We start from the raw sequence: 55698 nt of genomic DNA, 5'->3' as shown, positions 1-55698 counted from the left end.
TGATGTTGCGTAAACGCCTGCAACGCCAGTGCCATTTTTTCTTCAGCTTGAGTTACTTTGACAAGAAGTGGTTCCAGCTCTGGGCGATTTTTCTCTGCTAATTTACGTGATAAGGCTTGCTGTTCGCCACTGAGCATCGCACTGCGCTCTTCATACTGGGCGATTTGGCGCTCGATATTGACGATAGCCTCATCGGTTAAACGAGCGGCAAGATAGGCGGACTCATCGCTAAATCCAGAATGGAGTAACCCTTGCTGCCATGCGCTTATGGTTTCCTCCTGCTGACGCTGAGACTCACGGTGCGCTTCAATCGCCGCCTGATAAGCCGCCTGCACACTGGCAAACTGCTTTTGCGCCTGCACCCACTGTTCAAGAGCCGTATGCTCCGCTTTTTGTAAGATTTCTATTTGGTTCTGCACACGCCCAATCGCGCTTCGTAAAGTATCAAGATCGGACAGCTCCGGTGGGATTTCTTGGCGCAAACTCGCCAATTCCGCCTGTAACTGAGCCAAAGTCTGCCAAGCTTGTTGCTGGTTTTGATTCTGTTTTTCGAGCGTCATTTTGGTGTGCGCTAACCGCTGCTCCCCCTCTTCAATCTGCCGTTTCAGCAAATCAGGGTTAAGCTGTTGTAGCGCAGCAATATCACTGTGAAGTATCTGTTGCTGTTCAATGAGCTCATTCAATAAAGCCACTTGCTGCAAAGTTAGCTCACTCGATAAAGTCGTGAGATTTTGCGCTATCTGCTCGGTTTTAAACCCTTGTTGTTGCCAAGCATGGAATGCCTCTTGCTGACGCTGCACCCAATCTTGTTGCTGCTGTCTGGCTTGTTCAACCTGAACCTTGGTGACAACGTCACCCGAATATTGCGCTTTATTGGGATGCTCTAAACTGCCGCACACCGGACAAGGTTCATTTTGTGTGAGTGCGAGAGCAAGCTCCGCAGCCCTCTGGGTATGCCATGCGAACTCCAGTTTATCCGCGGTCAGTTTCGCTTGTTCGGCCTGAGTTTGGATGTGGTGATGTTGCTGCTCAAAGCGCAATAAAGCTTGTTGAGCAGTTTGTAATTCATTCAGTAACGATTGTTCTCGCTCGCGAGCCTGAACTTGCTGCACCAACTGATTCATTCGCGCTTTTTGAACTTCTAAGCGCGTCAATTGGCGCTGTTGCTGTTCCCATTCGAGTCGTTGGTTTTGTAGCTCTTGCTCTAGCTTTTCGCTCGCTTGCTGCAAATTAAGCGCATTTTGTGTCGCCAGTTGCAGTTCACGCTCAGCCTTGGCCACCGCTTGCTGAACATTTTCTTGTGCCAGCAATTTTTGCTCAGCACGCTGCCACGTTATGCGTAGCTCGTTTAATTTGGGTACTTCTTCACAGGCTAAACTGGCTTGCTGACTGGCCTGTTGAGCCTGTTGCTGCTGAGCTTTCGCCTGTTGCAACAGAGTTTGCTGCTGCTCAACCTTAAGTTTGGCTTGCTGTAGGTTTTTTTGAGCTTGGTGCCACTGTTGATGGACGGCGGTTAAACGCGCTGCTTTTTGGGCTTGCTGGCGTTGCTGACGCAGCATTTCGATGTGCGAAGCCTGCTCTTGGTGAGTCGCGATTTCTACCACCAATTGCTGCTTGCGGATAAATTGTTGTTCTAACTCAAGCGCAGCTTGATAGTGTGCTTTTGTTTCATCCCACTGCTGTTGCTCAGCTTTGAGTTGTGATTGCGCATGGGTTAATACTGGGGCCAGTTCGGTCAACTCGGTTTGTAACTGCTCTTCACTTTCCAGTCCGACGACACTTAACGTACCTTTGATCTGCTGATCAAACTCTTCTTTCTCTTTACGAATACCCGCGGCGCGCTCAAACAGCGCCCGTTCAATTCGGCTGTAGAGCTGGGTTTGAAAGAGCTGACCAAAAATCTGCTCACGCTCTTTTGAATTGGCGGTTAAAAGCTCACGAAACTTGCCTTGAGGCAACACCATGACTTGGCGAAATTGCTTAACATCAAGTCCTATCAATTCGACCACCGCCTTCGCGACAGGATTGGGCTTGTTGGCAATCAGCTCGTTTCCATCCGCTTTCAGTGCAACCAAAGTAGCGGAATGGGATTTCTTCGTCATCCCTTCACCCCGTTTTTTCGGGATCTCTTGATCGGGCTGACGGGTGATTTGGTAACGCGCCCCCGCCAGCTCAAACTCAAAAATCACTTCGGTGAGAGACTCAGGGGCCGCATAATCGCAGCGCATTTGGTCGCCGGTGCGCTCACTGCCTGTGGTTTCGCCATACAAGGCGTAGCAAATCGCATCCAGAATCGAGCTTTTTCCTGCACCGGTTGCCCCATTGATCAAAAACAGTGGAGCATCACCCAACTTCGTAAAGTCAATCTCTTCTCGTCCGGCAAAAGGGCCGAAAGCTTGGAGGATAAGTTTTAACGGACGCATGTTAAATACCCTCCGCTTTCAGGCGCGTAATCACCTCGATCACCACTTTCTCTTGCTGCTCACTCAGAGGTTCACGTTTCGCCTCAAGGAAAAAATCACGAAACATATCCAATTCCCCTCGCGCCAATCGTGCCTTGCCCATCTCTTGATCCACACCAATCAACATGCCCGGCTTTTCAAGATGCAGCACATTCGGATAAACCTGACGCAGCTTTTCCATCGGGTCGAGAATGGCATGCTTATCCAAAAGACGCACTAGCAGGTAATCATCTGCCTGCGGGTCGGTGGCTCCCGCCGCAAGAATCGCCTCCAACTCTCCCTCGATAATGCGCATTTGATGAGGCGCGGTGAGAGGAATATGCGTTGCGCTAATAAAACCTTGCTGACCCAGCTCTACCAAGGTAGCGCCTTTGTTTTGGTGCTGCTCACCGAAGCTGTATTTCATCAATGAGCCAGAGTAGCGAATGTGTTCCGCGCCTTTCATTTGCGGCTGGTGTAAATGCCCAAGCGCGACGTAGTCAAAAGGCAAAAAATGGCGATGGTCAACACGATCTGATCCACCAATCGATAATGGCCGCTCAGATTCAGACTCCATCGCGCCATCGACAAAACAGTGGCTGATCAATACGTGACGTTGTGACGGATTGCGCTGAGCAAGAATACTCTCGCACAAAAATTGGTGTGCAGCATCATGCGTGGTGATGTCGTTGTGATAGTAGTGGCGCACTAACTCAGGGTCGTGATACGGCATTCCCCAGAAAGCGACCTCGCCCGCTTGCGGTGAATGCAGCACAAGTGGCTGCATCATCTGTTCAAAATCAGCAAAGATATGTAAGCCCGAATTTTTCATTTGCTTCGCGGCAAAGCCTAAACGCTTCGCACCATCGTGATTGCCCGGGATCATCAATAAAGGTGTCTTCAACTCGCCACAGATCACGCTGACTACTTCATCCAATAAATCAATCGCCGCCGTGGGTGGAATCGACCGATCATAAATATCACCAGCGACAATCACAGCATCCACCGGATTGTCGCGCAGAAAGTCGATCAGTTGTGCGAGAACAGCGCTTTGATCATCTAATAATGAGACTTGATGAAATTGGCGACCAAGATGCCAATCCGAAGTATGTAGAAACTTCATGCCTTGCCTGTGGGAGGAAACGAAAACTGGCGCATATCATACCTTTATTTTGTTTAAGTGCGCACCTTTAACTGACGTGGAATGAGCTCGATCCCCGTTTGATAACGTTTCGCCGACGCGTTCAGCGCCAAGGCTAATGCGCTATCGGCAATCAATTCAAATTGCTGAGGCAGAGAATTCACTCGGATGGGTAAAAAGTCGAGTAAGCGGTTATCACCAAAGGTCGCTAAGCGAACTTTTTGCATCAATTCTGGCTGCTCAAGCAAAACATCAAGAATGCCTTCAAGGAGCGTATAGGATGTTGCCACCACCGCATCAGGCAACTGATCATTCGCCACCCATTTGGCAAATACTTTACGCCCCTCTTCACGGTTAAAATGCTCACCATAACCTAGAGTGGTTGGTAAACCGCGCTGCTTAACCGCCATGGCAAACCCTTGTTCACGTTCACGCGACACATTCAGTTCGGGCAGAGCGCCAACCAAACCGACGCTGTGCACATCCTGAGTAAGCACGGAACGCGTTAACTCAAATGCCGCGCCAAAGTCTTCACTGATTACGCAGGAGAAATACTCATCATCCAAGGCACGGTCAATCGCAATCACAGGCGTTCCGGATTGTTGCAGCTTGAGGTAATACTCGCTGGCACTCGGAATTCCACTCGCCACAAACAGAGCGTCGATTCGGCGAGAGACTAAAGCTTCAGCCGCTGCCATTTCAATTTGTGGATCATCATCGGAACAAGCGATCAAAATTTGGTAGCCGGCTTGCCGCGAGTTCTGTTCAAGTAATTTTGCCAAACGCGCATAACTGGTGTTTTCCAGATCCGGAATGATTAAACCAAACGAGCGGCTATTGCCTGCACGCAATGCCGATGCGGCATGATCCGGCCGGAAATTATACTGCTCCACCACAGCCATCACTTTGTGCTGCGTTTTCTCACTGATCCGATATTTCTGCGCCTTGCCGTTGATCACATAACTGGCGGTGGTTTTCGATACGCCAGCTAATTTCGCGATTTCATCCAGTGTCATAAGGGGTTCTCGTTTTATGTGCGTCTGATCATAGAACGCGATTTTTGATCCTAGCCTGGTGTTGAATTATACGCTGAATCGATTCAGTATTAAAGCTGAAAGGATTCAGCAAAAGTACCGTTGATTCACAATCTCGCCCACTACACAGGTCAGATTGTGTCGAGTATCCAGCAGCAAGATCGTGAGTATTCGAGGTTTTGCTGAATTTTTTTGCCCTTTGAGCTGAACCGATTCAGCTCAAAGGAAAACGAGACGGGATGAATGACAAGGTATTGCTTCAACTGAAAACCTGCAGTGATAAACCACATCCCGCCTATAGAGGCAGACAGGAGTTAAGAATGTTAGAACTCACTACACAAGATATTCAATTGCAGCAACACTTTGCGAATAAGCAAGCTGCGATTCAAGGACTGGCTCACGCGTTGACCGCGAAAGGCCTAGTGGCAGAAGGCTATGCGCAAGGTATGCTCAATCGCGAAGCACAGCATTCCACCTATCTCGGTAATGGGATTGCGATTCCGCATGGCACAACCGATACCCGCGAACTGGTTAAACAGACAGGTGTCACCGCCATGCACTTCCCGCAAGGTTTGGATTGGGGAGACGGTAATCTGGTGTATGTGGCCATCGGTATCGCCGCGAAATCGGATGAACATTTGGGCATTCTAAAGCAGCTGACCAGAGTGCTGTCTGCCGATGGCGTTGAGCAAGCGCTCCAACAAGCCAAAACAGCGCAACAAATCATTGCCATTATCAAAGGTGAAGCCCAGTTAACCGCAGATTTTGACGCTTCGTTGATCCAATTGCAGTTTCCAGCCAGTGATATGGTGCAAATGAGCGCTGTCGCGGGGGGATTGTTGAAAAACACGGGCTGCGCAGACAATGAATTTGTTGCCGACCTAGTCACTAAAGCGCCGACTCATCTGGGACGCGGTTTGTGGTTAGTTGCCAGCGATCGCGCAGTAAAACGGACTGGGATGTCGATTGTCACTACAGCCAACCATTGTGAATATGAGCAACAAGCGGTGAAAGCGCTGATTGCGTTTTCGGTGTGTAATGACGTCCACCAGCCTCTGCTTAACACCATTACTCGGTGCGTGTTTGAGCAAAAACAAGATCAACTCTTGCAGGCCGATGTTCAGCAACTGCTTAATCTGTTTAGCGGCAACGCTGAACAAACCATCGCTCAGCAAACAATAGCTGTGGGAACGATCACTGAGGAAACGATAGCCGCAGAAACGGTGGCGGAGCCTGATTCTGCTCGCACTCATACGGCGACTTTCCGCATTAAAAATAGCCATGGTTTGCACGCTCGTCCCGGTGCGATGTTAGTCGCCGAAGCCAAGAAGTTTGAATCTAATATCCGAGTGTCTAACCTGGATGGCGATGGTCAAGTCGTCAATGCCAAAAGCTTGATGAAAGTGATTGCACTGGGCGTAAAACACAATCATCAGTTGCAGTTCACCGCAGAAGGCCCAGATGCAGAAGCCGCGCTGCAAGCGCTAGGCGTGGCGATCAATGCTGGCTTAGGCGAAGGTTAAGGGGCATCACATGACAAAAAAAGTGGTCACCATCACCTTAAATCCAGCGCTCGATTTAACGGGCAGTGTAAACCAGCTTAACGTTGGCTCAGTCAGCTTAGTTGGCCAAAGTTCACTGCATGCCGCGGGCAAAGGGGTAAACGTTGCCAAAGTACTCAGTGAACTTGGCGCACAAGTGACAGTCACGGGCTTTCTTGGCCGAGATAATCAAGAACTCTTCTGCCAACTGTTTGAGCAGTTGGGCGTACAGGATGCGTTTATTCGCATCGCGGGAGCGACGCGTATTAACGTCAAACTGGTTGAACAAAACGGCGCAGTCAGTGACATCAATTTTCCCGGTATTCAGGTGACGGAAGCGGATATTGAGGCTTTCGAAGCGACCTTACAGCGTCTAGCACAAGATCATGATTATTTCGTGCTCGCGGGCAGTTTGCCACAAGGTATCTCACCACAGCGCTGCGCTGGATGGATTGCCCAACTGCGCAGCATGAATAAAAAAGTACTGTTTGACAGCAGCCGCGATGCACTGTTGGCAGGATTGGATGCTAAACCTTGGCTGATTAAACCCAATGATGAAGAGCTTTCTCAATGGTGTGGTCGCAAGCTCACTACCCTAACCGACTGCCAGCAAGCCGCCGCCGAACTTGCTCAAAAACAGATTGAAAACATTGTTATTTCGATGGGGGCCGAAGGCGTGATGTGGCTGCACGAAAACCAATGGTTGCATGCAAAACCACCCAAAATGCCGGTGGTGAGCACAGTCGGCGCAGGCGATACGCTGGTTGCTGGTCTATGCTGGGGACATATGCAACGTATGGAAAAAGAATCTTTGCTCCGTTTCGCAACGGCCTTGTCTGCACTTGCGGTAACCCAAGTCGGCGTTGGTCTTGGTGATTGGGAGCAACTCAATACCCTACAACAACAAATTCAAGTATCTGCACTCCATCCTACGATGGGTGCCTAAGGACAGAAGGTCGTGAAGATGAAAATAGCCATTGTAACCGCATGCCCAAGTGGCGTTGCCAATAGCATTATTGCGGCGGGTTTACTGCAGCAAGCCAGTAAAACGTTAGGGTGGGAAGCCTATATCGAATGTCACTCAACAGTGATTGCAGGCCACACCTTAAGCGAAGAGGAAATCAATAAAGCCGATCTGGTCATACTGGCCGCTAACGGCGAGATTGATATGCAGCGTTTTGTCGGTAAAAAAGTCTACCAAAGCCCTATTACCGCCTGTACTTCCGATCCCGTCGGTTACCTTAAGCAAGCCGCAGAACAAGCGACTGAACTCAGCTCCGAGCAGGCAACACGCTGTGATTCCCCCTCCACAGCGCCTGTTTCTGCCAAAAAAATCGTCGCCATTACTGCTTGCCCAACGGGGGTTGCACACACCTTTATGGCAGCGGAAGCACTAGAAGCGGAAGCGACACGTCAAGGCCATCAGATCAAAGTTGAAACGCGTGGTTCAGTCGGTGCTAAAAACCAACTGACGGAGCAAGAAATTGCTGCCGCCGATCTCGTGATCATCGCGGCCGATATTGATGTTCCTCTGGATCGCTTCAATGGTAAAAAACTCTATAAAACCAGTACTGGCCTCGCGTTGAAGAAAACCGCGCAGGAGCTCAGTAATGCCTTCACGCAAGCGAAAACTTTTTCAAGCTCTGCCAACAGCGCGACTAACGACAAAGCAGAAGAGAAAAAAGGCGTGTATAAACACTTGATGACGGGCGTATCGCACATGCTGCCTGTCGTGGTCGCTGGCGGTCTTATCATCGCGCTCTCTTTCGTATTTGGTATTGAAGCGTTCAAAGAAGAAGGCACTTTAGCTGCTGCTTTAATGCAGATTGGCGGAGGTTCAGCATTTGCACTGATGATTCCGGTGCTTGCTGGCTACATTGCATTTTCTATTGCCGATCGTCCGGGACTGGCTCCGGGGTTGATTGGCGGTATGCTCGCAAGCTCAACGGGCGCCGGTTTCCTTGGCGGTATCGTTGCAGGTTTCCTCGCGGGTTACAGCGCCAAATTTATCGCCGATAAAATGCAACTGCCTCAATCAATGGCCGCGCTAAAACCGATTTTGATCATCCCGTTTATTGCCAGCTTATTTACCGGATTAGTGATGATTTACGTCGTGGGCGGCCCCATGTCGAGCATCATGAGCGGTATGACCAACTTCCTAAACAACATGGGTTCAACCAACGCGATTTTGCTCGGTATTGTGCTTGGTGCCATGATGTGTTTCGACTTAGGTGGCCCAGTGAACAAAGCCGCATACACCTTCGGCGTCGGCTTACTCGCCTCACAAACTTATGCGCCAATGGCCGCGATCATGGCAGCAGGTATGGTGCCAGCATTGGGTATGGGCTTAGCAACCTTTATCGCGAAAGACAAGTTTGAAGCGGGAGAGCGCGAAGCAGGAAAAGCCTCTTTTGTTCTGGGCCTATGTTTTATCTCTGAAGGTGCAATTCCTTTTGCCGCCAAAGATCCAATGCGTGTGATCCCAGCCTGTATGCTGGGTGGAGCCGTGACAGGCGCACTCTCTATGCTATTTGGCGCGAAATTGATGGCGCCACACGGCGGTCTGTTTGTGCTCTTGATCCCGAATGCGATAAGCCCGGTGCTGCTGTACTTGGTCGCGATTGCTGTCGGTACGGCGATTACCGGTTTTGGCTACGCTATGCTGAAAAAGTCGGCACAAGCCAAAGCGGTCGCGGCTTGATCTGAGTGCATGGTGAAAGGCGTACTTAGTGACATAAATGCTCAGTGAAAATGAAAAAGCCAGTGGAATTCCGCTGGCTTTTTTATCTCTAAACAACTTAAAGAGCGTTTTATACCTAAAAAACCCAAGTGGCTTCCCCATGAACATCGATTGCCTATGTGCATGAGGATCGGAAAATAGCCAACACTTTCACTGCCCTCAAGTTAGGCGAGAAGATTCGGACTATTTTTTAGGGCTTGGATGTTTGGGTTGAATATAGTGGCGAGAGACATCCACTACCGCGACATCTTTAAAGAAGCTGCGCCCCAGTAGCAGTGGATAAGTTAAGTGCGTGCGATCGGTCAAAGTAAACTCCGTTTGCTCTTTCAAATCACCAATTTGGATCCATGCCACCACAACGGCTCTACGCTGCGCTTCCTCGGCACTCGATTGACGAATTCTCACCCAACGTTCGACGGGTAAACTTAACTCCTCACTGCGAATGTTGTCGTGCTCAATACGAAATTTCACCCAATCCTGTCCGCCACGTTCAAAAGGCACGATATCTACCGCACTGATCGATGAGGTGGTCGCCCCAGTATCAATTCGTGCTTTGAAACTCTCTTTCAAACCCGGCAGATAAACCCACTCTTTATCGCCTAATACTATCTTGCCATCAGAAGTTTTTGTCGCTGTCGAAAAATCATCTTTCTCTTCAAACGAGTGTGCAGGCTCAAGCAAGGGTAAAGTCTCGACCAGAGGAGCATTAGGATCGACGATCTCTTCAGGCACGGTTACCACAGGCTGAGCTTGCGTCTCCACCACCTCAGGCACTTGTGCCGGTGTAGATGGCACCGGATTGGTAGCGCAAGCCACCAATCCACTACTTAACATTAATGGTACTAACAACTTCAGTGGTTGACTCATACTTTCACCTAATCAAATACCACCCTTCCTGATTGGGCATATTGCTGTCATCTTCATTTACGACACATGAATAATAGCATTGGCCACATAAGGAATGTCTTTTTCGGTCAGCCCTGCGATATTAATTCTGCCATCTGCGACACCATAAATCGCAAACTCTTCACGCAGCCTTCCCATCTGCTCTGCACTGAATCCTAGTACAGTAAACATGCCTCTATGGCTCTCAATGAAGTCGAATTGTCGCGTATTGTGTTGATTTCTCAACTCATTACACAAATTTTTGCGCAGAGTTAACAAACGTTGCTGCATTTCACTCAACTCTTGTTTCCAAATTGCCGTGAGCTGCTCATCTCTTAACACTGTTTTGACGAGAGCAGCACCGTGATCGGGCGGCATAGTGTAAGTGGAACGCGCTAAGGTCAGCATTTTTCCGCGTGCATTGGTCACCTCTTGCTGATTTTTCCCAATCACAATCGCCGCTCCCGTACGCTCACGGTACAAGCCGAAATTCTTAGAGCAGGATGTCGTGATCAACATCTCTTCCATACGCTCCGCCATGTAACGCAAACCCTGTGCATCTTGTTCTAAGCCGTCACCAAAACCTTGATAGGCGATATCGACAAAAGGGATAAAGCCGTTTTTCTGCGCCAACTCAGTGATCGCTTGCCACGCAGAAAAATCGATATCGGCACCTGTCGGGTTATGACAACAACCATGCAGTAACACCACATCTTTCGTTCCCGCTTGTGCCAGATCGGCCAACATTTGTTCGGTATCCACCATTTTGGTTTCACGGCTGAAATAACGGTAGTAACGTACTTTCAGACCAGCCGCTTCCATCACGGGCTTATGGTTGACATAACTAGGATCGGTGATCCACACGGTAGTATCCGGTTGTGCCACACGCATCAAATCCCCCAGCATACGCAGCGCGCCGCTGGCTCCCGGAGTCTGGATTGCAATCGTGCGCTCCACATCCAAGGTTGAACCTAATACGAGCTGCATCATGCTCTGGTTGAACTCTTCACAACCGGCAAGGCCGACATAAGATTTGGTTTTTTGGCTTGCCACCACTTTATCTTGCGCCAGCGCAACGGCACGCATAATTGGCGTTTCGCCAAGACTGTTTTTATAAACGCCGATTCCAAGATCCACTTTTTGTGGACGAGAATCATTGCGAAAGGCGACGGAGAGAGAAAGTATTGGATCTAAAACTGGTGCTGGTAAATGAGTAAACATGAAAGTCACAACCCTTTGAAATTCAGGTAACAACTCACAAAGTAAACCAGATAAGAGAAAACCGAAAGGGATTTTTTGTTCTCAGTCGCCCCTTAAACACTAGAGCGCTGAGAATAAGGACTTACAAGGTAAAGCGATGAATCACTTGATTCGCACTGCCCCGCCACTCTAGCCCAGGATCAGCCTGCTCTTGGATAAATTTGCCATCCACCAACACATCAATGTATGGCAGTAAAGCTTGTTGGCTATCATCCAATTCCGCCAAGGTATATCCCGTCCAGAGCCAAATATCTTTATCTGGGCACTCGGTTTTTACCCGCTGCACAAGCTGTAACACCACTGATAAATTGGCAGGATGCATCGGATCGCCACCCGAGAGCGATAATCCACGGCGTTTGATACGTGTGTCTTTCAAGTCCGCAATGATTTTATCTTCCATCTCTTGGGTATAGCGATGTCCAGACGACAGCGACCACGTGCTTTGGTTATAACATCCTTTACATTGATGAACGCAGCCGGAGACAAACAGCGTGCAGCGTGTCCCCGGCCCGTTAACCACATCAATCGGATAATATTGATGGTAATTCATACTGTTACAGGTGTTTTACCCGACGTTTTACTTCTTCTTGCTTACCGACGTTAAATGGGCGTGCATCTGGACTGCCCAAATAACCGCATACTCGACGCGTCACTGAGACTTTGGTCGGCTCATGATTGCCACATCGCGGGCAAACAAACCCTTTACTGGTACAGTCAAATTCGCCGGTAAAACCACACTCGTAACATTCATCGATTGGCGTATTGGTCCCGTAATACGGCACGCGGTGATAACTGTAATCCCATACGTTTTCGAGCGCTTCTACGTTACGTTGCATGTTCGGGAATTCGCCGTAGCAGATGAATCCACCACTTGAAATTTCCGGATATGGCATTTCAAAATCGATCTTGTCGTACGGATTCACCTTCTTCTGAACATCCAAATGGAAGCTGTTGGTGTAGTAACCTTTATCCGTCACTCCTTCCACCACGCCAAATTGCTTGGCATCAATTCGGCAGAATCGGCTGCACAAGTTTTCACTCGGTGTGCCATACAGGCTGAACGCGTAACCAGTCTCTTTTTTCCACTGCTCAACCGCGTTGCGCAGATGTTGAATGATTTTCACGGCTTCTTCGCGCAGTTGAACATCATCATAAACATGCTTTTGCTGACCAAACAGCGCCATGATGGTTTCATGTACACCGATATAACCCAATGAAATAGAAGCACGGCCATGTTTGAAAATATCCGCAATCGAATCATTTGCTTTCAAACGCACACCACATGCACCTTCCATATATAGGATTGGTGCAACACGTGCTTTCACATTTTCTAAACGGTTAATCCGAGTATCTAATGCGCGGCGAGCAAGTTTCAGTTTGTCATCCAACAGAGCATAGAATTTGTTTATATCGCCTTTCGCCTGCAAGGCAATGCGTGGCAGGTTCAAGCTTACAACGCCAAGATTATTACGCCCTTCATGGATCAACTCCCCATTTTCCTCATAAGGATTTAGGAAAGAGCGACATCCCATCGGGGTTTTGAATGAACCCGTCACTTCAACCACTTTGTCGTAGTTGAGAATGTCTGGGTACATGCGTTTAGAAGCGCAGTCTAACGCGAGCTGCTTAATGTCGTAGTTAGGATCTTCTGCTTTGTGGTTGAGTCCATCTTTAATCGCAAACACCAGTTTCGGGAATACCGCCGTTTTACGGTTTTTACCCAAACCTGCGATGCGATTTTTCAGGATCGATTGCTGGATCAAGCGCGATTCCCAGCTTGTGCCCAGACCAAAACCAAAGGTCACAAACGGTGTTTGCCCGTTTGCGGTATGCAGCGTGTTGACTTCATACTCCAACGATTGGAAAGCGTCATAGCACTCTTTTTCCGTGCGCGCCTTAGCAAACGCTTCAGGGCTGTGAATATCCCATTCGCGGGCAATCTCTAAATGCTTTTCGTAGCTTGCCGTCACATAAGGAGCCAGTACTTCATCAATCCGGTTGATGGTAGTGCCACCATAAATATGGCTCGCGACTTGAGCAATAATTTGCGCGGTAACTGCCGTTGCGGTTGAAATTGACTTAGGCGTGTCAATTTCAGCATTACCCATTTTAAACCCATGAGTCAGCATGCCTTTTAAGTCAATCAACATGCAGTTAAACATCGGGAAGAAAGGCGCGTAATCCAGATCATGATAATGAATATCGCCCGACTCATGAGCTTGCACCACATCACGTGGTAAAATTCGCGTTTTGGCATAATGCTTGGCGACAATACCCGCCAACAAATCGCGCTGAGTCGGGATCACTTTGCCATCTTTATTGGCGTTTTCATTGAGCAGATCCGCATTGCTTTCTTGGATCAGACCTTCGATTTCTTTGGTCAGCTTGCTCTGCTTCTCACGCGCGACATCGCGGTCATGGCGATATTCAATGTATGAACGAGCTAATGCTTTGTACGGGCCTTGCATTAGCTCGTTCTCTACTAAGGTTTGAATCTCGGTGATGTGTACCTCATCGTAATCTCGCAGTTTGAGTTCAACGGCTAATGCCACATTGAGTGCGTAGATAGCGATTTCCTGATCGGCATGTTCCGCAGCACTTTCTACAGCAGCTTGGATACGATCCCTGTTGAATGGCGCTTTTGAGCCATCACGTTTGATTACGATAGGTTTCACCTTCTCTCCTTACCCAGCATACTCACAGAGTTATCCACAAATACACTATATAGGGCTAATTTTTCTGCGACTGACACTATATGTTGTGGCGTATTTAACGAAATGCATCAAGTGAGAGTATTGATTTAGATCAACGAAAACCGACCAATGAACAAGATCAATGCGATCTTATTGGGGAAGATCTCAAACCAGAAAGAAACCTTGAAAATCGTGATTTTTGTGATGGGGCAACCTTGAACTCAATGAAGTATTGTCAGACGCATTGCTACGCTTGAGTGAATCCCCAAACCGCTGGAAAAGTGCGAAATACACGCCCCGAGTTTAACGTCTAGAATACCGATTAAGTTCTCATTTTCTGATGACCGCTCAAGCATGAGCTCCCGCACGTCAATCATGCCGCTTGCTACAGTACAACACAGTACCCAAGCGACTTGACATTGTAGATCGGCGTAAAGTGAGACGTTACTGAATATCTAACTTATTGAGTAATGAAGGATAACCCCAGCCATCATGGCCAGCCTCAATACTTTCTCCCGTTAAATACTCATAAAGTGTGGGAGCCAAAGAGCCATTTTGTTCCGATTGTAGTGCCATCGCATTAGGCCCAATCGGTTTACCCCAGAATCCCAAAAACGCATCTTTTTCTAAGTAGCTTTCACCAGCGTGTCGTCCCGGCACTTTGGTGTTGTATCCGACGCCCTGCTTAGGGAAGAGATTCATCGTGCCGGCACGATCTTCTTCATAAAGTGCCGCAAGCTGATTCACAGAGTCAGGACGAGGAGTGAAGCGGGTTAGCTGCCGCCATTCCTGCTCATCACACCAAGTCGCTATGTTCGCTTCTTCAGCACGATAGAGACATTTGTCCACCAACTGCGCGAACTCTTCGAGAGCCTTGGCTTGAGGCTTAGGTAAATATTGATTCAGTTGCTGTAGCTGTAATAGCTGAGGTTGGCCTTGCTGTGACGTGTAAAAACGCTTATTACCCACTAGGCGTATGATCTCATCCAAGCGCTGACCTTCTCGCATGCCGATCACCCGCACAGCACAATCATCCACAGTACAGGTTTTCTCTCTAACCACTAAGTAATCCAAGCTATCCCCTAAACGAACAAGGCTTTCACTAACAATATCAAGGGGTTTGTCACTCTCTTTGGGTTGCCACTGGGTCAATTCTTGATAAATAGGTTGTGTTGCCCACCCTGCCGCTGAATTAAAGAAATCGAGCATGAAGTTACCTCCGGCAGTCGAGGCCACTACAACATCAATCTTCTGATAACTGGGCGCATTAAGAGCATTGGTTAATTTCGGCCCCTCTCCTTCATCGGAGGAAATTTTCTCCAGCGCAATCTTAATCCCCAGATCTTTTTGTAATGACTCAAAAATTTTACGTTCTGGATTTAAGGTGCCGTAAACGGGAGCTAAACCGTGATCGCCCGCCATTCCCCATAAAGTACGCTCATAAATTCCAGCTTTTTTGTATGCAGCTTCTGTTTCTCTCAACCAGTAATCTAAGCGATTCAATTCTCCCGTTGGCATGATCACCTCATCGCTAAACGGTCCAGCGAAATGGGCAAAATGGTCGGGCCAAGGATTATAAATCAGCGTGTAATCGGGCATGCCAAAGATGTCCCGCTCAGCATATTCAGCCAGTTGTTGCTCAAGGCGTTGCTTTAATGTCGCTCGCGTTAATACCATCCATTTCGACGAATTTTGGTAAGCGGTGATCTGCTCAATTAATTTCGCTCTTAATGGGGTAAGTTGACGTTCCACCTCCGCCCTTTCATTTAATTCTCGCAAACAACGCTTTTCACCGAAATCACGTAGAGCTTCGCCAGCACCAAGATTCACCAGTCCATCGTAGGTAGTATGTGCATTCCAATCATACTGAGCGTTACAGTTGAGTGTTTTCAAGTAATCTAGGCGATCGAACATTGTCTTCACTCCTCGTTCATTAACTAAGCGATCGAGCTGCAAAGCATCGTTGCCAAAAAAGTAGTAAGCGCGATCTGCTTGACGATCAACGAAGTGGAAATTGGGAATACCAGTACCACCAAGCCCAGAAACCTTAGCGCCAGTTTTGATGATAGGTAAATTACGCACACTGATTGTCGGTGTCGAAGAGATACCGACTTGCACAATGGTTGGACGATAATGTTGATAAAGCTGTTTGAAGAAGGGCAAATAGTAAGGATCTTGATAATTTTGCTCAGCCAAGGTGGAGAGGAAACGGACTTGTTGCTTATGCTCTAGCGGCTCCGTCAGCGTTGAATTCAGGTTTTTTTCAGCTTGTTGATGTTCTGCATAGACTTGTTTGATAAAGGGGGTTTCTGGGTGAACAAGCCCTTCAATCAAGCCTTGCTGCAAACCATCCACTGTCACTTGTACCGCAAAACGGCGCTGCTGTTGTGAAGTTAAAAAAGTGACTAATTGCTCAGGGTCACTATCCAATGTTTTGTTTAACCACTCTTTTAAACGCGCGGTGCGCTCTTCCTGATAAAGAAATTGTCGATATCCTTTCAGCACATTCAAACGCACAAAATCAATTAGGCTAACCGTAATCGCTTGCGCTTTGTTGTTCACTTTATTGGCGTTTTCTGGTTTCGCATCTTCTAGAACCGACAGAAGTGCATGTTTCATCTCCCCCTCATCCATGCCGTTGGCCGTTTGACGCAGAATATCCACAACAAGTGGTTGAATTTTTGAGACTAAGGCTTTATCAGCAGGCGTATCCGACAAATACTGGTATTGGGAAGGCAGTTGTTTGAGATCACGCCACTCACCAATCTGTACTAGAGCGTCATACAAGGTCACCATAGTCGCAATAAATTCACTGTCGACTTTAATTCCTTCTTGGTGAGCTTGATCTTTACTATGTTGGCTTTGCTCTGTCACTACAGGTTTGCCAAGCTGAAACAAACTATGTTCAAACCCCTTTAAGGCTGGCTCATCATACACAGTGGATAAATAATTTTTGAATTGATCTTCCGTTGCCATGCCGGTGTAGCGGTCATAATACTGATAAAGAAAATATCCCAACGGGATTGCATAGCTGGGATCGGAAATTTGCTTTATGACTCGCGCTTTCGTTTTTACGTCCAATGGTAAGGTGAGGATATAACTATCCAAAGTGAGACCAGCTATAGTAAACAGCGCGGTATCGCGTGTTAATCGAGTTGAATAACTCAACGAGTTGGTGATTTGATGCTTAAAAACATGCGCCGAGTTATACACGCCTCCCACAAGAGGCATTGATTCCACTGCGCCATTTACTGAAAAGGGTAAACATCCCAAAATAGCCATTATTGAGAGTCTTGTATATTGATGAGATGAGTACATAATCTTTCCTATTTCAGTTTGATAATGCGTCAATTTAAAGGTTAAAGCGCTTGAAAAACCAACACTCTGCCTTCGATAACATAATGAATCAACACATGTTTCGTAATTCTGACTTTATATCGCTTTATTCTTGAAATATTTTTCTATCACACCATTCTATGCAGTATGGCAACTAAAAGTATTGAAATGCGCAAAACACGTAGACATTGGGGGATTGATACGGTCATGAGAACGAGAAACCAATGAAAAGAGCAGCGGACTTAGCCGACAATATCTGCCTAAAAGCACCTCGATAGCAACACTCACTCAAGCAAAGTGAACGTAATTGCACACAAACTTAACAGCAGACCCAAAGCTCGTCTGGGCTGTAAAACACCGGAGGAATGTTTTGTTGGATATTATAGCTGATCGTTGCGCTTCAAACTTGATACTAAGTTAAAGTAACTCGCTATCCACATTTGATAACGATACACGCTTCTCAGCCTCATTCGTCATCGTATCCAAGCTGTAACTAGAGCCTGATAAGCTGAAGCGAGATACCTTAAAGTGACCACTTTCCATCGGGATAGCGATCCCAAATTGTTTACTTTGTTTCGCGGTTCTCTCAACCTGATCAAAGTTGTCAAAGACAAACACATTCTGGTTACCCATTCGATCTCCACACACAAGGTTAAGATTGAGAGCACCAGATTCGGCATTTACCAACACAGGGTATTTATTGCCCTTAGTACAAGTTATATCAACAGTAATTAAGAATAAGCACTGCTTGTTTTCAAAGTAACAATATTTCCCAAACACATGACCACTGTTATTAATAGTTGCTGCGTAATAGTAATCGTCACCATCCGTGTTTATTACCCAGTCTTTATGAATAACCTCAGCAGCAAAAATAGGAAAGCTGGATGATATTGTAAATAAAATGAGTAAGAGTTTTTTCATACATTTATCCTCAGAGTTAAACACTATCGCTGCATTATATCTAATATCAACTATGTATCATATTTGGAGTTTAGAACAGTCTTAAGCTAACGCCCGCTTAAGGGGCAGCCAACGCTACGACTAACTTTCCGCATAACACTGTAACCATAAAAACCAACGCATAGTAAAAATGCCACGCGTTGGCTGTCCCTCTTGAAGCGTTTGTTAGCTTTAACCTGATAGCCCCACCAGAATGAACACATAACTATTATGAAAGGCATGAGTTAGGAAAGCGACTTTTACACCCTCAGATGTAGATATTTTTTGCCACACCTGAAAACCGAGACAAAAGACTACAAACGGGGCAAACGTGAACAAGCCCCACAATGGATGGCTTAAAGAATGCAGAACTGAAATAGACAAGGCAACCACACAAGCGACCAACAGTATATTTTGCGTGAACTTCTGAACTAACCATATGAGTAGGACTATTAGTATCGTTTCTACAAATGGAGCGAATAGAATCAAACCGAACGCATCAAAAAGGGAAAACGATAAGTTCTCATTAGGCGCTTCTTCAGGCAAGCCAACTAAAAAATGATACGAACACGCTAAAGCCAAGGCAATACAGGAACTTAATACCGATGCTTTAAAGCTATATGATAATTTTGAATCATTAATTTTGAATAGGAACATAAGTAACCTTTTTAAAGCTAACGCCCGCCTAAGGGGCTGACAACGCATTACCACTAAACTTAAACACACCAACTGCAACCACCGCGGCTCATTGGGACTGGAAACGCCGCGCGTTGACAGTCCCTCTTGAGGCGTTTGTTATAACGCATTTTCTACCGCACCTAACCAAGCAGGTAAATTCTTTTTATACCAGTCAATATATATTGCTGCTTCAGGTTTATTGCGACTTATCAGTATGTTAATTACCTCAATAACTATCCAACACTTTGCAATAACCAAATGCTTCGTTAACTCATCCGCTGCAAATGATGAATTGTGTTGGGTGTATCGCTCGATAATCGAAGCGTACTCATCCATTGAGCCCAAACCTTGTACTAAGGGAGCCAAATCAATTGCTGGGCTGCCATAACCAAAACGTTCCCAGTCAAACAGTACCAATTCACCATTTTGTCTGATGCCCCAATTTCCATCATTTGTATCGCCCGAAATTAAGCATGAATGCTCAAATAGAACCTGAGACAAAGCTTGTATTGATACTATCGTACTTTGAGAAGAACGAGGAAGGCTTAAGGCCTCAAGAGCTAACTCTGTTGAAATAGCTGACCAATGATGCTCTTTGGTACTAAAACAAGGTTTATATTTTGAACAATGAATACTAGCCAATTGCTCAAATACGCTCGAATTGGTTTGCAGTTCCTTTAATGTCATTCGATTAGGAATAAGCTCAATAAAGAGATCCTTATCTTGTACCTTATAAAGTTTGGGAACATTCACGTCCCTGATCTTTGAAGCTGCATGTTGGTAAAAATTCACCTCTACATCAGAAGCATTTTGCTTATGGATACAAAGGGAACTACCAAATTCTTCAATAGAGACTCGTGCCGAGCCCATTTTCGATAGATCTTTTGTACTCATAACTCTCCCGCGTTATAACGCCCGCCTAAGGGGCTGGCAACGCATACCACTAAACTCAAACACAACAACTGCAACCACCGCGGCTCAATGGGGCTGGAAACGCCACGCGTTGACAGTCCCGCTTGAGGCGTTTGTTATGTGCGTGCTTGAGTATTCACTCCATACTGGGCTCAGGCAAAACAGACGCTGTGCTATCCATATAGGTTAAGAAATTCTTCCAGATTTCATGTGTTCTCTGTCTCGTTAACTGCGTTTTGCAAGATATCGCCAAAACACCACGAATTGAACCATCCCGCCATTGTGTATATACCGAATTGCAATGAGAAGACATGTAACTTTGCCAATCTTTCTGAGCCACTTGGATTGCACTGACCAAATCAGGATCATTCGCATTATGCTCAAAACTCGCTTCAAGATATTTTGTTAGTTCCGCTTGAGCTGAATCTAAAGCCATACTTGCACACTGATTAATCTCAAATGTATTCATCGCATTCTTACAATCAAGAGACTCGTTTTCAGCACTTACAACACTAGAAAAACTTGCAAGCATGATTAGCAGCCACTTTTTCATTATTTTCTCCAAAGCACCTAACGCCCGCCTAAGGGGCTGGCAACGCATTACACCAAACTCAAACACAACAACCGAAACCACCGCGGCTCAATGGGACTGGAAACGCCACGCGTTGACAGTCCCTCTTGAGGCGTTTGTTATGTGTATGAACTCTAAGCTAAAGTTAGCCTCGTCCAAACATGCTACGCGATATTTTATGACCCACTGCAAAGCAAACCACAGCAACACCGATGAAAACTAGGATTGATAGTAAATATCCAACCGTCGCTGATACGCCAAAGCCCCAAACAAACGAAAATACTAAACCTTGATATGCTTCGTATGGCCATTCAATTACTGGAAAGTGTGAACCGTCCATCACAGTAAAGATTAAAGCAGCCAATCCTAATAGTGATGCCACAATCCCAAATATGCTTGATCTATTCATGCTGAAAACTAAGCTGGAAACAAGTCTGCCAATTCTATGTACTTGATTCCATTGGGACTAGCTAAAAAACACATAACGCCCGCCTAAGGGGCTGGCAACGCATTAACACTAAACTCAAACACAGCAACTGCAACCATCGCGGCTCAATGGGACTGGAAACGCCACGCGTTGACAGTCCCTCTTGAACCGTTTGTTATGTTTAAGCTTCAATGACTTACGTTTTACCAAAACCAAGATTAACTCAGCTTTGATTCACAAACAAAAGCCAAGACCTAAAAAACTGAAACGATTCATAGATTTGAAAAACAGACTGTGAATTTCAGCAATTCAAGCCCAAAACCTGTGTTCAAAATGCTGATTGGGCCAAACCGCCCTAACCTCGCGCTTACCCGAAAATTGATTGAGGCAATTCTCTGAATTTCCAGCGCCAAAGAATAATTGTCCGGAAAACAGCGCCCGCTGAAGCCAACTTGCCGACAAACTCAAAACTAACCAGCCAAGGGGACAAAGAAAAACCATAAACTACTGATTTTGCGTGATTAAGCATAACGCCCGCCTAAGGGGCTGACAACGCATACCGCCAAACTCAATCACAACAACCATAACCACCGCGGCTCAATGGGACTGGAAACGCCACGCGTTGACAGTCCCTCTTGAGGCGTTTGTTATAACCGTTTTTCCATTCGCACCAGATCCCATAACTTACCATTAAAAGCTCTCTGGAAATTGGGTTGGATTTCGAGACTGCCACATTAAACCCGACCTAGTGTTAATCTATCGAGTTTTTAACGATCAACTACAACTAGCGCGTATTGGTTCACATAGTGATTTATTCTAATGAGTCAATTGGGCACATAACGCCCGCCTAAGGGGCTGGCAACGCATAAAACTAAACTCAAACACAACAGCCATAACCACCGTGGCTCATTGGGACTGGAAACGCCACGCGTTGACAGTCCCTCTTGAGGCGTTTGTTATGAGGCGGATTCACCGCCTGCCCTTGGCGTAATTCCCAACTCTTTCTGTAACCTTTTACTGAGCCCGAGCACAACAAGACGGTAGGACTCAGACAAGTAATACTTCAACTCTTCGTCTAATACACCTGAAGTCTCCGTTTGTTGGATCCACTTCATCCCTCGGTTGGCGAAGTAAGGGGCGGGAATATAACCATCGTGCTCACTCAGATACTCAAAGTTCAAATCCGATGTTTTGAAAGTAAAAACGGGTTGCTGATCCTTGCCGATACTGCCAATAGAAAACACTTTTCCAGCCACTTTCCAAACATGAGAACCACCCCATTGCACTACGTATGTAGTAGCAGGAAAGGAACGACAAAATTGGTTGAACTCATCGTGATTCATCTTGTTTTCCTATAGCCTCATAACGCCCGCCTAAGGGGCTGGCAACGCATTAACACAAAACTCAAACACAACAACCATAACCACCGCGGCTCAATGGGACTGGAAACGCCGCGCGTTGACAGTCCCTCTTGAGGCGTTTGTTAGGCACAGGATGCACGCTGTAGCACCCATTTTTCCAATTTTTCATTGTCGCTATCAACCACAAAACCAATGAAAACAAAGTTGTTGGCTCGTACGACATTCAACGAAGCGAGGTTCGCCGATGAAATCAAAGCCACAACACTTTCAATTGAATCCATATTAAACGCTAACTGACAAAGTTGATTGACTGCCAATTTTGCAAATCCTCGACCTTGTTTATAAGGCGAAACATTGTATCCAATTTCAACTTCACCATCTTGAGGTTCATCTTTGAAGCCACAGAAACCAACGACATTACTGCCCACTGACATCATGTAGGGTAATGACCAAATTTCAGCTTTTGAGTTTTGGAGCTGCTCATAAGAACGGATCAGAACATGCTTTGGTGGCACAGCCCCTTCACAAAACGTCAATTCTGAGTCAAGGCAAATATGGTCGAGCAAGCATTTAAGATGGCGCTGATTTAACTGTTGTAGTTCCAATTTTCCACCCTGTGCCTAACGCCCGCCTAAGGGGCTGACAACGCATTACCGCTAAACTCAAACACAACAATCGAAACCACCACGGATCAATGGGACTGGAAACGCCACGCGTTGACAGTCCCTCTTAAGGCGTTTGTTATATTTATGCTTACCGAATTTTGCCCAAGGTGCGACACCCCTTTGATAATGTGAATCCATTGTATATTCAATAAATTCTTAAGCTCAACACCATAATAGTAAAAATCATTTTTCTAGGCATATATTAAAAGGGGGCACGACGCTGTTAGTCTCTCAATAACTCTAACTGCTGCTCTTGCTCAAGCTCTTTTTTGTCTTGATGCCGTACATACCGTCTAATGATTTCTTCATTTACACCTACCGTATCCACAAAATAGCCTCGCGCCCAAAAATGATTTCCCCATAACTTTTTCCTGATATGTGGAAACTTGTTGAATAGCCTAATTGCACTCCTACCCTTTAAAACTCCCATCAACGTCGAAATCGATACTTTGGGCGGAATTATCGCAACTAAGTGGACATGATCTGGCTGAACATTGAGTTCCAAAACTTCACAATCTTTCATATTACAAAGAATGTAGATCGAACGATTTAGCTCTTTGGCTACATTACCTTTTAAGATCTTAAAACGAAATTTTGGTGTCCAAACGATATGATATTTGCAACGCCAATAGACGTGTGATGAACTTCTGTAGTCGCCCATGTTATTTGAATCCTCTTACTTATGGTGAATAAGAGTTTCCCTTCTAATATAGGCGCATTTTCGGGCAAAATCCCCTAGGAATAATAACCACCGCTAAAAGCGGTGGTTTAGGGATGATAATAAAATACTAATAAACTTAAACACCATACAACTTATTAAAGCTTTAATTCAACATTATCCAGAGATTGTACATTTGTAGAGTGTTCAATATTCAATAATGACACATCACCAGATGTATTATACGAATTCATCTTAACCACAGAATATATGAACTTTTTTTCATTCTCTAACAAATTGATAATGTATCTATTAGATGCGCTATATAAACTCATATCAACATCAACAAACTTATTAGCACTAATAATTACATTTGAAATATACTTTCCAGAAATTAACTCTCCCGCAATATCTGAAACAATACGGATACCTCCCCTTGATTTAAATGCAGTATTTTTTATAAAAGACAGTCCACTCCAGTCTATTGCCTCATTAACATTACTGATCGAGTTTGGAAATACATTGAGAATAAATTTATTAACATTTGAAAAGGAATTATCTTTAATGACAACATTAGAATAATAATTAACCTCTATTGCAGAACCATGTATGAAATTAAAAATATTACCTTCTACTATTGCATTAGATACACCTTTACGTGATGATAGTTTCAACCCTCCTTTCATTTCATAGAATAAGTTATTTTTAAAGATTATATCTCTCGTTCCTCCAAAATCCTTACTCCATGGATGTGTAGTTGTGACTTGAGTTACATTATAGAAAACATTACCTTCAGCACGAAAATTTTTAGAATTAATTTGCTCTCCAGAATAATGACTCCTAGATGAGGTTATACGTAATGCTGCATCACCAAAATTATAGAAATTACTATTTTTAACTGACGAGCCAGACGTACCAGAGAATAAAACACCCTGCTCTCCCCAGACCATATTGGTAGTGTTTTCATCAATATATTTAGCATCTGTCAAACCATAAAATGAAACACCATCAATTGATATATTATCTGAATCAATGACTGACAATATATATTCACCATTAAATGAATTACACTTTTTAATGTTAACTCCACCCATCCCAACTATTTTAATGTCATTTTTATTTTTAATATACGCCGTAGAACAAACATCATAATCTCCAGGTTCTATCTCTATGGTAGACCCAGATTCCGCTCGCTCAATAATACTGACAAAATCATTACCTCCAGAGTGAGCGCTCACAGTAAAAAAAATAAATATTACGAAGAAAAATCTTACTCCAAGCATTTAAACACCTTATATATAACAATGTACAAAATAAGAATACACTATTTTAACTGCTTAAAAAACACTTTTGTAAAACACAATAAATACTTATTAAATTCGACAAGTTGAAATAATTAAAAAGCATTAGTGAAATCCAATACAAACAAACAAATGGCTTAGATGAAAATATAACGCCCGCCTAAGGGGCTGGCAACGCATTACCACTAAACTCAAACACAACAACCGAAACCACCGCGGCTCATTGGGACTGGAAACGCTACGCGTTGACAGTCCCTCTTGAGGCGTTTGTTATGTTGCGGTGCTAACTATTATGCATGTTAGAAATGCAGGTAACCCTGAAACAAAAAGTTTGATACAAAGCATCGTGTTTGATGAAAAACGCTCACTGTCAATTTCATTAGCCACCGAGCTATCCACCATTGAACCCGCTACACTTTCTGCCCTATCACCACCAAAACCGCCTTCTGGTGGGTACATAAAAAATAAGGCTGCTAACCCCCAAAGGATCACCACAACAAAGAATGCATAATCCGGCCAAGACCTCAGGCCAAAGAAACCCGTAGATTTCTCAAACATGACCACAACTGCTGATGCAGTGAGATTGCTTATGAGAAAAAACCTCAATAAATTTAGCATGTTATTCCAACGTCCATCCTTAGCAACATAACGCCCGCCTAAGGGGCTGGCAACGCACTACCACTAAACTCAAACACAACAGCCGTAACCACCGTGGCTCAATGGGACTGGAAACGCCACGCGTTGACAGTCCCTCTTGAGGCGTTTGTTAGTTTGCTTTCACCCAGATCGTGCGATTTAATTATTTTAAACACTTCGCACCATGAGCTATACTCTTTCAAACTTTGAGTGAGGAGCCTAGTTATGCACACACTAACAGCAAATGATGCTAAACGAAATTTTGGTGAACTTCTTCTAAGCGCACAGCGCGAACCTGTCATCATCAGCAAAAACAGTAAGAATACTGTCGTTGTCATGTCCATTAAGGACTTTGAAGAACTTGAAGCCATGAAACTCGATTATCTCAAACACTGCTTTGAGTCTGCTCAGAAAGACTTAGATAGTGGCAAAACCGTTGATGGTGCCGCTTTTCTAAACACCCTTTGATTGAGCGTTTACCTCAATATGCAAAATAAACAATATAAGCTCAGCCAATTAGCCCAAGAGCACTTACTCAAGATTAAACACTACACCATTGAAAATTTCGCTGAAGCGCAGTGGCAAAAATATAAGTCGACCTTGCTTTCAGGTTTCCAAACTCTAGCGGATAACCCAGAACTAGGAAAAAACTGTGACGATATTTACCAAAATGGTTTTTACTTTCCAGTTGGGAAACACATGGCTTATTACACCAAAGAAGCAGGCTTCATTCTCATTATTGCGGTATTAGGGCAATCACAGCTGCCCCAAAAGCATCTCAAACAGTCACGCTTTGTTTCTTAGTCTCCGATTGCAAACTAACGCCCGCCTAAGGGGCTGGCAACGCATACTACTAAACTCAAACGCAACAACTGAAACCACCACGGCTCAATGGGACTGGAAACGCCGCGCGTTGACAGTCCCTCTTGAGGCGTTTGTTATGCTTAAGCTTCAACACTTTACATTTGAACCAAACCAATAATAACCCACTGAAATCATTGGCAAAACTTCGAGTTTCTTGAATTTGAACTGGCTCATTTTTACCTATGAACTGACCAATACAGGCTTTCATTTAGCAACTAGGACAATGTGGAAACCCTCTCCGACAAACCAATTCACCACGCATGAGCACAACAACTCAATGAGGCAATGACACTGAAATTTACAGCGACAGACAGATTGCCGTTTCATTAGGCAGCGCAAAACAATGCTCAATTGCCGACAAACTTTAAGCCTATAAGTAAAGGCACCAAACTGCTCAAAGCGACTTGAGAGAGCAAAACTCACCTCGCGTGGACTCAAAAAACCAATGAGGCAATAACACAGAATTTACAGCGCCAGACACATTGCCGCTTCATTAGGCAGCGACAAACAATATTGAATTGCCGACAAAACCAGAACGAAATGCCAAAGGAATCGATAATCACAACCTACTGATTTTTTATGGATTAAGCATAACGCCCGCCTAAGGGGCTGACAACGCATACCGCCAAACTCAAACACAACAACCGAAACCACCGCGGCTCATTGGGACTGGAAACGCCACGCGTTGACAGTCCCTATTGAGGCGTTTGTTATGTGTGTGTTTCTGATGCCCACCCTTCCATTTAAAGGGGTAGCGAAAGGCATTTATGCCAAACAGCATTCGATAAAAAGCCATCATATACACAAGACTAAGATGCTTCATGTCGATATACTTCGGCCCTGAACTCTAGCTAAACTATTGATTAATATCTCTTGTTTTTCGCTATTTGTTGCACTACTCCAACGACATATCTCGTCAAGAGTCCTGCCACAACCTATGCAGATGTCTTTGTCATCTAAACAACAATGACGAACACAAGGACTCTTATATGAACACGTTTCAATCGGTTCAGCTCTTTTAACGTTTTGATTTTCAGACATAGTGCACCTCACGTCTGAATTATAAGCGCAGAGCTGTGAAAATTTTCCAGAAAAGCACATAACGCCCGCCTAAGGGGCTGACAACGCATTAACACTAAACCCAAGCACAACAACCGAAACCGCCGCGGCTCAATGGGACTGGAAACGCCACGCGTTGGCAGTCCCTTTGAGGCGTTTGTTAGGGCGTACTTTCATTACACCTTAGGGCTTCTAATATTCTTAACCCATCACTTTTTGTGCCACTATAACCACCAGAAAAACTTGGATATTTTATTGGTGCTAAAGTAAAAACTAATTGAAACACCGTGAAGTAAAAACCAAAGCTTGCTAAAAAAGTGAACCATTGACCCGCGTCAACCATTCTTAACTCATTTAATAACATAGCCAAAAGTAATGTTACTAGTGGACCACCAAGCAACGTGACCACCAAACCGACTCTCAACAGCCTTGAACTTATGCTACAAAAGCCATGAAAAGTAGAAAATGGCGCAATTCTGATAAACAAGCGGCTCACTTTTATTATCGGGATTGGACTAGAACCCCCCAAATCAATGACAACTTTCTTTTTCATACACAACTGAGGTATCGCATGACCAAGCTCATGCATGAGCGTCAGTAACGGCATCAACACCAAAAATCCCAGTGCGTAGCCAAAAACAAGCTCCATTGTTTCCTTTCTCCATTAAGCCCTAACGCCCGCCTAAGGGGCTGGCAACGCATAACAACCAAACCTAAACACAACAACTGCAACCACCGCGGCTCAATGGGACTGGAAACGCCACGCGTTGACAGTCCCTCTTGAGGCGTTTGTTATACAAATTATTTAGTGAATCTCAAAACATAAGCATAACGTTCAGCATCGTTCTTTTTGATACTCTGGCAATACTCAAAACAGAGTCCCTCATTAACTGCACTTTCTATCAAGTCGAGTGCATTTACAGGTGATACTGACAACGAGTGCTCCTCATTATCGACAGTGACTGAGTACTCTGGGTGCTTTTCTGTGTACTGAGGCTCAATATCTGCAATAACAAGCACCCCACTTGGTGATAACAAATCAACTAATTTTTTCATATCAATCTTATAAGGCAATGACGTGAGAACGAAGGAGATTACTACCGCATCATATTTGTTAGAGGTAGTGGATATAAATTCGTTTAAGTCCGACGTAACTGCATTATGTGCAAATGATGAAGATAATGCATTTTTTTCAAATGCAACTTTCATTTCAGGTGTAATATCAACATAGTTCCATGTAACGTTAGTACGATTAAAAAAGTGTGCAGCAACATTAATACCTGTACCACCACCTAGATCTAGTATTGATACATTATCTTTATCCTTGATTCCCTCTTTCAAGTTTCTCACAGTAATTAGGTGGGATTCTTTTAAAAACTGTGTATTTCTCTCATCATATTTTTCTGCGATTCTTCCATAAAACTGAGATGCTAGAGTTCTGTCGTAAGTATACTTTTTTACTTTCTCCGTTATGAAACAACCAATAAAAGCTGATGCGCTTGCCATTGAAACTAAAACCGGCTCAAACCCAAGTTCGAAGTATGCCCATGCAACTGAACCTAAAAAGGTGATTCCAGAAATGTATTTTATTGCTAACTTTTTCACTGAATTCCCTAATTTGTATAACGCCCGGCTAAGGGGCTGACAACGCACTACCACCAAACTCAAATATAACAACCGTAACCACCTCAGTTCATAGGGACTGGAAACGCCACGCGTTGACAGTCCCTCTTGAGGCGTTTGTTATATTTTTCAACGCACTATAGCCGATTTTACAATTGTAAAGCCAATAAGCCCTAAGATAGCGCCAGTGACCTTATCTATATAGAAGGCCAATTTTGTAAAACGACTTCGGACTTTATTGGTTGAGAGTAGAAAGATGATAGTTGCATCCCAGATGAACACAACAAGCATCATCCATATGCCTAAGCCTAACTTAAAACTGAAACTAACATCGTTAGTCAGGACAACTGTAAACAGGCTTAAGTAGAACAACAAATTTTTAGGATTTAGTATGCCAGACATAAAGCCTGTGACTAATTCATAATGGAAAGAGCTCGAATGAGTAGAAGCACCTTCTGCTCCTGAAACCTCAAATGCTTCATACGAACTTCTGCGTGCTTTTAATGCTTGAATGGCTAAATAAATGAGAAATAAACCGCCAACAATTTTTAAGACAATCATAATTGAAACTGATGCAGCGAGGATGGAGCCTACACCAACCAGACAAAGGCCTATGTATACAGCATTTGCTAGGGCGATACCGACTGCAATACCAATTGCATTTTTTCCTTTATTACGAATGGCACTTTTTACAACCAAAACAAAATCAGGCCCTGGACTCAATAATGCAAGAAAATGAGCAACTGCTACTGGCTTTGTTGCGTAAATCGATGGAACTAAATCAATAGCTTACGATCTGATCGGCTACATTCATTCACTCTGTAGCCTCATGCCGAAACCACGTTACAAAACAAACAACTGGAAACAATACAATCAAGCTCTCATCAATCGTGGTTCTCTGACTTTTTGGATTGACGAAGAAGCGATAAGTGAGTGGAAACAAGGGAAGCAAAACAAGCGTGGGAGACCTCGTGTTTTCAGTGATTTAGCCATCACTACTGCTTTGATGGTAAAGCGTATCTTTTCCATGCCACTGCGTGCTTCGCAAGGCTTTATGGATTCCGTTTTTCAACTTGCCCAACTCCCACTGCGCTGCCCACACTACAGTTGTATCAGTCGTCGAGCCAAAGACGTTAACGTGAGTTTCAAAACAAAAACCAAAGGACCGATTCAGCACCTTGCTATCGATGCTACTGGCCTCAAGGTTTATGGTGAGGGTGAGTGGAAAGTCAAAAAACATGGCACGGATGGTAAACGCAGAGTGTGGCGAAAATTACATCTCGCAGTAGATACGAGTACACACGAAATTATTGCCGCAGAGTTGAGCTTATCTTCGGTCACTGATGCAGAGGTGCTGCCTAACTTGCTCAAGCAAACACGGCGAAAAATCCTTGAGATATCAGGCGATGGTGCTTATGACACAAGGGGTTGCCACGCAGCAATCCGCATTAAACGAGCGATAGCGCTCATCCCTCCACGAGAAGGCGCAGCATTCTGGGAGCGAGGTCATCCAAGAAACTTAGCGGTGGGTTGTCAAAAGTTATTCGGTTCGAATAAACATTGGAAAGAGCGGTATGGCTACCACAAGCGTTCACTATCCGAGACGGCGATGTATCGCGTGAAACAGTTGCTTGGTGGACGATTAAGTCTAAGAAATTACAACGCACAAGTTGGTGAAACTTACGCGATGATCAAAGCGTTAAATAAGATAACAGGGCTTGGTATGCCTAAAACTTGCCGTATTGGCTAACTATCAATCTAAGTAGGGCTACTCGGCTTCGAAAACGAATTACGCAACAAAGCCCTCAATCACATAACGCCCGCCTAAGGGGCTGGCAACGCATACCACTAAACTCAAACACAACAACTGCAACCACTGCGGCTCAATGGGACTGGAAACGCCACGCGTTGACAGTCCCGCTTGAGGCGTTTGTTATGTGTATTTTATAACCGTTCCAATTCTTTACCGATTTGTACTGCCAACTTAAACATGCTCAATGCTTCTTGATACGCTTCGAGCGATGGGTGTGTAGAAAATGTACCATCTGGCTTTATATCTTGGACAACGGCATCTATTAGTTGATAAAAATTAATGATATCTCTTGCTACTGCCCTATCAAGCACACCCAAATTTTTACACTGCTCTCTATAAATCAAAGTGTAATGAGGCGGAATATCTGCAAATAAAGTAAATGTATCAGATGGATTTTTTGCAAATGTTCAACAGCTTCTTCTATAGACTCCACATATTTTCTACTTTCTATTATACGAATGAGCGCTGACACTTCAGAAATGACACAGTTCTGCACTTGTTCGGAAAACTGCTTATTTCGACGATCTTCAAAATACTTTGCAGGAACAAAGGTAACTAATCCACCAATAAGAGTTCCGCTAAGTACCGAGATTAATGGAATCCATTCATTTGGCTGTAGCTTAGATATACTTTCCAAAATAATAGCTAAATCTTGCTGATTCATAGTTCTCCTTCGTACACATAACGCCCGCCTAAGGAGCTGGCAACGCATTACCACCAAACTCAAAACAACAACCGTAACCACCGCGGCTCATTGGGACTGGAAACGCCACGCGTTGACAGTCCCTCTTGAGGCGTTTGTTAGCTGTTTTTTACTCGATGTTTTCAGCTTTAATCTCCCAAGAGTTAGCAGACAGACTACACTTTTTCATCAGTACTTCAGGATATTTATTAGAAAACTCTTTTATTTCCGCTTGGAACTTAGTCGCTGAAGAAAAGTCATGTCGTAAACCAAAATACACCTCCTCAATCGACCCATCTGGCATTTCGTAACCATAGAGAATTTTATTTGGCAGTTCGATTTCGGAGAACTTGCCACTAATGTTTACACCATTTTCATCCCTGTCGCTTAAACACTTAACAATTCGAACCTCTTCTTCATAAGACCAGCACGATGGTTTATATAAAAATAGTCGTTGTAGCTTGTCTTCATTCCCCTTTGGGTAGTGAAATGTATGTCCAACACGTATTGGCTCGCAATCAGAGTTCTTGAGCAGCTCATGCATTGGTCGAGTATTGGTATAGATTACATTTCCAAATTGCGCAGGAATTAGGCATTTCTGAGAGTCAAGAAACCCTGCTTTCTTTACATTAATTCCTATAACGACTCCCTTATGTTCATTTGCGTAATGAGCCCACATGAGTGGATTTAGTGGGTTTCGTGTTAGGCTTAGGACTCCGCTGGTATCTGCCCAAGTAAACCTTTTCGCCCAATTAGCCATTCCTGATAACATGCATTGTAACGAGTTGTCACCTTCTATTGGGTAACCCGCTTCTAATTCAAAAGGATCATTAAAAGTATTTGGCTTAGCAAAACCTAACGAGTTGTTTTTGAGTACTGATTTTGCAGCCTCGGAAGACATGTATTTATAAAGAATCACATTTGCCTCTTTTAAACAGCTAACGCCCGCCTAAGGGGCTGGCAACGCATAACAACCAAACTCAAACACAACAACTGCAACCACCGCGGCTCATTGGGACTGGAAACGCCACGCGTTGACAGTCCCTCTTGAGGCGTTTGTTATGGCGCAATTCTCAAGTTAGGCCACACAGCCAGCCAACCCTTTGACTTTACTCGATTTTCGAAGATTCCATATGCTCGTTTAGGATTATGAGTGATGAAACCTTGAAATAAACTCTCGAAACCAAAGGCTGATATACATTCGTAACGATCGTGCTCGACTTTTCTCACTGCTACCGCCGTTTCTTTTTCAGGCCAATAGCTCATGGCATCCAATGTGCTTTGGTAAGGATTGTCGCCATTTTGTAAGTGCATTTTAGCTTGATTTTTCACTTGCCAATTGAGCTGGGGCATTTGCTCCGACAACTTGAGCTCAAGTGATTTTTCATAATCTGAATCTAAACTATCGGCATCGAAGAAAATGACATCAATGTCGTTTAATGGCGTCAGCTTTACGTTGTGATGTAAAGAGTCCCAGACAAGATTTCGCACAAAACCTGCGCCTATGTAGCATTGAGGCAGTTCAAGCTGGTAGACACATTCTAGTGCTTCAAGTCGAATGGGATCTTTTCTAATTAAATCAACGATGCCTTTCATTTTCACCTTGCGCCATAACGCCCGCCTAAGGGGCTGGCAACGCATTACCACTAAACTTAAACACACCAACTGCAACCGCCGCGGCTCAATGGGACTGGAAACGCTACGCGTTGACAGTCCCTCTTGAGGCGTTTGTTATGTGCGTGGTTGATTCGATACGATTTCAACCCACTGAGCTCGCCATTCTTGAGGTGGCATCTCGTCAGGCCAAAACTCTTTTTGTTTAATGATTAATCCATTCTCCACAGTATGGAATGTAATAGCTCTGGCTTTTTGCACACCATCTGTTATCGATACATCCGTTACAACGCTATCGCCTTCACATACAACAGAGTGAATGTCGAATAACCAATGACCATTTGCAGGATAGTGCGCATTAATGGCTACAAAATTCTCTCGGCCAAGAATCAATTCGCCTGACTGAGGCCAAAAACCTTCGAAATCCAAGCTTAACCACTCACTTGCTTTGGCAAAGTCATTGGTTTTCATGGCATTCCAGAATGACAATACAACGTCCTTGGAATTCATATTTTCTCCATTAGCACATAACGCCCGCCTAAGGGGCTGGCAACGCAAACAACTAAACTCAAACACAACAATCGGCACCACCGCGGCTCAATGGGACTGGAAACGCCGCGCGTTGACAGTCCCTCTTGAGGCGTTTGTTATGTGCGTGCTATTGATGAGCCTTGTTCAAGTGCAATAAATCCCATTTGTTTCCATAAAGATCTTGGAACACAACAACTGTCCCATACTCTTCTACTCGTGGTTCTTCGTTGAAAACAACACCATTGGCTTTCATCAACTCATAATCTCGCCAGAAGTCATTCGTTTGTAGAAACAGAAAAACACGACCTCCCGTCTGATTACCTACAAATTGAGCTTGTTCTTCGGTACTTGCTTGAGCAAGAAGTAGGTTCGTTCCATTCGAGTTTGGCGGCGACACTTGAACCCAACGTTTACCACCACCCAAATCGGTATCTTCAACCAAACTGAACTGCAGCTTTTTTGTATAGAACTCAATAGCATCATCGTAGTTTTCTACGACAAGCGCGATATTGCCGATTTGCTGTTGAACGACTTTAGACATGCTGACTTCTCAAGATTTCAAAAGCTGAATTCTACACTACTTCGAGATTTTTCGAGAAAGCACATAAAACGCCCGCCTAAGGGGCTGGCAACGATAACACTAAACTTAAACACAACAACCGTAACCACTGCGGTTCATTGGGACTGAAAACGCCACGCGTTGACAGTCCCTCTTGAGGCGTTTGTTATGTGCGTGGTTGATTCGATACGATTTTAACCCACTGAGCTTCGCCATTCTTGAGGTGGCATCTCATCAGGCCAAAACTCTTTTTGTTTAGTAATTAGCCCATTTTCAACCGTATGGAATGTAATAGCTCTAGCTTTTTGCACACCATCGGTTATCGATACATCCGTTACAACTGTATCGCCTTCGCATACAACAGAGTGAATGTCGAATAACCAATCACCATTTGCAGGATAGTACGCATTAATGGCTACAAAATTATCTCGGCCAAGAATCAATTCACCTGACTGAGGCCAAAAACCTTCGAAATCCAAGCTTAACCACTCACTTGTTCGGTAAAGTCATTGGTTTTCATGGCATTCCAAAATGACAGTACAACGTCCTTGGAATTCATATTTTCTCCATTAGCACATAACGCCCGCCTAAGGGGCAGGCAACGCATACCACTAAACTCAAACACAACAACCGAAACCACCGCGGCTCAATGGGACTGGAAACGCTACGCGTTGACAGTCCCTCTTGAGGCGTTTGTTATGTTTGTGGTTCTGAAACGGCTACTCTTTCATTTTTTCTAATGTAGATCAGATGGTTATTATAAAACTCACTTTCAACATAACCATGCTGGAGAGCTTTCTTGTAAATTGACGCTACAAAAATATCCGCAAGACTAAAAGTCCGACCAATAATAAAACCTGATTCATTACAAATCGTCTGACTTAACTTATCAAGACACAGCATAATCCACTCTCCCCGAACTTTCCGTTTGGATGTTTCATCTAGGTCGGGCCTAAAAAAGTTAAGCACAGTTCGGTTTTGAGGTGAATGAATACTGGAGTTCACGTATTCACAAACTGAGCGGATTTTTGTTTTTTCCTCAAGACTTTGACCTAGCAATGGACTCGTTGGAAATCGCTCTTCGAGGTATTCGGCAATAGCCATTGACTCAGTAAATACTAGACCATCAACTAACAACGAAGGCACATAGCCAAATGGATTCATCACACGATAAGTCGTAGCAAGGTCGTCCGAGCTAACTTCAATTCGTTCGTACGGGATACCTTTGAAATTAAGCATCCATTCAACCCTTTCTGAGCTGTTGGAACCCTTTGCGCTATAAAGTGACAAGTCCATTTTAACTCCGAAAAACATAACGCCCGCTTAAGGGGCTGGCAACGCTACCGCACAGCTTAAACCAACAGCCGTAACCACTTCGGTTCAATGGGACTGGAAACGCCACGCGTTGACAGTCCCTCTTGAGGCGTTTGTTAAACTGCATTTTCAAGACTATAATGACCCAATTAAAGACCACATAAAGGACCGATTAAATGACCACTAGAATCCTAGCTGATGTTGCAGCAAGCATTACCGAATTTAAAGCAAACCCAATGAAAGTTGCAACTAGCGCCTTCGGAGCTCCTGTTGCTGTACTCAACCGAAATGAGCCGGCTTTCTACTGCGTCCCTGCAAGCACCTATGAGATCATGATGGATAAGCTTGAAGATCTTGAGCTACTGGCTATTGCCAAAGAACGCTTAAGTGAAGACAGCGTATCGGTAAATATCGATGACCTATAAGCTTGAGTTCAAAAAGAGTGCTTTGAAGGAATGGAAAAAGTTAGCCGTACCACTCCAACAGCAGTTCAAGAAGAAACTAATAGAACGCCTTGAAAATCCACATGTTCCATCAGCCAAACTGTCTGGCGCTGAGAACATTTATAAAATAAAACTTCGGCAGTCTGGTTATCGCTTAGTCTATCAAGTTGAAAATGACATCATCGTAGTTACTGTTTTAGCTGTCGGTAAACGAGAACGCAGCGAAGTTTACACTAAAGCGCTGCAACGGCTAGACGACTGATGCAGTTTAACGCCCGCCTAAGGGGCTGACAACGCACACCACTAAACTCAAACACAACAACCGAAACCACCGCGGCTCAATGGGACTGGAAACGCTACGCGTTGACAGTCCCTCTTGAGGCGTTTGTTAGCTGCGTGCCAAAGATTAAATTGTGTAATCAAAAACCACTATATCCTCAAGCAACGGACGAAAGACTTTTTTCAGGACTTCATGCTCTGGATGAGGCAAGTAATTTTGCCTGCCTTTCTCATCTGAAAATGTCATTAAAACCGAATGTGAATAGCCTTGATTTTTACCTTCAGGACTATCATTTTCTCCCCACTCAACAGATAAAACTCCATCCACTTTGTCCGGCATTGAAACAAACAAGCCTTTTAATTTTTCAATTTCGGATGGCTCTGCCGACGCTTTAAACTTTATAAGCAATATGTGCCGGATCATTTCTCTTCCTCTATAGCTGCTAACGCCCTGTTAAGTAGTGAGGCATGCACTACAAAAGCTTCCGCATCACTAAGTAATCACTCAAACCAACGCAAACCAGAAATGCCACGCATGCCGAATCTGCTTGAACAGTTTGTTAGCCCTATTCCCTAAAGAGCCCAAACTGGATTTCAACGATGTTACTTTCAGATTCCGGCCCCTCCCAAGCATGATAGACTTCGCGACTTTCTCCTGTGTATGTGGAGTTTAAATTATTTATCTCCTCGACCAGTGGCTTATAACCCAGCTCGAATAATTGATTCAAGTTGCCCTGAAAGTTTCTACTTGCGCAATAAAAAGGACCTAAAAACTCAAACTTTATATCTTGGCTCTGTAACTCGTTACTGGTTCCTGATACGGGTAGACAAAATTTAACTTGGAACTGAGTTTTTGTGTCCCTAGGAATGCCGAAAGAAATAAAGTGCCAAGGTCCCTCAATGCTCAACCCAAGAGATTTAGCCGTGTCATAAGCTTTCGCGCAACAAACTATGCTTTCAGGACCAACCTCCGGTATTGATAAATATCGCTCTATTGTCAGGACCTTACCTACATGAGTGGTTTTTAGTTCCATTTCATCCTCCGAATCACTGAATTGGGCTAACGCCCGCCTAAGGGGCTGACAACGCATAACACTAAACTCAAACACAACAACCGAAACCACCGCGGCTCATTGGGACTGGAAACGCCGCGCGTTGACAGTCCCTCTTGAGGCGTTTGTTAGCCGTTTTTTTCCAAACCTACTGTTTCGTAAGCATTAACCGACGCAAATCTCGCTCCGCACGCATAACAAAAAGAATACGAACCTTTGCATCATCATACTTATAGAAAACACGACACGGATTTACAACGACTTCACGATAATTGAGGTGTTCTAGTTCTAAAGGGACGCGCCCAGACTCTGGAAAATCGGCCAAACGTTCAACTTTTGTAAAAACGGTTTGCACGAGTTGTTTAGCAGCCACGACATTTTCAAGCGCGATGTATTCAGCAATATCATTCAGGTCGGATAGAGCCGGCTCCGTCCAAATTATTTCAGCCATTTTGACATTCTGTCCTTAGCATCTTGATGGCTGACCACTTTGCCATCCGCTAGAGCTCGCTCTCCACGAGCAATACCTTCCAGGATCGCTAAACGATTTTGCATAAATTCATAGTCGTCTACATCAATAAGGTAAGCTGACGGTTTTCCGTGCTCAGTTATCAATACTGGCTCTTTCGTATCATGAAGATCGGCAAGGATCTTAGTGGCCTGACGTTTTAGTGACGTCACAAGTTCTACTTTCATTTGAGCTGCTCCAAAGAAACACTGAAGTGATACTATTCTATCACTCTGAGCATAGCAAGTTTTCAAACGGCTAACGCCCGCCTAAGGGGCTGACAACGCATTACCACAAAACTCAAACACAACAACTGCAACCACCGCGGCTCATTGGGACTGGAAACGCCACGCGTTGACAGTCCCTCTTGAGGCGTTTGTTAGTTTCGTAGCCCATTGTTTAGCAATAAATTTTTAAACACATTTGCTTGAAAGTGATTTTACGCAAATGCATCAAACAAACACACGTCCAACGCCAAAAGCTGTGAAGTTGGCAGCCAAAACTCAAAACGATCAAGGTTAAGTTGGCCACTTACCGAATCAACGACAAAGAAAGCACGCTCACAGCAATGATGCCGCTTTTGTGAAACCAAACTTCCAGTGTTGAGCATCCAACAATGTTGAAGCATCGAGGCTTGCTAGTTTTCAGCAACTTTGAGACTGCTGAACTTTCAACACGTTCTACCAAATCAGCATCAAGAAAAACGCAAAAGTCTAATTGTGCGGATTGAAAACTAAAGGATTATTTTTCAGAGTCTTACGTTTGAATTTTTGATGACTTTTCCTGAGAGAAACTAACGCCCGCCTAAGGGGCTGGCAACGCATAAAACTAAACTCAAACGCAACAACCGTAACCACCGCGGCTCATTGGGACTGTAAACGCAACGCGTTGACAGTCCCTCTTGAGGCGTTTGTTATGTGCCCGTACTCATTGTGTACTCTGGATACCCTGTATGTTCATCTAATTGCTCACTGACCACGTTAAAACCTTGGGACAAGTAGAACTGATAACTAGCCTGATTTTCTTTGTATACCGATAGCGTCAGAATCGTTCTCTGACTTTTTGCGTGATTCAGCAATTGCTTACCAATGCCTTTACCTTGCAGCTCGGGAGCTACAAATATGGCAGCTAAACGACTTTCATATAGAGCGTAAAATCCAACAACTTTCGAGTCCATTTCGTAAACGTAGACCTCTGAAGCCGGGATATAAATATTACGCATGTTCTCGACTTGAGATTCCCAAAACTCAGCCGAGATAAAATCGTGAGCTTTAACTGACGCATTCAGCCAGATTTCAAGAACTGAATCCAAGTCATTTTCGTTGTACTTTCTTATCATTTTCGGACTCTAGACAATCAAATTTATTAGGGGGCAACATAACGCCCGCCTAAGGGGCTGGCAACGCATAACAACCAAACCTAAACACAACAACTGCAACCACCGCGGCTCAATGGGACTGGAAACGCCACGCGTTGACAGTCCCTCTTGAGGCGTTTGTTATAAGCAAGATACCAACGTTACAGAAGCTCTTCTAAATCTGACATTAGCCATGCGCTGTTATGCTGCTTAAAACCAATTTTTGGATAGTATTCAGTTGCTTGTGGTGCTGCTAACAAAATCAACTTACAACCTTTTTTCAGACTAACGAAAGTCTGTCGGATCAATTCTTTACCAATACCTTTCGATTGGACCTGCTCCGAGACAGCCAAATCCGATAAGTAGCAGCAGTAATGAAAATCTGTCACCGAGCGAGCAATACCGACAAGCCGCTCACCAATCCAAGCTGAAACAAGCAAATCCGTATTTGCCAACATCCCACTGATACATTCGTAATTATCGGTTGGACGTCTAGCTCCAAGCGTTGTCTGATTGAGGAGTTCCACAAACGGCTCTGGCGTAATTGGGCGATTTACAAAATATTCAACTTCCATTTTTCACTTTCCTTTAAAGCCCAAACTTCAACTTGCTTATAACGCCCACCTAAGGGGCTGACAACGCATTACCACTAAACCCAAACACAACAACTGCAACCACCGCGGCTCAATGAGACTGGAAACGCCACGCGTTGACAGTCCCTCTTGAGGCGTTTGTTATATGCCATTTTTACCACTATAATCAATGCGCATTTAAAATACGCACGGAGTGACTTCATGAGAACCACGTTTAGTACACAAGCACCCAAAAAGGCTACCAATCTTAGCTTAAACAGTGAGTTACTTGCTGAAGCTAAACGCCTTAATATCAATCTATCCGCTACGATGGAAAAAGCCTTAGAAAAAGAAGTTTCCTCTAGATTAAAAGCTGAATGGTTAGAACAAAATGCCGAAGCCATTGAAGCTTGTAACGAACTTACTGAGAAACATGGCCTTTTTTCTGATTCATACCGAGTATTCTGATGTCTCAATTTACCCTTTACGAAAATCTCGACAAAAGTACGTCTACCGCTTATCCCTATTTTGTTGACGTACAAAGTGAGCTGCTCAATACGCTAAATACTCGATTGGTGATACCACTTACACCACTTGATTTACTAGAAAAGAAAGCACCAAGCCATTTGTGTCCAACGATCCATATTGAACAAGGTGACTTTGTCATTCTTACTCAACAAATGGCAAGCGTACCAACCAAAATCTTAGTTGAGCCCGTCGCAGACTTAAGCACTTTCAGAGATGAGATTATCGCTGCTATCGACTTTTTGATTACTGGCATATAACGCCCGCCTAAGGGGCTGGCAACGCATTACCAACAAACTCAAACACAACAACTACAACCACCGCGGCTCAATGGGACTGGAAACGCCACGCGTTGACAGTCCCTCTTGAGGCGTTTGTTAGGTGTGGAGAGGCTGTCTATGCTTATACTGCGTTTTACAATAACCTCTAGATACATCTACACCACGTAACTTGACATGTTTGGTACTACGTCCTGAAACGCGTTTACGCCATAGTTTGAAACTGCTTGAGTTAAGTCGGCTGCGCATAAACCTAATAACATCAGACTCATTTAAACCAAATTGAAACTCTATCGCCTCGAATGGAGTACGATCTTCCCATGCCATTTCTATAATTCTTGACTCAACTTCTTGGTTCATGTCCACATTAAATAGCCAAATTTCGGAATGACCAGTTTTACGTTCAAGCATGACGTTTGGTTCAGATATCTAATGAACACCTAACGCCCGCCTAAGGGGCTGGCAACGCATTACCACCAAACTCAAACACAACGACAGTAACCACCACGGCTCAATGGGACTGGAAACGCTACGCGTTGACAGTCCCTCTTGAGGCGTTTGTTATGTGCATTTTTGCCAGTTGTACTCCATTTGATGAGCAACCAAGTCAGCATGGCTTTGACTATGAAATTTTGATACCAAGAACAAACTCATATCAATGCCCGCAGATATACCACCCGACGTTGTGTACTTGCTTGTTGTTACCCAACGTTTGTCTTCCACAATGACTAAGTCAGGAAACCGTTGTTTCAGCTCAGGAATATCCTCCCTGTGAGTCGTAACAGCAAGTCCTTTCAGCAAACCGGCATTAGCTAATATGAATGCTCCGGTACAAACTGATGCAATATGTTTAGCGTGCTTATCCACTGATGCAACCCAATGAAGCACATTGGACTTATTCATTTCGTTCATATGGACACCGCCAACAACGATTAATAGGTCAATTTGAGGGTGATGCTGAAACGAATAGTCGGGTAAAACAGTAAAACCACCTCTGGCTTTCACTGGCTCCAAGGTTTCTGAGACTAAAAATACATTCCAGTTTTCTGCACCTAATCGTTTAGCTGTACTGAAAACTTCGAAAGGTCCTGAAAAGTCGAGAACTTCGGCCTCATCGTAAATATAGATACCAATGTTCATTGGTGCCTCCATGCACATAACGCCCGCCTAAGGGGCTGGCAACGTATAACACTAAACTTAAACACAACAGCCATAACCACCGCGGCTCATAGGGACTGGAGACGCCACGCGTTGACAGTCCCTCTTGAGGCGTTTGTTATAACACAGTTTCACACATCATGTTCCGTGAGCAATTGACGACAGTTACGAACTGTTAGAACGCGGATTTCGTGGCTAAAACTATAAATAATGCGGTAATGACCAAAAATGATTTCACGGTAGTTCGTATGAGGCATTTCAGGAACCATGCGGCCCATTTCTGGCATTGAGCCGAGCAATTCCGTTTTGTCGAATACTTCATTCACCCACTTTTCTGCAGCTGATGGGTTATCTAAAGCAATAAACTCTGCGGCATCACCCAGTTTTTGTAACGCTAGAGGTGACCAAACTACTTTCATTTGATGATGCGCCCCAGAACTTGTGAACGAGCATCTTCGTTTGATATACCTAAACCTGCAGCCAATTGAGCTTCTGCAGTACGCATTTCTTCGAGTAATTCGATTTTCTCTTGCATTGCTTCATACTCCGCAACGTCAAGAACAACGGCTACACCTTTACCTCGTTGTGTAATAACCAATGGTCGACGAGTCTCATTGATCTGTTTGATAAATGATGCAACGCCAGCACGGAACTCAGACAAAGGCTGAATATCTTGATCAAGGTGAATACGGCTCATAATGAACTCCATTTAGTACAATTTAATGTACAAATAGTAGTTCAATTGAGATTTACGAGCAAGGAATTGATTCTGTGTTATAACGCCCGCCTAAGGGGCTGACAACGTATAACACTAAACTTAAACACACCAACTGTAACCACCGCGGCTCAATGGGACTGGAAACGCCACGCGTTGACAGTCCCTCTTGAGGCGTTTGTTAGGGCGTACTTTCATTACACCTTAGGGCTTCTAATATTCTTAACCCATCACTTTTTGTGCCACTATAACCACCGAAAAAACTTGGATATTTTATTGGTGCTAAAGTAAAAACTAATTGAAACACCGTGAAGTAAAAACCAAAGCTTGCTAAAAAAGTGAACCATTGACCCGCGTCAACCATTCTTAACTCATTTAATAACATAGCCAAAAGTAATGTTACTAGTGGACCACCAAGCAACGTGACCACCAAACCGACTCTCAACAGCCTTGAACTTATGCTACAAAAGCCATGAAAAGTAGAAAATGGCGCAATTCTGATAAACAAGCGGCTCACTTTTATTATCGGGATTGGACTAGAACCCCCCAAATCAATGACAACTTTCTTTTTCATACACAACTGAGGTATCGCATGACCAAGCTCATGCATGAGCGTCAGTAACGGCATCAACACCAAAAATCCCAGTGCGTAGCCAAAAACAAGCTCCATTGTTTCCTTTCTCCATTAAGCCCTAACGCTCGCCTAAGGGGCTGGCAACGCATTACCACTAAACTCAACCACAACAACTGCAACCACCGCGGCTCATTGGGACTGGAAACGCCACGCGTTGACAGTCCCTCTTGAGGCGTTTGTTAGTTTCGTAGCCCATTGTTTAACAATGACTTTTAACACCTTTACTTGAAAAATATTTTACGCAAATGCATCGAACATGCACACGTCCAACGCCAAAAGCTGTGAAGTGAGCTGCCAAAACTCAAAACGATCAAGGTTAAGTTGGCCACGGTTAAGAGTCCGCAACAAAGAAAGCAGGATCACAGCGATGATGCTGCCTTTTGTGAAACCAAATTTGCCGTGTTGAATATCCGACAACATTGAAGCTTCAAGACTTGTGGGTTTTCAGCGACTTTGAAATAGCTGAAATTTCAACACTTTCTACCAAATCAGCATCAGGCAAAACTCAAAAGCCAAATTGTGCGACTTGAACGCTTAAAGCTGATTTTTTAGGGCATTTAATCTGAGCTTTGGATGATTTTTTCTAGATAGAAACTAACGCTCGCCTAAGGGGCTGGCAACGCATACCACTAAACTCAAACACAACAACTGCAACCACCGCGGCTCAATGGGACTGGAAACGCCGCGCGTTGACAGTCCCTCTTGAGGCGTTTGTTATGTGACAATTCTTCCCATGATGTAGACGTGATCCGCATACATTTGACCGCCGATTTCATAAGCATCAGGAACAATTCTGTGTAAGGTGAATCCACTTTTGGCTAATACTTTTTCAGAGCCAACATTACCTTCAGTCACGACAGCCATAAAACCTTCGAGACCGAAATGTTTTGTCGAATAATCAATGACTGTTTGCAACGACTCAGTACCATAGCCGTTGCCGTGAAAACTAGGCAGAAGCATGAAACCAACTTCGGCCACACCGTTTCGCAGACAAAAGCCCGTAATGCCGACTCTATGACCTGTTTTTAATTCAGAAATGACCAAACATAACTAGTGTTCGGAATCTGGAGTCCAATGTTCAAGTCGAGACTGAAATTTAGACTCGATTTCCAACATAGTCGGCTGGTCAAAGCAAAGTGAAATCACCGCAGGATCAGTATGGAGCTCATAAAACAATGTCCAATCATCTGCTGAAATTGGAGACATCATTAAACGATCTGAGAGTATTTTCATTCCACTAAACTTCCCTGTCACATAACGCCCGCCTAAGGGGCTGGCAACGCATACCACTAAACCCAAACACAACAACTGTAACCACCGCGGATCAATGGGACTGGAAACGCCGCGCGTTGACAGTCCCTCTTGAGGCGTTTGTTAGTTTCGTAGCCAATTGTTTAACAATGACTTTTTTAACACATTTATTTGAAGACCATTTTACGCAAATGCATCGAACAAACACACGTCCAACACCAAAAGCTGTGAAGTTAGCTGCCAAAACTCAAAACGGTCAAGGTTAAGTTGGCCACGTTTAAGAGTCCGCGACAAAAAAAACCAGATCACAGCGATGATGCAGCCTTTTGTGAAACCAAATTTGCCGTGTTGAATATCCGACAACATTGAAGCTTCGAAGTTTGTTGGTTTTCAGCGACTTTGAACTAGCTGAAATTTCAACTCTTTCTACCAAATCAGCATCAGGCAAAACTCAAAAGCCAAATAGTGCGACTTGAACATTTAAAGCTGATTATTCAGGGCATGAATCTGATCTTTTGATGATTTTTTCTAGATAGAAACTAACGCTGCGTTAAGGGGTGAATGCCGCATAAACCAAGCTTCCGCAGACCACTTTCACCACCAAAACTCAACGCAAACCAAAAATGCCACGCGGCATGAATCCCACTTGAACGCCTTGTTATGCTTAAGCTTCAATAACTTACGTTTTACCTGAACCAAGATTAACTCAGCTTTGATTCACAAACAAAAGCCAAAGCGTAGAAAACTGAAATGACTCATAATTTAGAAAACCAGACTTTGAACTTTGCCAGCCAAAACGAAAAATCCAAGATCAAATTTCTGATTGAGCCAACCGCTCTAACCTCGTGCCTGCCCGATACTGGATTGAGGCAATTATCTGAATTTCCAGCGCCAAAGAATAAGTGTCCGGAAAACAGCGCCTACTGAAGCCAACTTGCCGACGAGCACGAAACTCACAAGCCAAGGGAACAAAGAACAATCATAAACCACTGATTTTTCGTGATTAAGCATAACGCCCGCTTAAGGGGCAGCCAACGCCACTACTGACTCTCCGCATAACACAGTAACCACGAAAACCAACGCATAGTAAAAATGCCATGCGTTGGCTGTCCCTCTTGAAGCGTTTGTTATGTACGTTTCACCGCCACCACGGAATATGTGTGCCAATGCTTCATTCTACCCAATGAAGTTTTAGCATTTTCATCACGTTCAAAGAACCTGACTATTTCAAAGTCAGAGAACAAACCCTTTACCTCTAACTCCGATAAAGGTGTTGTCGGGCTACGATAGTTTTCAGCCCAACTGTCTTTGAAACCCATGAAGTCACCCGAAAATACCCCACCGGCTTCAATTGAAGATTTAATGTTGCGCCAAGTCGTTTCAAACTGGTTTGGGTCAGCAAAGAACAGACTAGAATTTGCGATAACAACACCAGATTTTGGATAGTCAAAAGACTCAAACGAAGACTCCGAAATGTTCACTAACGACCTTGAACCAAACCTGTCTCTACAAATAGCAACCGAATCAGGATTTATATCGAAGCCATGAACTCGAAAACCCTGTTGTTCTAGATACTGGATATCGCTGCCTGTTCCACAACCACAGTCAGTAGCTACTTTGAGATTTGATTCATTGAGACGAACTGCAAACTCAGTACTTTTTGAATGTGGACGAGATAGTGCTTTTTCGTAGAACTGACGCCAAATTTCAGCATTTTTATCCATAAGTTTCTAATTTTCCGTAAAAGTACATAACGCCCGCCTAAGGGGCTGACAACGCATTACACGAAACTCAAACACAACAACCGAAACCACTGCGGCTCAATGGGACTGGAAACGCCACGCGTTGACAGTCCCTCTTGAGGCGTTTGTTATGTTTAATTTTTGATTGCATTTGCAATATTTCTAATACAACGCCTTGCAGACTCACTTACACCCGACAGTTGATAGAAACCATGTATTACACCTAGGTAACGTTCACAATAAGCGTCAACACCTTGGGAAAGAAGCAACCTGTACAACTGCTCTCCTTCATCTCGCAGTGGGTCATACTCAGCAGTGATAATCAAGGTTGGAGGTAAACCTTGAAGATCCTTTCGTGCCAATAGATTCAGTTCTTTTTCACTGGCCAACCGCTCTGACTCACCCGCATAAAGCTGGAAACCGGACAACAACATTTGTGCAGTAATAATGAAATCTGTACCATTTTTCCGATAACTATCAGACGCCCCCAAGGGGTCAACCATGGGATATATTAGGATTTGTTTCTCAGGTAGCCACAGCTTTTTGTTTTTCAAACGAAGTGCTGTAGCAAGAGCTAATTGTGCACCTGCACTATCACCGACAAAGAACACATGTTCAGTATCGCCGCCATATTTATGACCATGTTCTTTGATACCTAATGCGGCCTGAAATACATCATCATGAGCTGATGGGTATGCATGCTCTGGTGCTAAGCGGTACTTAATGCAAACTACTATAGTCTCTGATAAATGAGCTAACTGCCTTAGTTGTGCTTCATGTGTTTCAAAACCACCGCTAATGAAACAACCGCCATGAAAATAAATTGTAATTGGCAAATCAATTTTATCACTTGGCTTATAAACTTTGACTTGTATGCCATCCAGCTCATCAACAAACTCATCGGCCATTTCAGGACTTGAGCCAGCCAAAACCGTACTTGAGAGATAACCTGCCCGACGCTCAGAAATAGTTTGTTTTGATGGACAGGGTTTTCCACTAGAAATGAACTCTTCAACGAGTTCTTTAATGCCACGCTCTAGATAGTTGGTCATATTTAATTCTTCGAATGTGTTCAAAGCTCGTGATGATAGCCGAACACATAAAGCTGTATATAAAAACAGTAGCAATTTGTGATGCTGATTAAACATAACGCCCGCCTAAGGGGCTGACAACGCATGACCACTAAACTCAATCACAACAGCCGAAACCACCGCGGCTCAATGGGACTGGAAACGCCGCGCGTTGACAGTCCCTCTTGAGGCGTTTGTTATGTGTGTGAATTTAAAGGGAGCTCCATTTCAATCAACCCTTTGATTTCAGATACTCTAACAAACCCCTTTGACTCATACAGATTGATTGCTGGATTTTCACTAAACACACGCAGAACTAGCTTTGTGGATTGTCTGTCGAGCGCATGTCTAACAACTAGCTCAAGGCACTTAGACCCAATTCCGCATCCCTGAAACTCGGGCAAAATTTGAAAATCTCTCAAGAAGGTCACATCGTTACTGTAGCTCAAACGCAACACACCAACACGAGCTAGGCCTAGATAGATTTCGTAGTTGTCTAACTCATCCCAACTACTTAGGAACCGATTATGATCCCAGGTTAGCCCACGGGCTTGATAGTAACTTGCCATATTTGACTTTGTTAAGGACTCTGCAAACAAGAGGTCACTACTAACTTTCAGACTTACTTCCATGCATTTTCCTCTGCTTACACATAACGCCCGCTTAAGGGGCAGCCAACGCCACTTCTAACTTTCCGCATAACACCGTAATCACAAAAAACAACGCATAGTAAAAATGCCGCGCGTTGGCGGTCCCTCTTGAAGCGTTTGTTATGTTTTGGGCCTAAGTTTAGAAACCAAACCCACAACCCTCTGCCCTAAATACCTAGCTGAAAGTAAATCAACCTCGTCAGCAACACCATCAACTGATTGAGAAACAACACCAAGCTGGCAGCCAAAGCGATTTAAACCTTGATCTTTATAACCATGAGCCAAATCTAGGCCAACCCAATACATACCGTGTTGGTTTGCCAAAGTAATCAAATAATTTAGCGTACTTGATTGATCGCCATTCGGAGCGCTACCACTTGTAAAACCCGCCGCCACTTTACTTGACCACATTTGCTCACTCCAAAACTCACTACTTGCATCAGCAAATGCTTTGAATTGAGCAGAAACGCCACCCATATATGTAGGTGAGCCCATTATGATGGCATCACATTCGAGTAGACTTTCGAAAAGTGTGGGGTTGATAAACCGCCCCTCTACAATTTCCTTTCCGTCAATACGATGTTCAAGAACAACTGCATTCGGCTCTGCGCCACAGACCCCTTTGATAACTTCTTGCGCCAACTTTCCTGTAACATCTGTTTTAGTAAAGTAAATTACCGCTATTTTCACTGATGTGTCCTTTTTCTACGGAAAAACATAACGCCCGGTTAAGGGGCAACCAACGCTACTACCAACTTTCCGCATAACACCGTAACCACAAAAATCAACGCATAGTAAAAATGCCACGCGTTGGTTGTCCCTCTTGAACCGTTTGTTATGTTCACAGCTTAAAATGCATAACAATTTCTTTAAGTTGACTTGCAACACGGATAAAACCAAATTTTTCATAAGATTTAATAGCAGCAAGATTACCGGAATAAACCGTTAGCTCTAGCCTATCCCCATTGCAATCCTGTAACACCGACTTCGCTTTAGTTAAAAGAGTTTGTCCGATTGACTTCCCACGTACATTTGGTGATACGTACATTTGAACTAGCTCTAATGAGTGCGACTGTTCTAAAGAAAGCAAGCCACATAACCCGACTAATTCATTATTGTAAAAAGCACCCAGCATAATGTGATCATTGCTCTCCTTTTCGATCATTTGTTCGAAGAACAACTTCGGTAATTGGGATTGGGTCTTGTAATCAGAGCCAAATGCCTCAGGGTATAACCGTAAGCTTTCTAACCGTAACTCTCGATATTTCAGGCTATCTTGCGGCTTTAAAATTTTACAATAAACTTCCATATTTCCTCGTGTGAACATAACGCCCGCCTAAGGGGCTGGCAACGCATAACACTAAACTCAAACGCAACAACTGCAACCACTTCGGCTCAATGGGACTGGAAACGCCGCGCGTTGACAGTCCCTCTTGAGGCGTTTGTTAACTGGCCAGTGCTTATGATTTTCACTGCACTTTTAACCAACACAAAGAAGATTACTCTACTCTTCGTTTGGTGTTTTCACATCTCGGGCTGGTTTTCTGAGCATGAAAAATCCGCAAGCTTCACGCGTTGCAGTCGTAGGTTGTTCCCAAGCACCACAAAGATCCTTGAGATTATTTTTAGCTCTTTCGAAATGACGGCATTGCCCACAACGAAACATTTACAAACTCCTTTTGCTCAGATGCTTTTGGCATTTCCATTTTGCCAGTTAACGCCCGCCTAAGGGGCTGGCAACGCATAACACTAAACTCAAACACAACAACCGTAACCACCGAGGCTCAATGGGACTGGAAACGCCACGCGTTGACAGTCCCTCTTGAGGCGTTTGTTATGAGCCACTTTCCACTAAAAGCAAATCTAATTCATTGTGTGTTATTGCTTTTAGGTTTTTCGTTATTTTCTCCGCACTCCAATCCCACCATGCAATTGCTAACAATTTATCTACGACATATGGCTCAAAACGATGTTTCAAAACCTTAGCGGGATTTCCGCCAACAATGCTATAAGGCGGCACATCTTGTGTTACTACTGACTTACTAGCAACGATTGCACCATCACCAATCGTTATTCCCGGCATAATAGTTGATTCATATCCCAACCAGACGTCATTACCAATTACAGTATCCCCCTTATAAGGTAACTCACCAACTTGTGGGGCTGACGTTTCCCAACCATTGCCAAAAATGAAAAAGGGGTAAGTTGAAAAACCTGACATACTGTGATTTGCACCATTCATGATGAATTTAACGTCTTTAGCAATAGCACAAAATTTTCCAATCTTTAACTTATCCCCAATAAAAGGAAAGTGATAAAGCACATTACTTTCAAAATTCTCAGGCCCATTAGGATCGTCATAATACGTATAATCACCAACTTCAATATTTGGAGACTTAATATAGTTTTTTAGATAGCCAACTTGAGGAAAACCTTTCATTGGCTCTTTATCATTTGGATTTGGACCGTACAAAATAATTTCTCCATATTGGCTCATAACGCCCGCCTAAGGGGCTGACAACGCATTAACACAAAACCGAAACCACCGCGGCTCAATGGGACTGGAAACGCCACGCGTTGACAGTCCCTCTTGAGGCGTTTGTTAGAGGGCTGACGTTCAGGTTACGGCAAGTGGATATGCCCTACTTAACTTTTTGGATGACAGTGAGAAAAGTTTTTCACGGGGAATTCCAATACTTAACAGCCTATTATGTGTATCTGAAACACCATCATTTTCTTCACTTTTATGATTCCAATTTCTCCATATAGCGTCTGGATAAGACTTCAAAATGCACTGAAAATATGGAACATCAATATCATTTATAGAATGACCAATTACAACGATTTTCGTAACATCATCATACCCCTCTAACTGGCATCGATGCTCGTTAACGATATCATCTACTGGCTTATGAAATTTATCAGTAACAGATGCAAGGGTTTGAAATGCTTCTTCAAACCAAGGTTCATCGTCATTTGGAGCCATAGATGAGGCTTGGCTACCATTTCCTAAACCATGTCCGAATATCACATTCGATTTAGCTTTGCCATGAAGATGGAGAACATCCTCTTCAGGTACCGAATAAACATCTTGAAGGGTCGATGTATAATTAAAGTTTATAAACTTACACCCAATCGGAAAATCCATAAATTTGTTAGCTCTTTTTACATCAATACTTCTAATCCAAGTTGTAAATGCGCTTTCTATATCATCAACTAACTCACCTATTTTCTGCGAAATTTCGTCATTATAACCGTTAGCATATTTAGATGACTCTATCATATCATCCATACTTGGTTCCCATGCTTCATTTTCTCGAAAGTTATCTTCGTCAAAACGACCTAAGTTTTCTTCGAAATTTGACCATTCTTGATCATCAAAAAAATCTGGAAAATATACAAAGTGCCTATCGAGACGAGAACTATATTTCTTATAAAAATGCCAATAACTTGTTGGTAGTCCGTTTTGTATGTCGAAGCCGTTGCCGACGATAACTAAAGTTGTCAATTTGAATACTCTATTTTCGTATATTGTAATTAGTAAAACCTAGTCGCCACGGTATACTTGAGCAAGTTGCCCTCTAACGCCCGCCTAAGGGGCTGGCAACGCATTACCACTAAACTCAAACACAACAACCGAAACCACCGCGGCTCAATGGGACTGGAAACGCCACGCGTTGACAGTCCCTCTTGAGGCGTTTGTTAGTTGCGATCTTCTTGGTTCCAAAACTTAACCCTCGCTTTCTGAGATGCCTCGTCTAAGACTGGTTTTATTTTGGAATACATTTCAGGGTCAAATGCTTCTAGCAAATTCCAAACTTCGGCTTTTCTTTCGGCAAGAAACTTATTTCGGTGCAAAGATCGTTCCAGAGTATTAAAAACTAAACGATGTTCATCCTCTAAGTGCTCATGGGACGATAGGTATGCCTTGCACTCATCAGTAACATCTTCCCACATTATTTGCTTATCAGCTTCACGATCAAAATGAGCTGGAGTAAGTCGATGAGGTAATTTGTTCCCCATGATAGGTATATTTGCACGTTGAAAAATCTTACCTACTAACTCTGAACAAAAAGCCTTATGAGGACTACCTGAAATGAGAAACTTGTGATTATAAGCTTGATCTAGAAAGTAAAAGCCTGCGAGAGAAAGTGCGTCACGTTTACTTGCAGGTAAATGTCTCAAACGGATGACTCTCCAGTTTTCTTTTACTTCATTAAGCTCATCTAAAACAAACTTAAGATGAACACCACCATCACCTGTAGCATGTATAAAACATCCGTCACTCAAACAGAAAAGAACATGACTTGAACGAGTCCCAGGATGGATTACTTGCTGTACTGCTTGCAGTCCAGCTGAAATAGGTCCCTCACCTCGCACAAGCATAACATCACCTAATTGCACAAATTCTCCATATTATGTTTAGCAACTAACGCCCGCCTAAGGGGCTGGCAACGCATAACATAAAACTCAAACACAACAGCCGAAACCACCGCGGCTCAATGGGACTGGAAACGCCGCGCGTTGACAGTCCCTCTTGAGGCGTTTGTTATACCTATTTTTCATCCTTATAGACCAGTAACTCACCTTTACCTATAGGCACTAACGAAACGCTCAGGTTGTGCTGAGAGCTTACCCACGCTCTGAATTCTTCAAGTTCATCTGCATGAGAGGTGGCATTGTCACAGACCAACAAACCACCCGTTTTTAGAAGATTGAATAAGTCGTCAGCTAACGATACATAGGTTTTCCTGTCAGCATCAAGGAAGATAAAGTCCATGCTTTCAGGCACATTAGATAGGACCTCCGTAGCGTCTCCGACAAGTTGAACTATCTTCGAGCTTGTATGCGTCTGATTGAAATTTAACGAGGCCTCTTCGATTTTCTGAGGGTTAGCTTCAATGGTGTAAACCTTACCATCATCGGGAAGTGCAGAAGCTAACCAAATCGTCGAATATCCGTTAGATGTGCCAATTTCCAAGATTCTTCTTGCCCCCGTAGCTTTAACAAGCACAGATAGAAACTCACCAGTGTCTCTTGTAATATTCAGGTACTTCTTTGATTTATCAGATTGAGCAAGATCGTTTTGTATCCCGAACTGCTCTAAATCTTCCATGATTCTTTGAAATTCCAATGTATTTCCCTCAATAGGTATAACGCCCGCCTAAGGGGCTGGCAACGCATAACACTAAACTCAAACACAACAACTGCAACCACCGCGGCTCAATGGGACTGGAAACGCCGCGCGTTGACAGTCCCTCTTGAGGCGTTTGTTATAAGCAAGATACCAACGTTACAGAAGCTCTTCTAAATCCGACATTAGCCATGCGCTGTTATGCTGCTTAAAACCAATTTTTGGATAGTATTCAGTTGCTTGTAGTGCTGATAACAAAATCAACTTACAACCTTTTTTAAGACTAGCGAAAGTCTGTCGGATCAATTCTTTACCAATACCTTTCGATTGGACCAGCTCCGAGACAGCCAAATCCGATAAGTAGCAGCAGTAATGAAAATCTGTCACCGAGCGAGCAATACCGACAAGCCGCTCACCAATCCAAGCTGAAACAAGCAAATCCGTATTTGCCAACATCCCACTGATACATTCGTAATTATCGGTTGGACGTCTATCTCCAAGCGTTGTCTGATTGAGGAGTTCCACAAACTGCTCTGGCGTAATTGGGCGATTTACAAAATATTCAACTTCCATTTTTCACTTTCCTTTAAAGCCCAAACTTCAACTTGCTTATAACGCCCGCCTAAGGGGCTGGCAACGCACTACCACTAAACTCAAACACAACAACCGAAACCACCGCGGCTCAATGGGACTGGAAACGCTACGCGTTGACAGTCCCTCTTGAGGCGTTTGTTAGTTTCGTAGCCATTTGTTTAGCAATGATTTTTTAACACTTTTGCTTGGAAAGCATTTTACGCAAATGCATCGAACAAACACACGTCCAACACCAAAAGCTGTGAAGTTGGCTGCCAAAACTCAAAACGATCAAGGTTAAGTTGGTCACGGTTAAGAGTCCGCGATAAAGAAAGCCAGATCACAGCGATGATTCAGCCTTTTATGAAACCAAATTGATCGTGTTGAATATCCGACAACATTGAAGCTTCGAGGCTTGTTGGTTTTCAACGACTTTGCATCTACTGAACTTTCAACGCTTTCTACCAAATTAGCATCAAGAAAAACTCAAAAACACAATTGTGCGGCTTGAACGCTTAAAGTTGATTTTTCAGAACGTTAAACCTGAGCTTTTTATGATTTTTTCTAGATAGAAACTAACGCCCTGCTAAGGGGTGAGCAATGCACTACGAAAGCTACCGCACACCGCCTTAATCACAAAACTCACCGCATGCTGAAAATGTCACGCATTGCGAATCCCGCTTAAGCAGTTTGTTAGCTTAAATTTCAGCACCTTAGATTGATCAAACCTGAGATTAACTTGATTTAGAAAACTGGCAAACCACTTGAGCTTTAAAACCCGGAATGACTCAAGCTTTGTAACCGTTCACTTGCTTTGAAACCAGTAAATTTTGAGAACTCATTTTCGGAAAACTCCTCAAAGCGAAAGCAAAACTGCCAAAGCGACTTTGCGCCAAACTGGCTAACCTCGTGCATTCCCAAAACTCAATTGAGGCAACTGATCAAGACTTGCGTTGGCAAACAATGCTGATTTGCCGAGAACCTAAACGAATTGCCGAAGGAAGAATGAACAAGCAGCAAACAATTGATTTTTAATGTTTTAAGCTAACGCCCGCCTAAGGGGCTGGCAACGCATTACCACCAAACTCAAACACAACAACTGCAACCACCGCGGCTCATTGGGACTGGAAACGCCGCGCGTTGACAGTCCCTCTTGAGGCGTTTGTTAGTTGCCCTACATCAATACCAGTGCTAACATTCGTACACACAACAAAGGAGCTCACCATGGATACTAGAATTCAATTTCGTGTAGACGAAGAAACAAAACGTTTAGCTCAACAAATGGCAGAAAGCCAAGGTCGAACTCTTAGCGATGCTTGCCGTGAACTCACTGAACAATTAGCTGAGCAGCAACGCAAGGCATTATCTCACGATGCATGGCTAACTGAACAAGTGAATCAAGCATTTGAGAAGTTCGACTCAGGAAAAGCAGTATTCATTGAACATGACATCGCCAAAGCACGAATGGCTGAACGCAAAGCTAAAATCCGAAATCGAGGCCACGCATGATTTTCTGGGAAGAAGCATCTCTCAATGATCGTGAGAAAATTTTCGAATTTCTTTACGACTTTAACCCAGCAGCCGCTGAAAAAACGGACGAGCTCATAGAAGCCAAAGTCGAAAATTTGCTTGAGCAACCACTAATGGGTGTTCAGCGTGATGGCATTAGAGGCAGATTGCTTATTATCCCTGAGATATCAATGATTGTTTCGTATTGGGTTGATGGTTCTAAAATTCGAATAATGCGTGTACTACATCAGAAACAAAAATTTCCAAACGACTGATTTGTTGCTGATTGGCAACTAACGCCCGCCTAAGGGGCTGACAACGCATACAACTAAACTCAAACACCACAACCGAAACCACCGAGGCTCAATGGGACTGGAAACGCCGCGCGTTGACAGTCCCTCTTGAGGCGTTTGTTAGCCTTATTTTTACGGAGTTTCCGTATCTTTGACGTCAACACTAAACAAAAGCTGAGATATGTCTTGAGATAACAACAATTTGTCAGACATCCCAACAGATTTTCGAATTTCCATACACAGATATGTATTAGTTCCGACTAGATCTGACACTTCAATTTGAAAAGAAGAGAGTTACCCACTTTGATTAAAGGTGCTTAATCACTAGTCAAAGACAAAAAGAGGTAACTCTCATGCTTCATACTAGCAATCCAATCATCAAACACAAAGCGGGCCTTCTCAATCTTGCAGAAGAACTCGGTAATGTATCTAGAGCCTGTAAGGTTATGGGGGTATCAAGAGATACTTTCTACCGTTATCAAGAGTTGGTTGAGACGGGCGGTATTGATGCTCTGATTAACCAGAGCCGAAGAGCACCGAACTTAAAGAACCGTGTTGATAGTGAAACTGAGCAAGCCGTTATCAAATACGCCATCGACTTCCCAGCTCATGGACAAGTTAGAACGAGTAATGAATTACGTAAACTGGGGGTGTTTATCTCTCCAAGTGGCGTACGC

At 44.0% G+C, this 55698-nt stretch carries 68 protein-coding genes and 4 pseudogenes (2 of these 72 cut by a window edge); 15 read left to right on the top strand and 57 right to left on the bottom strand.

Annotation, left to right across the window (positions count from 1 at the left end):
• The 3 genes in view from F0316_RS19595 to cra are tightly spaced (at most 53 nt apart) and all read right to left on the bottom strand, a layout consistent with a single transcriptional unit that may run on beyond the window.
• Positions 1-2423, bottom strand: the 5' portion of a protein-coding gene (locus F0316_RS19595) for an AAA family ATPase (protein ID WP_149560862.1). Its footprint begins 619 nt before the window's first position; the window shows 2423 of its 3042 coding nt (coding positions 1-2423); its start codon is at positions 2421-2423; the stop codon falls past the left edge of the window.
• A gap of 1 nt (position 2424) precedes the next feature.
• Complete coding sequence (locus F0316_RS19590) at positions 2425-3564, bottom strand: exonuclease SbcCD subunit D (protein ID WP_032475109.1); 1140 nt, start codon at positions 3562-3564, stop codon at positions 2425-2427.
• Positions 3565-3617: 53 nt separating this feature from the next.
• A complete protein-coding gene (cra, locus tag F0316_RS19585; RefSeq protein ID WP_000171125.1) occupies positions 3618-4598 on the bottom strand; it encodes a catabolite repressor/activator in 981 nt (326 codons plus the stop codon).
• Positions 4599-4936: 338 nt separating this feature from the next.
• On the opposite strand from cra, the gene fruB reads away from it, so the two are divergent.
• From fruB to fruA, 3 genes are read left to right on the top strand one after another with little or no spacing between them, the layout of a single operon-like run.
• The gene (gene fruB, locus F0316_RS19580; protein WP_149560861.1) at positions 4937-6139 is read left to right on the top strand and encodes a fused PTS fructose transporter subunit IIA/HPr protein; all 1203 of its coding nucleotides are present in this window, start codon (positions 4937-4939) and stop codon (positions 6137-6139) included.
• Between the two features lie 10 nt (positions 6140-6149).
• The gene (gene pfkB / locus F0316_RS19575) at positions 6150-7103 is read left to right on the top strand and encodes a 1-phosphofructokinase (RefSeq protein ID WP_001897104.1); all 954 of its coding nucleotides are present in this window, start codon (positions 6150-6152) and stop codon (positions 7101-7103) included.
• Positions 7104-7121: 18 nt separating this feature from the next.
• On the top strand, positions 7122-8858 hold the full coding sequence (gene fruA, locus F0316_RS19570; RefSeq protein WP_172626092.1) for a PTS fructose transporter subunit IIBC: 1737 nt from the start codon (positions 7122-7124) through the stop codon (positions 8856-8858).
• A 222-nt stretch (positions 8859-9080) separates the two neighbouring features.
• On the opposite strand, the gene F0316_RS19565 is transcribed toward fruA, so the two are convergent.
• The 10 genes from F0316_RS19565 to F0316_RS20285 all read right to left on the bottom strand — a co-directional run bounded on the left by F0316_RS19565 (position 9081) and on the right by F0316_RS20285 (position 20580).
• Positions 9081-9764 carry an ATP-dependent zinc protease family protein gene (locus tag F0316_RS19565; RefSeq protein WP_000082072.1) on the bottom strand — a complete coding sequence of 228 codons (684 nt, stop codon included), beginning with the start codon at positions 9762-9764 and terminating at the stop codon, positions 9081-9083.
• 57 nt (positions 9765-9821) lie between these two features.
• Positions 9822-11003: an amino acid aminotransferase gene (locus F0316_RS19560; RefSeq protein ID WP_033932051.1), complete on the bottom strand. Its 1182-nt coding sequence runs from the start codon at positions 11001-11003 to the stop codon at positions 9822-9824.
• 121 nt (positions 11004-11124) lie between these two features.
• Positions 11125-11592: an anaerobic ribonucleoside-triphosphate reductase-activating protein gene (nrdG, locus tag F0316_RS19555; protein ID WP_001106211.1), complete on the bottom strand. Its 468-nt coding sequence runs from the start codon at positions 11590-11592 to the stop codon at positions 11125-11127.
• Between the two features lie 4 nt (positions 11593-11596).
• Positions 11597-13717: an anaerobic ribonucleoside-triphosphate reductase gene (nrdD, locus tag F0316_RS19550; protein WP_053055823.1), complete on the bottom strand. Its 2121-nt coding sequence runs from the start codon at positions 13715-13717 to the stop codon at positions 11597-11599.
• A gap of 462 nt (positions 13718-14179) precedes the next feature.
• On the bottom strand, positions 14180-16966 hold the full coding sequence (locus F0316_RS19545; protein ID WP_001131708.1) for an alkaline phosphatase family protein: 2787 nt from the start codon (positions 16964-16966) through the stop codon (positions 14180-14182).
• Positions 16967-17488: 522 nt separating this feature from the next.
• Positions 17489-17992 (bottom strand): hypothetical protein, encoded by a 504-nt coding sequence (locus F0316_RS19535; protein WP_149560859.1) that lies wholly within the window; start codon positions 17990-17992, stop codon positions 17489-17491.
• Between the two features lie 210 nt (positions 17993-18202).
• Positions 18203-18667, bottom strand: a complete 465-nt coding sequence (locus F0316_RS19525) for a hypothetical protein (RefSeq protein ID WP_148531993.1) — start codon at positions 18665-18667, stop codon at positions 18203-18205.
• Between the two features lie 138 nt (positions 18668-18805).
• Positions 18806-19582 carry a phosphotransferase family protein gene (locus F0316_RS19520; protein ID WP_149560858.1) on the bottom strand — a complete coding sequence of 259 codons (777 nt, stop codon included), beginning with the start codon at positions 19580-19582 and terminating at the stop codon, positions 18806-18808.
• 154 nt (positions 19583-19736) lie between these two features.
• Complete coding sequence (locus tag F0316_RS19515) at positions 19737-20153, bottom strand: lysozyme inhibitor LprI family protein (protein ID WP_000759006.1); 417 nt, start codon at positions 20151-20153, stop codon at positions 19737-19739.
• A 163-nt stretch (positions 20154-20316) separates the two neighbouring features.
• A complete protein-coding gene (locus F0316_RS20285; protein ID WP_033838037.1) occupies positions 20317-20580 on the bottom strand; it encodes a hypothetical protein in 264 nt (87 codons plus the stop codon).
• 715 nt (positions 20581-21295) lie between these two features.
• Here F0316_RS20285 and F0316_RS19505 point away from each other — a divergent pair.
• Positions 21296-21418: pseudogene (locus F0316_RS19505) on the top strand (type II toxin-antitoxin system YafQ family toxin); the annotation flags it as partial.
• A gap of 136 nt (positions 21419-21554) precedes the next feature.
• Here the strand turns inward: F0316_RS19505 and F0316_RS19500 are convergent.
• The 5 genes from F0316_RS19500 to F0316_RS19480 all read right to left on the bottom strand — a co-directional run bounded on the left by F0316_RS19500 (position 21555) and on the right by F0316_RS19480 (position 25201).
• On the bottom strand, positions 21555-21941 hold the full coding sequence (locus F0316_RS19500) for an MmcQ/YjbR family DNA-binding protein (RefSeq protein WP_001015087.1): 387 nt from the start codon (positions 21939-21941) through the stop codon (positions 21555-21557).
• A gap of 140 nt (positions 21942-22081) precedes the next feature.
• The gene (locus F0316_RS19495) at positions 22082-22564 is read right to left on the bottom strand and encodes a GNAT family N-acetyltransferase (RefSeq protein ID WP_149560857.1); all 483 of its coding nucleotides are present in this window, start codon (positions 22562-22564) and stop codon (positions 22082-22084) included.
• Between the two features lie 283 nt (positions 22565-22847).
• A complete protein-coding gene (tnpA, locus tag F0316_RS19490; protein ID WP_000503164.1) occupies positions 22848-23285 on the bottom strand; it encodes an IS200/IS605-like element IS1004 family transposase in 438 nt (145 codons plus the stop codon).
• Positions 23286-23440: 155 nt separating this feature from the next.
• The gene (locus tag F0316_RS19485) at positions 23441-24565 is read right to left on the bottom strand and encodes a right-handed parallel beta-helix repeat-containing protein (protein ID WP_095474076.1); all 1125 of its coding nucleotides are present in this window, start codon (positions 24563-24565) and stop codon (positions 23441-23443) included.
• 288 nt (positions 24566-24853) lie between these two features.
• On the bottom strand, positions 24854-25201 hold the full coding sequence (locus tag F0316_RS19480; protein ID WP_000933409.1) for a hypothetical protein: 348 nt from the start codon (positions 25199-25201) through the stop codon (positions 24854-24856).
• A 243-nt stretch (positions 25202-25444) separates the two neighbouring features.
• Between F0316_RS19480 and F0316_RS19475 the strand changes: the two genes are divergently transcribed.
• Both F0316_RS19475 and F0316_RS19470 read left to right on the top strand, forming a co-directional pair.
• Positions 25445-25687: a type II toxin-antitoxin system Phd/YefM family antitoxin gene (locus tag F0316_RS19475; RefSeq protein ID WP_000557291.1), complete on the top strand. Its 243-nt coding sequence runs from the start codon at positions 25445-25447 to the stop codon at positions 25685-25687.
• An 18-nt stretch (positions 25688-25705) separates the two neighbouring features.
• Positions 25706-26023: a type II toxin-antitoxin system RelE/ParE family toxin gene (locus tag F0316_RS19470; protein ID WP_172626091.1), complete on the top strand. Its 318-nt coding sequence runs from the start codon at positions 25706-25708 to the stop codon at positions 26021-26023.
• A 264-nt stretch (positions 26024-26287) separates the two neighbouring features.
• On the opposite strand, the gene F0316_RS19460 is transcribed toward F0316_RS19470, so the two are convergent.
• From F0316_RS19460 to F0316_RS19425, 6 genes and pseudogenes are all read right to left on the bottom strand, one after another.
• A complete protein-coding gene (locus F0316_RS19460) occupies positions 26288-26521 on the bottom strand; it encodes a DUF3709 domain-containing protein (protein WP_148520751.1) in 234 nt (77 codons plus the stop codon).
• Positions 26518-26568: pseudogene (locus tag F0316_RS20280) on the bottom strand (hypothetical protein); the annotation flags it as partial. The gene F0316_RS19460 and the pseudogene F0316_RS20280, both read right to left, overlap by 4 nt.
• Before the next feature lie 334 nt (positions 26569-26902).
• Positions 26903-27184 (bottom strand): DUF1289 domain-containing protein, encoded by a 282-nt coding sequence (locus F0316_RS19440; protein ID WP_080368113.1) that lies wholly within the window; start codon positions 27182-27184, stop codon positions 26903-26905.
• 118 nt (positions 27185-27302) lie between these two features.
• Positions 27303-27791: a hypothetical protein gene (locus F0316_RS19435; protein WP_149560854.1), complete on the bottom strand. Its 489-nt coding sequence runs from the start codon at positions 27789-27791 to the stop codon at positions 27303-27305.
• 152 nt (positions 27792-27943) lie between these two features.
• Positions 27944-28747 (bottom strand): class I SAM-dependent methyltransferase, encoded by an 804-nt coding sequence (locus F0316_RS19430; RefSeq protein ID WP_149560853.1) that lies wholly within the window; start codon positions 28745-28747, stop codon positions 27944-27946.
• A gap of 147 nt (positions 28748-28894) precedes the next feature.
• Positions 28895-29533, bottom strand: coding sequence for a LysE family translocator (locus F0316_RS19425; RefSeq protein ID WP_407047563.1), 639 nt, complete (start codon positions 29531-29533; stop codon positions 28895-28897).
• 61 nt (positions 29534-29594) lie between these two features.
• Between F0316_RS19425 and F0316_RS19420 the strand changes: the two genes are divergently transcribed.
• Positions 29595-30515 carry an IS5-like element ISVch8 family transposase gene (locus F0316_RS19420; RefSeq protein WP_149560805.1) on the top strand — a complete coding sequence of 307 codons (921 nt, stop codon included), beginning with the start codon at positions 29595-29597 and terminating at the stop codon, positions 30513-30515.
• Positions 30516-30918: 403 nt separating this feature from the next.
• Here the strand turns inward: F0316_RS19420 and F0316_RS20265 are convergent, their stop codons facing one another.
• From F0316_RS20265 to F0316_RS19375, 7 genes and pseudogenes are all read right to left on the bottom strand, one after another.
• A complete protein-coding gene (locus F0316_RS20265) occupies positions 30919-31242 on the bottom strand; it encodes a phage holin family protein (RefSeq protein WP_233447432.1) in 324 nt (107 codons plus the stop codon).
• A gap of 148 nt (positions 31243-31390) precedes the next feature.
• Positions 31391-32179, bottom strand: a complete 789-nt coding sequence (locus F0316_RS19410; protein ID WP_142578780.1) for a DUF2971 domain-containing protein — start codon at positions 32177-32179, stop codon at positions 31391-31393.
• A gap of 140 nt (positions 32180-32319) precedes the next feature.
• On the bottom strand, positions 32320-32856 hold the full coding sequence (locus tag F0316_RS19405) for a nucleotidyltransferase family protein (RefSeq protein WP_019829641.1): 537 nt from the start codon (positions 32854-32856) through the stop codon (positions 32320-32322).
• Between the two features lie 135 nt (positions 32857-32991).
• Positions 32992-33384, bottom strand: a complete 393-nt coding sequence (locus F0316_RS19400) for a nuclear transport factor 2 family protein (RefSeq protein ID WP_001085000.1) — start codon at positions 33382-33384, stop codon at positions 32992-32994.
• 148 nt (positions 33385-33532) lie between these two features.
• Entirely contained in the window at positions 33533-33946 is a 414-nt protein-coding gene (locus F0316_RS19390) for a VOC family protein (RefSeq protein ID WP_148523205.1), read from the bottom strand.
• 184 nt (positions 33947-34130) lie between these two features.
• A pseudogene (locus F0316_RS19380) lies at positions 34131-34523 on the bottom strand (nuclear transport factor 2 family protein).
• 137 nt (positions 34524-34660) lie between these two features.
• Positions 34661-35260: a glutathione S-transferase family protein gene (locus F0316_RS19375; RefSeq protein WP_001891245.1), complete on the bottom strand. Its 600-nt coding sequence runs from the start codon at positions 35258-35260 to the stop codon at positions 34661-34663.
• Positions 35261-35454: 194 nt separating this feature from the next.
• Here F0316_RS19375 and F0316_RS19370 point away from each other — a divergent pair, with 194 nt between their 5' ends.
• Positions 35455-35703 (top strand): type II toxin-antitoxin system Phd/YefM family antitoxin, encoded by a 249-nt coding sequence (locus F0316_RS19370; protein ID WP_000213183.1) that lies wholly within the window; start codon positions 35455-35457, stop codon positions 35701-35703.
• Positions 35693-35983, top strand: a complete 291-nt coding sequence (locus tag F0316_RS19365; protein ID WP_000221352.1) for a type II toxin-antitoxin system RelE family toxin — start codon at positions 35693-35695, stop codon at positions 35981-35983. The genes F0316_RS19370 and F0316_RS19365 overlap by 11 nt, the downstream gene beginning before the upstream one ends.
• Before the next feature lie 144 nt (positions 35984-36127).
• Here the strand turns inward: F0316_RS19365 and F0316_RS19360 are convergent, their stop codons facing one another.
• From F0316_RS19360 to F0316_RS19325, 7 genes are all read right to left on the bottom strand, one after another.
• Positions 36128-36424, bottom strand: a complete 297-nt coding sequence (locus F0316_RS19360; protein WP_148520498.1) for a Dabb family protein — start codon at positions 36422-36424, stop codon at positions 36128-36130.
• Between the two features lie 142 nt (positions 36425-36566).
• Entirely contained in the window at positions 36567-37034 is a 468-nt protein-coding gene (locus tag F0316_RS19355) for a hypothetical protein (RefSeq protein ID WP_065818801.1), read from the bottom strand.
• A gap of 166 nt (positions 37035-37200) precedes the next feature.
• Positions 37201-37503, bottom strand: coding sequence for a type II toxin-antitoxin system RelE/ParE family toxin (locus F0316_RS19350; RefSeq protein ID WP_000807826.1), 303 nt, complete (start codon positions 37501-37503; stop codon positions 37201-37203).
• Positions 37491-37748: a type II toxin-antitoxin system Phd/YefM family antitoxin gene (locus F0316_RS19345; RefSeq protein WP_000861987.1), complete on the bottom strand. Its 258-nt coding sequence runs from the start codon at positions 37746-37748 to the stop codon at positions 37491-37493. Before F0316_RS19345 ends, F0316_RS19350 begins: the two co-directional genes overlap by 13 nt.
• A 251-nt stretch (positions 37749-37999) precedes the next feature.
• Positions 38000-38152, bottom strand: a complete 153-nt coding sequence (locus tag F0316_RS19340; protein WP_080285828.1) for a DUF645 family protein — start codon at positions 38150-38152, stop codon at positions 38000-38002.
• Positions 38153-38473: 321 nt separating this feature from the next.
• Complete coding sequence (locus F0316_RS19330; protein ID WP_000620001.1) at positions 38474-38899, bottom strand: N-acetyltransferase; 426 nt, start codon at positions 38897-38899, stop codon at positions 38474-38476.
• Positions 38900-39078: 179 nt separating this feature from the next.
• Positions 39079-39492 carry a GNAT family N-acetyltransferase gene (locus tag F0316_RS19325; protein ID WP_149560848.1) on the bottom strand — a complete coding sequence of 138 codons (414 nt, stop codon included), beginning with the start codon at positions 39490-39492 and terminating at the stop codon, positions 39079-39081.
• Between the two features lie 219 nt (positions 39493-39711).
• Here F0316_RS19325 and F0316_RS19320 point away from each other — a divergent pair, with 219 nt between their 5' ends.
• The gene (locus tag F0316_RS19320; protein WP_001260801.1) at positions 39712-39957 is read left to right on the top strand and encodes a type II toxin-antitoxin system CcdA family antitoxin; all 246 of its coding nucleotides are present in this window, start codon (positions 39712-39714) and stop codon (positions 39955-39957) included.
• Complete coding sequence (locus F0316_RS19315; protein ID WP_000077449.1) at positions 39957-40274, top strand: CcdB family protein; 318 nt, start codon at positions 39957-39959, stop codon at positions 40272-40274. The genes F0316_RS19320 and F0316_RS19315 overlap by 1 nt, the downstream gene beginning before the upstream one ends.
• Positions 40275-40391: 117 nt before the next feature.
• Here the strand turns inward: F0316_RS19315 and F0316_RS19305 are convergent, their stop codons facing one another.
• From F0316_RS19305 to F0316_RS19210, 13 genes and pseudogenes are all read right to left on the bottom strand, one after another.
• Positions 40392-40652, bottom strand: coding sequence for a TIGR03643 family protein (locus F0316_RS19305; protein WP_033930540.1), 261 nt, complete (start codon positions 40650-40652; stop codon positions 40392-40394).
• Positions 40653-40853: 201 nt separating this feature from the next.
• Positions 40854-41432: a DJ-1/PfpI family protein gene (locus F0316_RS19300; RefSeq protein ID WP_172626090.1), complete on the bottom strand. Its 579-nt coding sequence runs from the start codon at positions 41430-41432 to the stop codon at positions 40854-40856.
• Positions 41433-41581: 149 nt separating this feature from the next.
• Entirely contained in the window at positions 41582-41869 is a 288-nt protein-coding gene (locus F0316_RS19295) for a type II toxin-antitoxin system RelE/ParE family toxin (protein WP_000869995.1), read from the bottom strand.
• The gene (locus F0316_RS19290) at positions 41866-42147 is read right to left on the bottom strand and encodes a type II toxin-antitoxin system Phd/YefM family antitoxin (RefSeq protein ID WP_000086649.1); all 282 of its coding nucleotides are present in this window, start codon (positions 42145-42147) and stop codon (positions 41866-41868) included. The genes F0316_RS19295 and F0316_RS19290 overlap by 4 nt, the downstream gene beginning before the upstream one ends.
• A 199-nt stretch (positions 42148-42346) precedes the next feature.
• On the bottom strand, positions 42347-42835 hold the full coding sequence (locus tag F0316_RS19285; protein ID WP_000424240.1) for a hypothetical protein: 489 nt from the start codon (positions 42833-42835) through the stop codon (positions 42347-42349).
• Between the two features lie 201 nt (positions 42836-43036).
• The gene (locus F0316_RS19275) at positions 43037-43219 is read right to left on the bottom strand and encodes a DUF645 family protein (RefSeq protein ID WP_000947517.1); all 183 of its coding nucleotides are present in this window, start codon (positions 43217-43219) and stop codon (positions 43037-43039) included.
• Between the two features lie 294 nt (positions 43220-43513).
• A pseudogene (locus F0316_RS20240) lies at positions 43514-44032 on the bottom strand (GNAT family N-acetyltransferase).
• 201 nt (positions 44033-44233) lie between these two features.
• On the bottom strand, positions 44234-44416 hold the full coding sequence (locus F0316_RS19265) for a DUF645 family protein (protein WP_088132376.1): 183 nt from the start codon (positions 44414-44416) through the stop codon (positions 44234-44236).
• Positions 44417-45177: 761 nt separating this feature from the next.
• Positions 45178-45774: a class I SAM-dependent methyltransferase gene (locus F0316_RS19250; protein ID WP_084981911.1), complete on the bottom strand. Its 597-nt coding sequence runs from the start codon at positions 45772-45774 to the stop codon at positions 45178-45180.
• A 152-nt stretch (positions 45775-45926) separates the two neighbouring features.
• On the bottom strand, positions 45927-46844 hold the full coding sequence (locus tag F0316_RS19240; protein WP_142735514.1) for an alpha/beta hydrolase: 918 nt from the start codon (positions 46842-46844) through the stop codon (positions 45927-45929).
• A gap of 215 nt (positions 46845-47059) precedes the next feature.
• Positions 47060-47494: a GNAT family N-acetyltransferase gene (locus tag F0316_RS19230; protein WP_000453958.1), complete on the bottom strand. Its 435-nt coding sequence runs from the start codon at positions 47492-47494 to the stop codon at positions 47060-47062.
• Positions 47495-47632: 138 nt separating this feature from the next.
• Positions 47633-48202 (bottom strand): flavodoxin family protein, encoded by a 570-nt coding sequence (locus F0316_RS19220; RefSeq protein WP_084980905.1) that lies wholly within the window; start codon positions 48200-48202, stop codon positions 47633-47635.
• A 151-nt stretch (positions 48203-48353) separates the two neighbouring features.
• Positions 48354-48839: a GNAT family N-acetyltransferase gene (locus tag F0316_RS19210; protein ID WP_149560844.1), complete on the bottom strand. Its 486-nt coding sequence runs from the start codon at positions 48837-48839 to the stop codon at positions 48354-48356.
• A gap of 135 nt (positions 48840-48974) precedes the next feature.
• Here F0316_RS19210 and F0316_RS20410 point away from each other — a divergent pair, with 135 nt between their 5' ends.
• Positions 48975-49241: a hypothetical protein gene (locus tag F0316_RS20410; protein ID WP_309301377.1), complete on the top strand. Its 267-nt coding sequence runs from the start codon at positions 48975-48977 to the stop codon at positions 49239-49241.
• A 105-nt stretch (positions 49242-49346) separates the two neighbouring features.
• Here the strand turns inward: F0316_RS20410 and F0316_RS19195 are convergent, their stop codons facing one another.
• The 6 genes from F0316_RS19195 to F0316_RS19165 all read right to left on the bottom strand — a co-directional run bounded on the left by F0316_RS19195 (position 49347) and on the right by F0316_RS19165 (position 53572).
• Positions 49347-50009 carry a Vat family streptogramin A O-acetyltransferase gene (locus tag F0316_RS19195; RefSeq protein ID WP_094166355.1) on the bottom strand — a complete coding sequence of 221 codons (663 nt, stop codon included), beginning with the start codon at positions 50007-50009 and terminating at the stop codon, positions 49347-49349.
• A gap of 120 nt (positions 50010-50129) precedes the next feature.
• Complete coding sequence (locus F0316_RS19190; protein WP_114721400.1) at positions 50130-51020, bottom strand: bacteriophage abortive infection AbiH family protein; 891 nt, start codon at positions 51018-51020, stop codon at positions 50130-50132.
• A gap of 194 nt (positions 51021-51214) precedes the next feature.
• A complete protein-coding gene (locus F0316_RS19185; RefSeq protein ID WP_001175917.1) occupies positions 51215-51916 on the bottom strand; it encodes a YiiX/YebB-like N1pC/P60 family cysteine hydrolase in 702 nt (233 codons plus the stop codon).
• Positions 51917-52067: 151 nt separating this feature from the next.
• The gene (locus F0316_RS19180) at positions 52068-52628 is read right to left on the bottom strand and encodes an O-methyltransferase (RefSeq protein WP_233447431.1); all 561 of its coding nucleotides are present in this window, start codon (positions 52626-52628) and stop codon (positions 52068-52070) included.
• A gap of 177 nt (positions 52629-52805) precedes the next feature.
• Positions 52806-53219, bottom strand: coding sequence for a GNAT family N-acetyltransferase (locus tag F0316_RS19175; RefSeq protein WP_149560841.1), 414 nt, complete (start codon positions 53217-53219; stop codon positions 52806-52808).
• Between the two features lie 218 nt (positions 53220-53437).
• A complete protein-coding gene (locus tag F0316_RS19165; protein WP_080299877.1) occupies positions 53438-53572 on the bottom strand; it encodes a DUF645 family protein in 135 nt (44 codons plus the stop codon).
• Between the two features lie 871 nt (positions 53573-54443).
• Here F0316_RS19165 and F0316_RS19155 point away from each other — a divergent pair.
• The 3 genes from F0316_RS19155 to F0316_RS19145 form a co-directional block, all read left to right on the top strand.
• The gene (locus F0316_RS19155; protein WP_000381183.1) at positions 54444-54728 is read left to right on the top strand and encodes a type II toxin-antitoxin system RelB/DinJ family antitoxin; all 285 of its coding nucleotides are present in this window, start codon (positions 54444-54446) and stop codon (positions 54726-54728) included.
• Positions 54725-55003, top strand: coding sequence for a type II toxin-antitoxin system RelE/ParE family toxin (locus tag F0316_RS19150; protein WP_000578471.1), 279 nt, complete (start codon positions 54725-54727; stop codon positions 55001-55003). The genes F0316_RS19155 and F0316_RS19150 overlap by 4 nt, the downstream gene beginning before the upstream one ends.
• A gap of 371 nt (positions 55004-55374) precedes the next feature.
• Positions 55375-55698, top strand: the 5' portion of a protein-coding gene (locus F0316_RS19145; protein ID WP_057569038.1) for an IS481-like element ISVvu4 family transposase. 717 nt of this gene lie beyond the right edge of the window; only the first 324 of its 1041 coding nucleotides appear in the window; its start codon is at positions 55375-55377; the stop codon falls past the right edge of the window.

This window comes from Vibrio cholerae, from assembly GCF_008369605.1.
GTDB classification, from domain to species: domain Bacteria; phylum Pseudomonadota; class Gammaproteobacteria; order Enterobacterales; family Vibrionaceae; genus Vibrio; species Vibrio cholerae.
Note: the sequence above shows the minus strand (reverse complement) of the source record. Positions and strands in the feature narration are given on the sequence as shown.

Excerpts from the sequence above, each read along its gene's own strand:
- F0316_RS19590 (WP_032475109.1), bottom strand. The coding sequence starts at position 3,564 with ATGAAGTTTCTACATACTTCGGATTGGCATCTTGGTCGCCAATTTCAT.
- cra (WP_000171125.1), bottom strand. The coding sequence starts at position 4,598 with ATGACACTGGATGAAATCGCGAAATTAGCTGGCGTATCGAAAACCACC.
- fruB (WP_149560861.1), top strand. The coding sequence starts at position 4,937 with ATGTTAGAACTCACTACACAAGATATTCAATTGCAGCAACACTTTGCG.
- pfkB (WP_001897104.1), top strand. The coding sequence starts at position 6,150 with ATGACAAAAAAAGTGGTCACCATCACCTTAAATCCAGCGCTCGATTTA.
- fruA (WP_172626092.1), top strand. The coding sequence starts at position 7,122 with ATGAAAATAGCCATTGTAACCGCATGCCCAAGTGGCGTTGCCAATAGC.
- F0316_RS19565 (WP_000082072.1), bottom strand. The coding sequence starts at position 9,764 with ATGAGTCAACCACTGAAGTTGTTAGTACCATTAATGTTAAGTAGTGGA.
- F0316_RS19560 (WP_033932051.1), bottom strand. The coding sequence starts at position 11,003 with ATGTTTACTCATTTACCAGCACCAGTTTTAGATCCAATACTTTCTCTC.
- nrdG (WP_001106211.1), bottom strand. The coding sequence starts at position 11,592 with ATGAATTACCATCAATATTATCCGATTGATGTGGTTAACGGGCCGGGG.
- F0316_RS19545 (WP_001131708.1), bottom strand. The coding sequence starts at position 16,966 with ATGCCTCTTGTGGGAGGCGTGTATAACTCGGCGCATGTTTTTAAGCAT.
- F0316_RS19535 (WP_149560859.1), bottom strand. The coding sequence starts at position 17,992 with ATGAAAAAACTCTTACTCATTTTATTTACAATATCATCCAGCTTTCCT.
- F0316_RS19525 (WP_148531993.1), bottom strand. The coding sequence starts at position 18,667 with ATGTTCCTATTCAAAATTAATGATTCAAAATTATCATATAGCTTTAAA.
- F0316_RS19520 (WP_149560858.1), bottom strand. The coding sequence starts at position 19,582 with ATGAGTACAAAAGATCTATCGAAAATGGGCTCGGCACGAGTCTCTATT.
- F0316_RS19515 (WP_000759006.1), bottom strand. The coding sequence starts at position 20,153 with ATGAAAAAGTGGCTGCTAATCATGCTTGCAAGTTTTTCTAGTGTTGTA.
- F0316_RS20285 (WP_033838037.1), bottom strand. The coding sequence starts at position 20,580 with ATGAATAGATCAAGCATATTTGGGATTGTGGCATCACTATTAGGATTG.
- F0316_RS19500 (WP_001015087.1), bottom strand. The coding sequence starts at position 21,941 with ATGAATCACGATGAGTTCAACCAATTTTGTCGTTCCTTTCCTGCTACT.
- tnpA (WP_000503164.1), bottom strand. The coding sequence starts at position 23,285 with ATGGGCGACTACAGAAGTTCATCACACGTCTATTGGCGTTGCAAATAT.
- F0316_RS19485 (WP_095474076.1), bottom strand. The coding sequence starts at position 24,565 with ATGCTTGGAGTAAGATTTTTCTTCGTAATATTTATTTTTTTTACTGTG.
- F0316_RS19480 (WP_000933409.1), bottom strand. The coding sequence starts at position 25,201 with ATGCTAAATTTATTGAGGTTTTTTCTCATAAGCAATCTCACTGCATCA.
- F0316_RS19475 (WP_000557291.1), top strand. The coding sequence starts at position 25,445 with ATGCACACACTAACAGCAAATGATGCTAAACGAAATTTTGGTGAACTT.
- F0316_RS19470 (WP_172626091.1), top strand. The coding sequence starts at position 25,706 with ATGCAAAATAAACAATATAAGCTCAGCCAATTAGCCCAAGAGCACTTA.
- F0316_RS19440 (WP_080368113.1), bottom strand. The coding sequence starts at position 27,184 with ATGTGCTTTTCTGGAAAATTTTCACAGCTCTGCGCTTATAATTCAGAC.
- F0316_RS19435 (WP_149560854.1), bottom strand. The coding sequence starts at position 27,791 with ATGGAGCTTGTTTTTGGCTACGCACTGGGATTTTTGGTGTTGATGCCG.
- F0316_RS19420 (WP_149560805.1), top strand. The coding sequence starts at position 29,595 with ATGCCGAAACCACGTTACAAAACAAACAACTGGAAACAATACAATCAA.
- F0316_RS20265 (WP_233447432.1), bottom strand. The coding sequence starts at position 31,242 with ATGAATCAGCAAGATTTAGCTATTATTTTGGAAAGTATATCTAAGCTA.
- F0316_RS19405 (WP_019829641.1), bottom strand. The coding sequence starts at position 32,856 with ATGAAAGGCATCGTTGATTTAATTAGAAAAGATCCCATTCGACTTGAA.
- F0316_RS19400 (WP_001085000.1), bottom strand. The coding sequence starts at position 33,384 with ATGAATTCCAAGGACGTTGTATTGTCATTCTGGAATGCCATGAAAACC.
- F0316_RS19390 (WP_148523205.1), bottom strand. The coding sequence starts at position 33,946 with ATGTCTAAAGTCGTTCAACAGCAAATCGGCAATATCGCGCTTGTCGTA.
- F0316_RS19375 (WP_001891245.1), bottom strand. The coding sequence starts at position 35,260 with ATGGACTTGTCACTTTATAGCGCAAAGGGTTCCAACAGCTCAGAAAGG.
- F0316_RS19370 (WP_000213183.1), top strand. The coding sequence starts at position 35,455 with ATGACCACTAGAATCCTAGCTGATGTTGCAGCAAGCATTACCGAATTT.
- F0316_RS19365 (WP_000221352.1), top strand. The coding sequence starts at position 35,693 with ATGACCTATAAGCTTGAGTTCAAAAAGAGTGCTTTGAAGGAATGGAAA.
- F0316_RS19360 (WP_148520498.1), bottom strand. The coding sequence starts at position 36,424 with ATGATCCGGCACATATTGCTTATAAAGTTTAAAGCGTCGGCAGAGCCA.
- F0316_RS19355 (WP_065818801.1), bottom strand. The coding sequence starts at position 37,034 with ATGGAACTAAAAACCACTCATGTAGGTAAGGTCCTGACAATAGAGCGA.
- F0316_RS19350 (WP_000807826.1), bottom strand. The coding sequence starts at position 37,503 with ATGGCTGAAATAATTTGGACGGAGCCGGCTCTATCCGACCTGAATGAT.
- F0316_RS19345 (WP_000861987.1), bottom strand. The coding sequence starts at position 37,748 with ATGAAAGTAGAACTTGTGACGTCACTAAAACGTCAGGCCACTAAGATC.
- F0316_RS19330 (WP_000620001.1), bottom strand. The coding sequence starts at position 38,899 with ATGATAAGAAAGTACAACGAAAATGACTTGGATTCAGTTCTTGAAATC.
- F0316_RS19325 (WP_149560848.1), bottom strand. The coding sequence starts at position 39,492 with ATGGAAGTTGAATATTTTGTAAATCGCCCAATTACGCCAGAGCCGTTT.
- F0316_RS19320 (WP_001260801.1), top strand. The coding sequence starts at position 39,712 with ATGAGAACCACGTTTAGTACACAAGCACCCAAAAAGGCTACCAATCTT.
- F0316_RS19315 (WP_000077449.1), top strand. The coding sequence starts at position 39,957 with ATGTCTCAATTTACCCTTTACGAAAATCTCGACAAAAGTACGTCTACC.
- F0316_RS19305 (WP_033930540.1), bottom strand. The coding sequence starts at position 40,652 with ATGAACCAAGAAGTTGAGTCAAGAATTATAGAAATGGCATGGGAAGAT.
- F0316_RS19300 (WP_172626090.1), bottom strand. The coding sequence starts at position 41,432 with ATGAACATTGGTATCTATATTTACGATGAGGCCGAAGTTCTCGACTTT.
- F0316_RS19295 (WP_000869995.1), bottom strand. The coding sequence starts at position 41,869 with ATGAAAGTAGTTTGGTCACCTCTAGCGTTACAAAAACTGGGTGATGCC.
- F0316_RS19290 (WP_000086649.1), bottom strand. The coding sequence starts at position 42,147 with ATGAGCCGTATTCACCTTGATCAAGATATTCAGCCTTTGTCTGAGTTC.
- F0316_RS19285 (WP_000424240.1), bottom strand. The coding sequence starts at position 42,835 with ATGGAGCTTGTTTTTGGCTACGCACTGGGATTTTTGGTGTTGATGCCG.
- F0316_RS19275 (WP_000947517.1), bottom strand. The coding sequence starts at position 43,219 with ATGTTGTCGGATATTCAACACGGCAAATTTGGTTTCACAAAAGGCAGC.
- F0316_RS19265 (WP_088132376.1), bottom strand. The coding sequence starts at position 44,416 with ATGTTGTCGGATATTCAACACGGCAAATTTGGTTTCACAAAAGGCTGC.
- F0316_RS19250 (WP_084981911.1), bottom strand. The coding sequence starts at position 45,774 with ATGGATAAAAATGCTGAAATTTGGCGTCAGTTCTACGAAAAAGCACTA.
- F0316_RS19240 (WP_142735514.1), bottom strand. The coding sequence starts at position 46,844 with ATGACCAACTATCTAGAGCGTGGCATTAAAGAACTCGTTGAAGAGTTC.
- F0316_RS19230 (WP_000453958.1), bottom strand. The coding sequence starts at position 47,494 with ATGGAAGTAAGTCTGAAAGTTAGTAGTGACCTCTTGTTTGCAGAGTCC.
- F0316_RS19210 (WP_149560844.1), bottom strand. The coding sequence starts at position 48,839 with ATGTTCACACGAGGAAATATGGAAGTTTATTGTAAAATTTTAAAGCCG.
- F0316_RS20410 (WP_309301377.1), top strand. The coding sequence starts at position 48,975 with ATGATTTTCACTGCACTTTTAACCAACACAAAGAAGATTACTCTACTC.
- F0316_RS19195 (WP_094166355.1), bottom strand. The coding sequence starts at position 50,009 with ATGAGCCAATATGGAGAAATTATTTTGTACGGTCCAAATCCAAATGAT.
- F0316_RS19180 (WP_233447431.1), bottom strand. The coding sequence starts at position 52,628 with ATGGAAGATTTAGAGCAGTTCGGGATACAAAACGATCTTGCTCAATCT.
- F0316_RS19175 (WP_149560841.1), bottom strand. The coding sequence starts at position 53,219 with ATGGAAGTTGAATATTTTGTAAATCGCCCAATTACGCCAGAGCAGTTT.
- F0316_RS19155 (WP_000381183.1), top strand. The coding sequence starts at position 54,444 with ATGGATACTAGAATTCAATTTCGTGTAGACGAAGAAACAAAACGTTTA.
- F0316_RS19150 (WP_000578471.1), top strand. The coding sequence starts at position 54,725 with ATGATTTTCTGGGAAGAAGCATCTCTCAATGATCGTGAGAAAATTTTC.